Source organism: Ureibacillus yapensis, assembly GCF_003515775.1.
Lineage (GTDB): Bacteria > Bacillota > Bacilli > Bacillales_A > Planococcaceae > Ureibacillus > Ureibacillus yapensis.
Map to the genome: position 1 here is coordinate 1 of NZ_QWEI01000012.1, position 57,671 is coordinate 57,671.

Consider the following 57,671-nt stretch of genomic DNA (forward strand, 5'->3'; position numbering starts at 1 on the left):
AAATAATACCGATGTTTAATTTTGTCATTGTTTTTTCCTCCTCTTGTGGTTGTTTACCGAATAATCTATCTAAAAATCCCATAGAATGAGTTCACCTCCTTATTCGTATTCTTTTTCGAAGTGTTTCGTACTGCGAACTGTATCAATTGGCCGTACGAGTTTTTCAATTTGATCGCGCTTGTCCTCAAAGAATGGAGGCAAGGATAATTTCTCGCCAAGCGTTTCATACGGCTCATCCCCCATAAACCCTGGACCGTCCGTTGCTAATTCAAACAAAATGGATGGGGCAACATTTGAGTACAGCGAACCGAAAAAGTATCGCTCTACGAAACCGGAGTTTGGCAGTTTAAATCCTTGCAACCGTTGTTGCCATGCCTCTAAATCTGCACGTTCATCTACCCGGAATGCCGTATGGTGGACTGTCCCGAAACCTTGGCGAGCTTGTGGAAGCACCGTATTATACTCAACAACAACTTGAGCACCGTTTCCGCCTTCCCCCATTTCGAATAAATGGAATGAATCTTCTTGAGCCAGCTCTCTCATAAAGAATACTTTTTCCAAAACTTCTTTGAAATAATCGAAGTATGCAGTACGAACAAATACCGGCCCTAAACCTGTAATCGCAAATTCATTTGGAATCGGTCCTTTTTCCCAAGGTTGGCCAGAAGCAATTCCTTCGTTAAATTCATCTGAAATTAATTGATATTGCTGGTCATCAAAGTCGGCGAAAGATAATACCTTTTTGCCAAACTGCTCTTTAATGCCTGTATGTTTTACTTCCAGTCGATCAAAGCGTTTTACCCAATAATCCAATGCCGCATCACTTGGTACACGGAATGAGGTTTTTGAAATCTCGTTTGTTCCATGAATCCCTTTTGGAATGCCAGGGAAATCAAAGAAAGTCATATCTGTACCGGGGCTGCCTACATCATCCGCGAAAAATAGATGGTATGTTTTAATATCATCTTGGTTGACTGTTTTCTTTACTAAACGAAGGCCCAAGGTATAAGTAAAGAACTCGTAAATCTTCTCGGCACTGCTGGTAATTGCCGTTACGTGGTGAACTCCTTTTAATTCATTCATTGTGATTTCCTCCATATATCAATATCTCGAATTCGAGTTAACAGTTGAAAGTTTTTTTACAAGATTTATTCTGTAGTATTTTCAAAAACATTATACTTACCTTAAAAATTACTTTGAATCGAATTATCTTCAATTCAAGATAACCGTAACATGCAGAAATATTATCGTCAATATATTCTTCCTAAATTAGCATCTCTTTCATATAAGATAAATAATCTTAACATTAGGCAACTTCAGTCTTTTCTCTTTTATTATCCTTACCCTATTCCCATTAAACATGATCGCAAAAACTCGCCTTATCTACTTAAGAATCTGCCCTTCTATTCAATCGGCTCCAGGTTCGCTTCAATTTCCACCCGTCTGTCTTCCAGGAATGGCGGCAAATCAAGCTTTTTCCCTAATTCTTCAATGGTTGCGTCAACCGTAAAGCCAGGTCCATCTGTCGCGAGTTCAAAAAGTATGCCATTTTCCTCCCTGAAATAGAGGCTTTCAAAATAATAGCGGTCGGTTATTTTCATCACCTTAAAGCCGAAATCTTGGATTCGCTGCTCCCACTCTCTTAATTCTTTTCCATCTTTCACACGAATCGCTAAATGATGAATACTGCCTTTACCCGGTTTTTCTTTCGGACCATCCTGTTCTACAATGACAATTTCACCAAATGCTTGTCCTTTTACAGATTGGTAAACAGCCAGGTTTTCTTTTCGGGAAACAAGCTCATACCCAAAAATGTTTTCCAATGTTTTTGATAAGCTATCCAAAGATTTTACGGTCATTTCAACCGGTCCCATCCCAAGAATGCTGTGCTCTTCCAATACATTCGACCCTTCCCATTTATACCAATGTTCCGGGACAGGTTCCCCGTTATTATTGATCAGCACCAAGCGCAGTCCTTCACTATCTTCAAAATGAAGTGCATCTCTTCCGGCATACGTTGTAATTTCGCCATGTTGTACTTCAAGTAAGGAAAAACGTTCTTGCCAATAAAGCAAACTTTCATAAGAAGGCACCAATAAACCAATTCTGGTTATTGCGTTCGTTCCCCTATGCGTTCTTCCGACAACCGGTATTTCAAAAAAAGACAACTCTGTTCCCGGGCTACCCGTCAAGTCGCCATAAAAAAGATGGTACATGCTTGGATCATCCTGGTTAACGGTTTTCTTTACTCTTCTTAAACCAAGAATCTTATTATAGAAACCATTATTTACTTTCGCATTTTTGGTCACCATTGAAATATGATGATGCCCTTTGATTTTATCCATCCCGTTCCCCCCTAAATTGGGATATAACGTTTGAGCGCATTTTTCAAACCATTGACAACAATCCGCCCAAATTTCATATCCGTTTTAAATTTACCTCGAATTCGAGATATATGTTCATTGAAAGTTGAACTTATGCCAATTAATCAAGGCATAAGTTCAACACTAAAAATTAAGCAGCCGGGTTTACCTCAATCTCAACTTTGATTTTAATATCTTTGCCAACAAGTACGCCGCCCGTTTCAAGCGCTGCGTTCCAAGTTAAACCGAATTCTTCACGGTTGATTTTTGATTCTGCTTCAAAACCGTAAACTTCAACACCCCAAGGATTAGTCCCTTTACCACCGAATTCTACATCAAAAGTTACCGGTTTTGTTACATCTTTAATTGTTAAATCACCAGTGACTTTGTAGTCGTCTCCTAATTTTGTAATGTTTGTAGACTTGAATTCAATTGCAGGGAATTTTTCTGCATCGAAGAAGTCAGCTGATTTCAAGTGATTGTCGCGGTCTTCAGCACGTGTGTTGATGCTTGCTACGTCAAATTTGAATGCGATTGTTGCAGTTGTAAGATCTGTTAAATCCGCAGCTTCTACTTCTGCAGTATAAGAAGTAAACTCCCCTTTCACTTTTGATACCATCATGTGTTTAACTTCAAACCCTACGCTTGAATGTGATTGATCGACTGTCCATTGTGCCATTTTATATTCCTCCATTTTTATTATTTTGAATTCGAGATATTTGCAGAAAAAATTATCTCAAACTCACTTATCTTTAATTCGAGATAAATATAACATGTATAAAACTTCCTTGTCAACGGTATCGAAAAATTTTTCATAACAAAAAGTTGCTCAAAAAAAGCCTGAGCAACCTTCATCATTTCTTTTGTTGTCGTGTATATTTTTCCCAGTTCCGGAGCGATGGGTATGGATCAAATGCCCATTCTGTCCGGCCGTTAAACTTATACATTCCATAATGCAAATGCGGCGGAAATTTACCCGAAGTGCCTTCTTTTCCGTATCCCGAGCTCCCCACTCCTCCAAGAAGTGTCCCGGGTTCAACGATATCTCCAACTTTCAGGTCTTTATTAAAGTAAGCCAAATGTGCATAGTAGTGGTACGTATTATGATTGTCGCGAACGCCTACACGCCATCCTCCAAATTCATTCCACCCCATTATTTCAATTATTCCATAAGAGGTAGAGACCACAGGGGTACTATAGCCTGCAAAAATATCCGTTCCTTCGTGGATGCGTCTTCCACCCCAGCCCCGATTGGCTCCCCATGTTCCTCTGTAGCTGTAGTTATAGCCGCGTACCGGAACAGGAAAAACATGCGTATCCAGTTCAATCTTGTCGTAATGTTTATAAAGTTTTGCAATGGATACTATTTGGTTCACGGCTAGCTCATTTTGGTAATACTCATATAAAGAAAGTTTAAAGTCCTCTTCCGTTGCACCGAATTGACTCAAATAATTGGACATAGTAAGCATAACATCTTCATCATCGGCAGGATCTGCTATGCCATCACCGTTTCCATCCATTCCTATTCCACCAAAATATTTAATCGTAAAGGGAGAAGTATCGCCTTGTTGCGGATTTAACGCCCCCGCCCAGCTTTCTTTGGAAAACTGGATCGCAGCAGTGCTTTCCCGTTTCGGTATATCGGGCCGTACAGCTTGAATGTTTCGTTCGTATTGATCGATGGCAGCCAAGTAATACCAAGGCACGATATGATTTTGGAATTGCATATACAAAGACATGCGTTGTGACATCAACTCTTCTTGGGAAGAAGCTTCATTTGCAGATGACACATCCGAAAAGGTTGCACTGTAAATTACCATTCCAATCATACATAGGATTAAATGCCGAACCAAATTGAAACCTCCTTTTACATTATCAGCTAAGCGAAAACATCGTACGATACATATTTTGTTCAATTGGCGGGAAATTATTTAAAAAAGTGATGGTTCTTTCTTAGTCGTGCTATAGGAAATTGTACGGTGATTATGATAAGATAAGGAAAATTTAATTAGGGGGAATTTTTGTGGAAAATTTGCAATCCGTGGAACAATTCCAGGAGCTTAAAGCAACCGGCCAAACCATCTTTATGTTTTCGGCTGACTGGTGCGGCGACTGCCGTTTTATTGATCCGGTTATGCCTGCCATCGAAGAAAAATATGCATCACAATTTCAATTTGTAAAAGTTGACCGTGACCAGTTTATTGATTTATGTGTGGAGTTGGATATTTTCGGAATCCCTAGTTTTCTTGCCTATAAAAACGGCGAGGAAATTGGCCGTTTTGTAAGCAAAGATCGCAAAACACAAGAAGAAATCGAGTCTTTCATTGATGGATTAAAATAACATTCATGATTTTTGGATGAACGGACATTATAACTATACCGTTAAGTACTTCTTAACTGCAGAAAACAACATCCCCGACGCATTAGGCGAAGGGGGTTTTTGCTTCTTTTGGTCCAGTTCCTGTTGTAATTGGCCGTTTTCGAGCTATTGTTCTGGATTGGCTCCCTTTATACAGCCCCTTTGCTTCGAATACCATGAATGATGAAGGTTAAAATAAAAGCTGTGATTAATACGGTAATAAACACTACATTCGGAATATGGATATCTACAATAGTAAGCCCCATTTTGAAAGCGATGAAAATAATCAGCAAGTATGCAGTCGTTTCCAGTTCAGGCACTTTGTTCATAAGGCTGATAAAGAAAGTTGCAATGCCGCGCATTAATAAAATACCAATCATCCCGCCAAGCAGCACCACCCACACTTCATCGGAAATGGCAAGCGCCGTTAAAATGCTATCCACCGAAAAAGCTAAGTCCATCAATTCCACACTAATGACTGTTGCCCAAAAAACACCGAATATCTTTACAAGCCAGCCTTTTGGTTTGGCATTGACCTCTTCATTCGATTTTTCCTTTCGTTTATCGCGGAAGAACTTGAATGCCAAATATAATAAATAAAGAGCACCAATCAATTTAATCGGCCAGAATTTAATCAGAACCGTCCCTAGCCCGATAAAGATAAATCGGAAAATATAAGCCCCCCACAAGCCATAAACAAGCGCCTTTTTTTGCTGTTCCTTTGGCAGCGGCTTTACAAAGGCCGATAACACCAATGCATTATCAGCGGATAAAATACATTCCATAACAGCCAATGATAAAATCAGCCCCCAACTTTCCGAGCTTGTTAATACTTGCGCCCACATGTGCCAATCAAACATGGATGCATAGGTTGAAAATATTTCTTCTGCCACTTTCCTCGTCTCCTTGAAATATAGATGAATTCTTTTGTCCCACAATAGAAAAAAGGTATATCCACATAATAGATATACCCACTATTCCAGTATGGACCCAAAAATGAGATACATGCTAAGTATATACCTATCCACGGATTTTCTCATATTGATGCCCCTTTTCCCTTCCCCCAGAAAAACTAATTTCCAGACAAATAAACGTTTCGCTTATATTTCCATCCCCTCAAGAATATGATGAAGAACACTATGTTAATGGGGGTTTTGTGGATTTGGAGAATGTGAAAGCGATTGCTACTTTTCAGCTGATCGGCGGGGAAGTCTACCGCACGAATACGTATCTTCAATTCGGCGCTTCTCGGGAGTCTCTGGGTGCCGTTGTGATGTTGAATCCCGGTTCGAGTGACCTGCAAGGAGAAGCAAGGAAAAAACTGATAATGAATGGTTCCCATACCGATGAAACCACATTGGACAATACAATGAAGCAATTAGTGCAGTTTATGAATTCTACTCATTCAAGATTAGAAGGAAGGCTTCATATCTATAATTTGTTTTATGTGCGAAACTCTGCAAATTTAGAGTCCATCGAATTATTCGAACTTCTAAAAGCAACGGGAAAGTACCCTACTATAACGCTCCCCTCTTTGCTTGAAATGTCGCAGCACCCCTGGATTCTCATTGGATGGGGCATTGAAAAAAGGAGAAGGTGGAAGTTTTATGAAGAGGAAAAAAGGGAGTGGCTTCAGCTGATCGAGGATAGCGGCATCCCCCACTTTGGCATACAAGCGGAGAACAATGAATTCTACCATCCTTGCCCGAATGGCCCTGCCAAAACCGAGCGGCTTTATCAACTCATCGAAACATTCAACCTCAAAATTAAACCGCTTACAATCGAAAGTTGAACAAATCTTAATATCCATTAAAAAAAGAGCAGGGAAAGTTCCCCAGCTCTTTATTTTTCTTGTCTAATTTTAAATTTGCGCATTCGATCTACCAAGAAGCCGCCTTTAAATGACTTTGGTTCATAGGAAATGATAAATGCTTTCGGCTCGATCGATTCAACGAGATTAAATAATTCTCTTTCACGATTTCGTCTAGCCAAAATCTCGTATTTATATCGGTCGCTGTCACGCCCTTCGCCGATATAAGTCGTGATGGCAAAGCCGTTATTTCTTAACATATCAATCAGTTGCTGATTTTTTTGCTGCGTATTGATTGTCACATAGACATAACCAACGGCCAGCTTATTTTCAATCATTGTTCCTAATGGAATTCCAAGACCAAATCCGAGTGCATATACCAGCATCGCTATGAAGTTTTGCTCACCACTAAAGATGATAGAAAGAGCAAATACATTAATAAGGACTTCTAAAAATCCAAAAATCGAAGCAAGAAGCCTCATGTTTTTGACTAAGAAAATCGTTCGCAACGTCATTAATGGCACATAAACGAGCTGTATGGCCAGAATCAGGAGTATATCTTGCATTTTAACGCCTCTTTCATTAGTATGTTTTCTTGTTTTCTTCTACCCCAAAATTCATTTTCTATTCTTATCAATATTCTGGAGCAAATAGATGGCTTACTATAGATTAACATCTAATATGGAAAATTTCCGTTCCCGCAATCATTAATTCTACAATTTGCTCCGCCATGATTGCTGGGGATTCAGGAAATTCCTCTTCAATCGCTACCGCCATTTACTATCGAAAATCGACACGAATATGGTTACTTAACAGTAGTTTAAATAGTGTAGCATTTTCTTTAAAGCAATGAAACAAGGTAATATCTTCGGCGTTCAATTCCTTTAAGTTTACTGTAGTAGAAGCGGCATACGGTTTTCTTATTTCATGGATCATGTCCATTCAAATATCCTGGATGAATTCTTCCAACAACGCTGCCTTTGAATCAAAATTTGCATAAAATGTACCTTGATTATAATTCGCAACTTTTACAATTTCCGAATCGTGATGTGTTCAATGGTGTTTCGTATAACAGCTGCAAACAAGCTTTTTTTGACGCTGCTTTCGAACGTACAATTCGTTTGTCTATGTATTCCATTCATCTCATCCCCGCCTCAGCTTTCTTACTTGCAGTATGGATGAAGAAATTTTTTCGAACAATTTTTAATGAGCAAACTGTCCCCTTTTGCTGAGTAACGAACATTTTTTGTAGAAGCTTGTCGATTGAGTTCTTTAGCAAAATTTCTTTAAAATGAATTTATAAACGATTACATTACGAAGTTGGGGAGGAAATTATCATGACATTTCCAGTACTAGAAGGTAAAGTAGCGATTATCACAGGAGCAGCGATGGGGATGGGCGAAGCAACAGCAAAACTGTTTGCGGAAGCAAAAGCAAAAGTCGTCGTTGCAGATTTCAATGAGGAAAAAGGACGTCAGGTAGTTGAAGAGATAAAGACCAGCGGCGGTGAAGCTGCTTTTGTCAAAGTTGACATTTCAAACTCCGAGCAAGTAAAGGCAATGGTACAATTTGCGGTTGATACGTATGGCAAATTAGACGTGGCAGTGAATAATGCCGCTCTCACTCCAGATGACAAACCAGCAGATGAATTTGATGAAAATTACTGGGATCGTTTAATGTCTGTTGACTTAAAAGGGACTGCAATATGTCAAAAATATGAATTGCAGCAATTGAAAAAACAAGGAAACGGCGGTTCAATCATTAACATTTCTTCCGTAAGCGGGTTCCGTCCGCAACCAGATAACATTGCTTATGTTGCAGCAAAACATGGTGTTGTCGGTATTACGAAAGTGGCAGCCCTGGAAAATGGCCAATACAACATTCGCGTAAACTCTGTAGCACCTGGTGCAATTGACACACCAATGCTGCGCGGGGCATTGGAACAGTTCGGTTTAAATGCAGAGGAATATGCACCTCAATTAAGTCTATTAAACCGGTTCGGACAAGCAACGGAAATCGCCCAAGCAAGCTTATGGCTGGCTTCCGACCTATCTTCTTATGTTACAGGGACAACTATCCACGTTGATGCTGGTTATACATCACGATAAATTTCCATTTCTGAAACAACACTTTCAAAAAGATGAAGGTGTTGTTTTTTCATATTATAAATCCTCTTAAATATTAATTTTCAAAGCTTCTTTCACTTCCCGAATTTGTCCTAGATGGCGTTCTTCATGATAGCCCACCAAGTTAATCCACTGTTTCAGCGTTAAAATTCCAAAGCGCGGATGGATAAGTGTTTTTTCGTTCAACTCTTCTTCACTGCTAAATTGAGCTAGTTTCTCCAATGCAGCTCGTGATGCATCCAGTTTTTCTTTCAGCTTAGCCAAAGTTTGATATTCGTTTGTAGGAATTAAATCTTTGGGAGCATTAACTTTCTTTTTGCGATCCGCTATTAAATGGAGCGGAAATGATGAGGGCTTTCCAAATTGGGTGCCGCTGTTAAGTGCAGCGCTTATTTGATGGATGGCGTTTTCCTCCATCAGAAATAAGTGTTCCAGAATCTGTGCTATGCTCCATGATTCTTCAAAGAGTTTATCATTCAATTGGATATCTGATAAACGGCCAACACTTTCCCAAATTTCTTCGCGAATTTTTCGATTGTTCTCCATACCGTTCCTCCTAAAGAGACCATTATTACTTTATATTCTTTCAATCAGAGGTTTAGACCTTTTGGAAAAAGCAAAAAGCGAGAATAAATCTCGCTTTGAAAGGATTATAGACGAATGATGCATATGAGCAAATCGATTTTATTTAGTAGCATTGGAAGAATAAAATATTATTTCGATTAATGGAATCATACACCCAGCCTCTTGTACCTCTCCAACGGAACCCGATAATTTGATTTCTGAAGGCAACCATAGGGAAGAACCAGAACGCATTGCCATTTTTCAGCCAAATAAATGTATTTCGGAAAAAGCAACGTCTAATTCCGCCTACTCCTCCTCTGCGGGAAAATTGTTGTTGCTCGAATGTCGACATTTGTGGTGTAAAGTTTGGCGGTGGTGCAGTAGGTGCTTGAAGCTGGCCTGGACCACCTCCAGGAAACCCGCCTGGTCTTCCTGGTCCGCCTCCTGGAAATCCAGGTGCGGTACTCGGGAACCCGCCTGGCCTTCCTCCAGAAAAGCCTCCTGGTCCGCCTGGTTCTCCTCCCGGAAACCCAGGTACAGTACTCGGGAACCCGCCCGGCATTCCACCTGGCATTCCTCCCGGAAATCCGCCTGGCATTACTGGCTGACGATCTCTACCTCCTCCTCTGTTGGGGGATTCATTATCAAATTGCACTAAATAGTCATCATCTTCAAAAGGATACATTGCCCACCCCACCTTTCTTTAAACTACAGCTAATGTATGTAAAAGCGGAGGCGCCCGTACAGGACGACTGCCCTATCAATGCTCTTAAAATCGTTTCTCGAGTTATATAAGCAGTCGTATCAAAGGGTTAGCAAGAAATCATTCCAGCAATGAATAATATGGGATTTTGAGAATATGTTTTAACGAACGCTTTTTCTTATGCCCCTCCCTGAGGAATAACAACCTAGAAGGAGCTGAATGCTATTCTTCAATTTGTGATACCAAAGGAAAATTACAGTCTATGTCTTGTAAACCCAGGCAAGGAGGACGTTCAAGACGTCTACTTGAGATACTTGGGATATGCTGTGGAAGAATCGACATATTATGAATTTGAACCCATCCACATGCAAACGGACATCCTTTATGGCGAAAGTTACGCAATTTTGGACGAATGCACTTCATGGGATTTTGATACAACCTTTCACTATGAAGTGTTGTATGTTGCAGCTGAAGGAATCATTTTGAAGAAATTTTATCGAAAAAAACTGGATAATGTTGAAATCTTGGAATCTCATCCTTTGTTTCAATCCTCCATTTGGATTATTGAAGAAACCACAAGTGAAATTATTAATGCGGAAGATATCATAAAAGTAGTCGCACAGGATATTTATGCCTCCAAGGTACCAACAAACAATGGGACGTATCAGTATTTAGTTAAACGAAGCAAGCTATTCGAACAATTCTTCGAGGATTTGTATGAGGAAATGAACGGTTATTATAGTGAAGATCAATCCCGCGCTCAAGAAAAATGGAAGTTTGGCGAATTTCTGCAATCTGAGTATGCAGTTGAATTCGAGCACTCTGAAGGAACGGATATTATTCTATCAAGCTGTTTAGGCATGATGCGAAAATTGAACCTGACAGATCAGGAAATGGCTGAATATTTTCTCAAGTATAATATGTAATGCCAGGTACCCAAACGATTTAGCTTTGTTTGGGTACCTGGCATTTATTTTAGTTTTCTCCCTACCAAGAAATAATATAGAACCAAGGCTGCCAAAATAATGGGAACCATGAACAAGAAAAGCATCCGATAGGTCGTATAGGGTTCAATGAGCCCCAAGATAAAGGGACCTACCCCAAGGCCCAGATCCAGCAAGATAAAATAAGTGGATGTTGCCAAGCCATAACGGTGAACTTCCGTCGATTTAACTGCCAGCGCTTGGGCAATAGAGTTCATGTTGCCATACCCAATGCCAATCAGTCCGGCTGCAATCAAAAAGATCACCGAATTTGTTGCTTGGCTGAATAACACCATTCCTAAAGCAAAAAGGATTAAAGCCGGATAAACCACGATATTGGCTCCTTTGCGATCCATCAATGGACCTGTGATAGGCCGTGTACATAAAATGGCAATCGCATAAACAAGAAAGAAAAAACTCCCTGCTTCTACCAAGTTAATACTTTCAGCATAGAATGATAGAAAGGACATAACACCCGAATAGGCAAAACCAATAAATAACACAACGATGGAAATTGGGATCGCTTTCGGTTCAATATAATTGCTAATCTTAAATCCTGTTTCCCGTTCAGGAGCATCAGCTCTCAATGGTGCTTGAATCGTACTTAAATTCACCGTGAAGTACAATAAGATGCATATAATTACTAAAATGGCATTAAAAATAAAAACCGATGTAAAACTTTCTGTATTTTGAATCAAAAAGATTCCGATGAATGGCCCAATTGCTGTTGCTAAAACGGCACTCATACTAAAATAGCCGATTCCTTCCCCACGTCTTGTAGCAGGAATAATTTGAGCGATCAACGTTCCGGTTGTCGTTCCAATAATCCCTACCGCAACTCCATGCAACAAACGAATCAAAATTAAAACAGGTAGATTCACAACAACAAAGTAAGCGAATGTTGTAAGGAAGAATGCCACTAACCCGATTTGAAAGGTTTTCTTGCTGCCGATTGAGGTAATCACGCGGCCTGTCAGTAATCGACCCAATAATGACCCGACAATAAAGATACTTGATACTAACCCCGCCGTACTTGTGGAGGCATCAAATTCATCAACTGCATATCCCGCAATTACAACGATTAACAAATAAAAAATTAAGGTGACAAAAAAATTAATTAACGAAATCATGATAAAGTTTCTGGTCCATAACGGCTCTTTTTCCAACCTCATAAAATCCCTCTACCCCCTTAATACATTTTGCAAAATTTGATTTAGTACATTTCTGGCCGTCTTTAAATCTTCTTCGGAAATGCCCTCTGTAAGATCTTTTAGGAAATCTGTCAACTCTTTCTGCAATTGTTCATAGACTTCTTCGCCTAATACGGTTAGTCGTACATATTTTTCTCTTTTATCTTCGCCTTGCTTTGTTTCCACGTATCCAAGATCGATTAATTTTTGGGTAATGCGTGTCACGCTTGGCTTTTCTACACGCGTCTCTTTTGCAATTTCCGCTTGCGTGAATGGCCCCTTGACTCTGATCAGACGCAACACAACCCACTGCGATGTGTACAATTGATATTTCGCCAAACGATTGTTCACTGCATTTACATAAGGCCGGTATAATTCTCTATAACTATCAAAAAGCGTCGGTTCTTTTTGACTCATACAATCTCCTCCACAAAATATAGTTACCCTAACTAACTAATATACTGTACACCAATTTATAAGGAAGGTCTAGAGGTATGGAAAAATTGGATAAATGAAAACGTAATGAAACTTCACCAACTTTGGAACGTATAATAATTATCAATAAAATTCACCATAAACCAATTGAAAGATTCAAATTCGAAAGGATTGATTTTATGCTAGATAAAATTTTGAAAAGCTTATTGGGAGGCGGTCATAGCAAGCGCCGCCGTTATTCAAGCAGCGACCGATATTATTCCAGAAAACAAAACTATTACGGTCATAAGCATTATAAAAAAGGGTACAAACGCAGTTCCGGCTTTTTCGGTTCAAGAAGCTCCCGCAGCTTTTTCAGCAGCTAAAAGATGATTCATTATTTTTCGGAAAAGAAATATGACCAACTTGTAAAAAACTATATTCAATATGAAACAAACTATCGTTTTATCGAAGAAATCGGGGTTGGGTCTTACGGAGTTGCCTATTTAATAGAAGATTCCATTACTTCCTCGAAATACGTGTTTAAGCGGCTGAAAACAAAGCATCGCCATAAAAACTCAGTTCGTCAAAAGTTTCGGCAGGAAATCCAGATTTTAAAAGAACTGGAGCTTCCAAATGTGCCTTCTTTCATTACTTCTGGCGAACTGCATGAGATTCCCTTTTATATGATGGATTATGTGGACGGAAAAACATTTGAACAGGCGATTTTCCAAGAAGGCGCAGTGTTTACTCTCGAGCAATCGCTTCAAATAACGAAAGAACTTTTGGAGATTGTCGCGGAATTTCATAAAAAAGGCATCGTCCATCGCGATCTGAGAATTCCCAATATCCTTCTTTCAAACAACTCCTTAAAAATTATCGACTTTGGTCTCGCAGCCTATATAAAGGAAAATAATCAGCCCGAAAAATTGGTGAATCCAAAACGTGCACAAAACCATAGCAGCGACCTTTATTTTATCGGTCATTTTTTACTTTTTCTGCTATATTCCAATTATTCTCCAACGAAAAAAAAAGAACGCAGCTGGCAAGAAGAATTACGGCTGCCAATTGAAATGGTGAACTATCTTGAGCGCTTGCTCCTCATTCAACCTGGTTTTTCAAGCGCTCATGATGCTTTGCTGAATCTTCCGTTGCATGTGGAGAATCACGAATCGTTTTATTTCTAGAGGTTGAACGGAAAGTACTTTCTGTTCCGCCTCTTTTCTTATTGTTAAGTTCTAATAAATTCAGGCATGGAGAGTATTTCCACATTCATTTTTGTCTATCCTTGTAGCAAGAATAAAAACCTGGAGGAATTAAGCAACCATGCTACAATTTGAATCGGAATTAGTCGGAAAACATGCGCAGTTTGGCTATTTGCAGGATAAACTGAAAAATTACGGCTTTTGCCTAGGCGGTTACTGGGACTATGACCGCGGTTTTTTTGATACAATCCTATCCAAGCAGAATGGGGAGACCATATACTTAAGGCTGCCTTTTGTTGTCATCAGCGGCATGCTCGATTCTGATGATGCGTTTATTCAATTTAAAACGCCTTATGTCATCAAGCATATCGCCAATTATGGGTTGGATTTCGATGAAGGTTCTCTTTTAGAAGCAACAGGCTTTAGCCAATTCCAAACACCTGTCGATAAAGATGCCGAAATCCAGCAAAAACACAAATGGGTTCAAGCCGGTGAACAGGTTGTCGGGAAGGTTCTTCAGTATCTTCATTAATGCTCTTAGGGTTCCAAGGATAAAAAAAAGCGGAAAGGATTGCTCCTTCCGCTTTTTTCAGCTTTTAGTTTACCTCGGTTGCGATTGTTTCTGTCCAATCTTCACCATAGACTTCCTCATCAAATACGACATTATAGATTTTCCACTTGCCATCTTCACTTTTCTTTAAGGAAGCTGTTCCCGATAAATCGACTGTCATGTCAAGAGACATTTTTGGAGCTGTCATGGACACTTTGTATTCTAAGCCGTCAACACGCACCTCAGCAAACTGCTTGTTTACTGATACCGGATTGATTGTATATTCCCCAATTTGTTCCATAGCAACTTCCCTATCTTCTTCAATCATATCCGACAGGCCTAAACTATCAAGGGAATACGCTAAATGGTATCCGGTCGTTGTTTCACGATAAAGGGTCTTTAAAGCTTCATAATCCTCCTGTACAGAATATGCAGCTTCATCTTTAATATTGCGATCAACTGTTTGCATAGCCGCTGTTTGATCTTCTCCCGTTCCAGGCTCCAAATGCAGGGAACGGTCAATCATCACAATTGCTTCCGCGCGCGTTGCATTGTCGCGTGGCTTGAAACCATTGCTTTTTCCTTTAATAATTCCCTTAGCAGCAGTTTTGATTACTGCTTCATAAGCGAAATGTTCCTGGGGTACGTCAGCGAATGCTTTTCCTGAAGCAGAAAAATCAATCGTAGGCTGGAATGCACGATAAATCATGACTGCCATTTGCACGCGCGTAATTTTGTCATTCGGACCGAAAGTATCCGCTGTTTTTCCTTGGATAATGCCATGGCTGCCGGCAATGTTGACATATTCGGAATACCAGCTGGATGGTTTCACATCAGAGAAAGTTTTCCCCTTGCCATCCTCACGTAAATTCATCGCGTTTACCAAAATCTTGGTGAATTCGGCACGCGTAATGGAGTTATTTGGCTTAATGGAGACATAAGTATATTCATATTCTTCTCCATCTTCCTCATATTTCTCCGTTTCTGCATAACCATCTATAATATCCGCATACAAGAAGCGTTCCAATGCATTGTAAGCCCAATGCTCATAATCCACATCATCCAAAAAATACTGATCGATGGATTTTTCTGCAGCGAAAGTTGGCGAAGCAGCAAAAAATCCAAATGCAACAATCAAAGTTAAAAAACCGTATAATGCTTTCAAAAGTTTTCCTCCACTATTCTATAAAACTTATCATAATAGAAGTAGTTTACATGATTAACAATAATAATAATATAGTTAAAATTATGGAAACATATGAAATATATCCATTAAAGCATTGCGGTTTATTTAATCCGATTGCGCACGGCTATGTGATCTGCTTTTAAGCATAAAGCTCTTTACGTTCAAGTGCGAGAATCGCCAGCTCCGCAAAGTAATTTGCGGCTACATCCAATGCATCTTCATTCAATTGAAAGGCTGGGTGATGCCATGCTTTCGGGCCGTCCACACCCATCCAGACAAAGTAACCCGGAATTTTTGTTTGATAGAATGCAAAGTCTTCACCCGCCGGTATTGGCTTCGCTTCTACCGATTTATACCCTGCCATTTCGGCCGCTTTTGCTGCTATTTCCGTAAAGCGTTCATCATTATTGACAACCGGCAAACCAGAGAACCATCGAAACTCAGCACGCGCCCCATAGCTTTCCGCTATTCCCTCCGCCAGCATGCGCATTCGTTCCGCGATGACTTCTCGTGTTTCATCCTGGAATGTTCTTACCGTTCCTTCCAATTCCGCTTTTTCAGGAATCACGTTCCATGTATTCCCTGATTGCAGCTTGGTTACTGAAACCACCGCATTATGGAATGGGCTTAAATTGCGGCTGACAATGCTCTGAAACGCAGTCACGATTTGGCTTGAAATGACAATCGGGTCAATTGCATCATTCGGAATTCCTGCATGTCCGCCTACCCCGATAATATCCAGTTCGAAGCGGTCAACGCTGGCCATTAGCGCTCCCGAACGAACGCCAATTGTTCCGACCGGCAAATCCGGTTTATTATGCATGCCGAAAATTGCGGATACTCCTTCCAGCACCCCTTTTTCGGCTACATAGACCGCTCCCTGCGCAATCTCTTCTGCTGGCTGGAAGATGATACGAACCGTTCCTTTCAGCTCTGAACGACGGGCTTGCAATAAAATGGCCGCTCCGATTATGGATGAAGTGTGGAAATCATGTCCGCAAGCATGCATGACGCCCTTTATTTTTGATGAAAATTCAACACCAGACTGCTCTTCTATTGGAAGCGCATCAATATCAGCTCTTAGTGCAATCGTCGGTCCTTCTTGCTCTCCTTTTACTTCTGCCACAAGACCCGTTTCCAAAGGGAAATCTAATATAGTGATTCCGGCTTCTTCCAACCAGCGGCGAATACGGTTTGTTGTTTCATATTCCTGAAATCCCAATTCAGGATTTTCATGCAGCTCCCTGCGATAAGCAATTAGTTTTGTTTGTAAATTTTCGGCTAAGTTCAAGCTCATATGTCATCTTCCTTCTTTCATTCCTGATAAATTTCACATTCCAGTGGCAACCTTATTTAAAAATTTGTTTAACCATATTTCCATTATTATTATAAACTCTAACTTCTGCATATGCCCCATTAATGAGTGTAAGCTGCGGCGGCATATGGCCGCAGTCAAAATCATAGGCAATGGGTATAGTTAATTCCTCTGCAAGCTCCATATAAACATCCAAAATGTGATAGTCATGAACTGATTCCTTTGCGGCGCTTCTTCCAAATAGAATGCCGCTGCAATGGTCAAACCAGCCGGCCAACTTCATTTGAACGAGTGTTCTTCGCAAATCCGTTACCGTCAGTTGGCAGTTTTCAAAAAACCAGATAATCGGTTCATTATTTATGTACTGTTGCTGGAAATGCCGCACATCCCCAAAAGGCGTACCGATTAAATGGCGGATGACATCGATGCATCCTCCCAGCAAACGGCCCTTAATATAAAGAGGCGTGTTTTTAATGGTTTTCCACTTGGTTGGCTCGGATAAATGGTACACCCAATCCGTTACATCATCATGCTGCCATCTTAACTGATACTTCTCTGACGGATACTGGATGACTTCTTCCCCCTTTTTCATAAAAAGAACCTTTTCCCACTGGGCAGTGGTAGGGTCCGAAACTTGTCCGCGCAAATCCACTAAATTGGTCCCATGGGCAGTAGCTATACCGCTTTTTAATGTAATTGCCAACAACAAAGTGCTTATGTCCGAATAGCCCAGGATCCATTTGGGCGTAATTTTATCAAATTCCATGTATTCCAGGATTTCAATCAATAATTCTCCGCCCCAAGGAGGGAAAATGAACTGGATGGAAGGATCCTGCAACATCAGATTCAATTCCTCGGCCCTACTCTTTGCATGGGCGGATTTCGATTTAAACTCTGTCCAGCAGGTTTGTCCAACAACCACTCTAAAGCCTTTCTCTTCCATCCGATAAACCGCTTCTTCCAATAAATGATGGTCTTCTCGATGCAACCCTGAAGAAGGGGCAGTTACACCTATTTTAACCGGTTTATTCAGTGCTGGATAACGAATCATTCTATTCCCCATTTCATTAATTTAGTGGTATGTTCTACAACTTATTAATGTTCTCCTTTAATTAGCAGCAAAATAAAAAATAAAACCGACTTCATTAATGAAATCGGTTTTAACGTTTAATTATCGTACAATATGCTCTCTGTCCACAACACCATTGTTGTTGTCATTGTTATTGTTATCAATAATACCGTCATTATCGTTATCAACATTACCGTCTGTTGTACCGTCAATTCGATGATCCGGTCCAACCATTGTGCCATTTGTACCCGGAACTCCAGTTGCATTTCCATCTGTGCCATTTATGCCTGTTCCGTTGTTGTAATTTGTTCCCGCACCATTATTGTAATCCAAATTGTCATCGTTAACAGTATTATCGTTGTTTCGTGTACCGTTATTATTCATTCCATTGTTATCATTTACATCATTATTATCATATGCATTATCATCCGCAGCATTATTCACGCCGCACCCAACCAATGCAACCGATAATAGTAAAGCAAAAGGAATTGCCAATAATTTTTTCAAAAGTAAACCCTCCTTCAAGTTGATGAGATTAGAATGTGTCGTTTCAGGAAGGTTATACATTAAACTTTTGGATTTTATTTTAATTCTTCTCCGTAAATTGCAACCATTTGGCGCACAATAGAAAATTGAAGACCATCAAAGGCCAAAAGATTTTCAACAATACCCAGGCTATCTGCATGATATCTTCCGGCAATTTGCTGCATGGCTAGTAAATCATATTGGCCGTTTCGCGCAAAAGGAATCGGGTAAAGAGCGCTGATTGGATCCACCCATCCCTCGATTGGCTGTTTGAGTGTTCCATCCGGGTTGTAGATTTCATTTAAATAATCCTTGCCTTTATCTTGAATATCGAGTATATATTTTTTTGCGGGATTACGGCTTAAAATAGTTACTTTATATTGATTTGCATAGTGTACCTCAAAAGGATGCTGTTCATTAAACTGGATGGAGTCGAAAATTTTCATCAATCTGTTGCTGATATACGAATAAACATATGCAAATAAAATGGCTCCGCTCCCACCCGAATCAATGGTGATTAAAATATCTTTTATTCCATTTCCCGTTAAATCCCCTAACCAGATTTTCGGATCATATCCTGCGTTTTCCGAAAGCGGGAAAGGTTGAAATTGAAGTGTTCGGCCATTTTTTACAACAAGTTGAATATTGGTGATATAAGGACTGTCGGGTTGTTTTGTTCCCGTTAAGAAAATCCAATCCGGAAAGCCATCCCCGGTAACATCCCCGATTTTACTGGCAACAATAGATTGACCGGAAACATTAGGTGCGACCGATACCCTGTTCCAGTAAAAATGATTCATGATTATTCTCCTCAGCCTATTTTTTCTTATTAAATGTCAGGCTACAAGGAAAAGTACCAACTAAAAAAACCCCCGTATTGGGAGTTTAACGTTTCTTTAGCCAAGACCAAACAATAGCGATGATAATGAAAAATCCCAAATAGCCCATTAGCGCGTATACTTTCCCCACCAACGTGGTGAACCCTACAAAACTGCACATAAACGCTAATGCACCAAACATGATTACCAAGGGTCTATAAAATGGCCCTTTGGGGGATACAAAACGGGCAACAAAAGAAAAAAGCAACCCTACTGCCGTACTGTAGATCATTCCCAATAACGCTATCGCCATAACGATCCCGATAATGGGATGCATATTTTTGGCAATTTCCAGTATAGGCATGTCCATGCCCATAACAATATCCATTTTGGCGAACATGGCGACATTAATCAATAGAATTAAAATCCCCAACAATACGCCACCGATTACTCCGCCAAATCCGGCTACTTTTCGGCTTGTGGCGCTGCTTCCAATAACCGTCAACATTCCTACGCATGTAGCGATGTTATAAGAAACATAAAGTGATGCACCAAGCAGCCAATTCGGCGCCGCTACCCGCTGATGCTGCGATAAGTAATTTTGCTCTGAAATGGTGTGATCCATCGTGAATATCGAATAAAGGGCGATTGCAACCATGATGGCCAATAAAAATGGAGTAGCTACCCCAATGAGTTGAATGATGCTATTTACATTCAACATCAGTGTTAATACTGTAAGTACAGCCATTACCAAGCTGCCGACAACCGGATCAATGTTAAACAACTGATGAAATGCTGCTGCCGCCCCAGCAAACATGGCCACTGTCACTGCAAACAAGAAAAAAGTAATCAGGACATCCAGGATTGCACCAAAAGGACGTCCAGCTATATGGTAAACCACTTCTTTGTGAGAAGCGGTTTGCAGTTCATATCCCAGCTGTGCAATATTCATCCCCAAAAAGGAAAACCCGATCAGGGCAACCATTGCCCCCAACACCCCATAAATGCCGAAACCCGTGAAAAACTGCATAATTTCCTGGCCGGATGCAAAGCCTCCCCCCACAACCAATCCAACAAACGCGCCACCAATTTGAAAACTTTTTTTCACCCATTCCCTCATTTCCAACTGGCAATTATCATTTCTATCTATTTGGACATACCTTTTATATACATACGCGTGTTGGTGGGGGAAAATGTTAGTTAATTTGGGGATGGAGGTTGTTGTAATTGAGTGGTTTTCTTCGACGAGCTGCAAACACTTCTTTACACTATCTCTAATTGAGCGTTTTCCCTTGATTCAGCTTCTAACACTTCTTTACACCATCTTTAATCGGACGTTTTCCCTCAAATTAGCTTTAAACACTTCTTTAGACGAATCTCTAATCGAGTACTTTCCCTTAAGCTAGCTGTAATCTTAGCTTTAGAATCCATCTTCCCCGCGCTGCCTTTAAACTTAGCATCAACCCTCTATTGGTTGTCTTAAAAAAGCAAGTTTTTTATAAGAGTAACCGAAAATTAATTTTTAAGAGAATGAGTTAATTTTTCCCACTAATTTTATTACAATGAATTTACCGATACATGAAAGGATGAAGCGAATGATATATAAGAAGAGAGTTGAGCCCTATCAATTGGTTCTCTTAAAGACTCTCCATCGACGGATGATTTTGTCCAAAACTGACCAAAAGTTGTATGATAATTTAAAAAAGGGGTATGAAGGAGAGCTTCGTTTTGATGAGTTTACCGAAAATCTCAAGCTAGATTGCCTCATACTAAATGATTTACTACTTAAAGTGAATAACCAAACATTCCAGATTGATTCTTTGATTATCATGAATCATGTCATTCATATATATGAAATCAAAAATTACGCCGGCAACTATTACTATGAAAACAATCGTTTGTTTCAAAAAGATGGGACGGAAATTTCGAATCCATTTATTCAATTGGAGCGGACACAATCCCTGCTTCGGCAATTTTTGCTGCATCTTAAAGTTTCTATACCTGTACATGCTTCAATAGTTTTTATTAATCCTGACTTTATTTTGTATCAAGCTCCTTTAGATAAACCTTTTATCTTTCAACCTCAACTCAATCAATTACGAATTCAACTTAATTCGACCCACCAGAATCTTACACAACAGTATAAAAGCTTAGCTGAAAAATTAATAAATTTCCACATAAAGGAAAACCCTTATCAACAAATCCCTCAGTATGACTACATACAATTGCGCAAGGGAATTCCTTGTGCTGCCTGTTATTCGTTTTCAACTATCATTAAAGGATATAAATGCATTTGCAAGGAATATAGGTACGCTGAGCAAGTCGAACTGGCAATCGAAAGAAATGCAAAAGAATTTCAATTTTTATTTCCAAAAGAGCCGCTAACAACTAAAAAAATGGTTGATTGGTGTCAGATAGGAAGTAAATTTACGGTTCGGCGTGTACTGCAAAACAGTTTTACTAAGCTTGGCAAAAAGCGATGGGTACACTATATATAAACTCCTAATAAAAATCCCGAAAGCAAACACAAAGATTCACTCCCGGGATCCCAATCAACGATAGACCTTGCTTTCGACCGTATATTTTTTAATGGCTTCCAAATTCGGTTGATAACCGATTCCAACTTCCTTCGGTACCTTAATATATCCATCTTCCACCACCACTTCAGGCTCGATGATATCTTGTTCCCAATAATGGCTGGATCCTGCCGTATCACCGGGCATGACAAAATTGGATAGCGATGTGAGTGCTATATTATGCGCTCGGCCGATGCCTGCTTCAAGCATGCCGCCGCACCAAACCGGAATGCCTTTTTCCGCGCAATAATCATGGATCTTGACTGCTTCCGAAATACCTCCCACACGTCCAATTTTGATGTTGATCACACCGCAGCTTCCCAGCTCGATGGCTTTTTTTGCATCTTCCAATGAACAAATGCTTTCATCCAAACAAATGGGTGTTTTCAGCTGTTTCTGGAGAGTGGCATGATCAATCAAATCATCATAGGCCAATGGTTGTTCAATCATCATTAAATTAAATTCATCCAGCTGTTGAAGAAGGGCCACATCTTCCAAAGTATAAGCCGAATTGGCATCGGCCATCATGGGCACTTCCGGAAAGTGCTCTCTCAAAGTACGCAATACATTAAAGTCCCAGCCTGGCTTTATTTTTAGTTTAATGCGTTTATAGCCGTCTTTAATGGCCTGATTGACTACTTCGATTTGTTTTTCCATTGTTTTTTGGATTCCGATACTGATTCCAACTTCGATTTTGTCCTTTTTGCCGCCTAGCGCCTCGGCTAATGATTGGTTTGTCTGTTGGGCGTAAATATCCCAAAGGGCCCCTTCAATTGCGGATTTCGCCATATAATTTTTTCGGATTCCTTTAAACAGTTCCCCCAGTTCGTCTGGATGCTGAAGTTCTTTGTTGATCACCAACGGAATTAAAAAGTCCTCCAGCATATGCCAGGTTGTTTTCATCGTTTCTTCCGTATACCAAGGCGCCTCAAAGGCAACCGATTCCCCCCAGCCTACTGTGCCTTGCTCATCCTTTGCTTCCAATAATAGAAACTCTTTATTGTCAATTGTTCCAAAGCTAGTAGAGAATGGATTTTTTAATCGCATTTTCAAATGATGGATGGTCACTTCCTTGATTTTCATCTGACATCCTCTTTTCTAAATAGTATATCTATTATAGTAACATTTCGATCAATAAAAATAATCCCACTCCTAAAACAGGAATGGGATTGATCAAGTTCTTTCATTAATATTTATAAGATTGCCCGCCATCAATAGGTACAACGGCTGCGTTTATGAAATCGGCTTGGTAGGAAAGCAAGAATGCCACCAAGTAGCCGACTTCTTCCGGTTTACCAAAACGTTTCATAGGGTTTGGCTCAACAAAGGCCTTTCCTACTTCTTCCCAGTTTACCGGATCCATTTGTTTTAATGAACCTTCTACCATTGGCGTCATGATCGCACCTGGTGCAATGGCTTTAATCGAAATCCCGAATTGGCCATACTCGATTGCCGAGTTGCGAGTTAAACCGACAACACCATGTTTACTCGCCGCATAGCCCGATTGATTTCCTACTCCTCGGATACCACCCACGGAAGCTGTGTTGACAATTGAACCCGAGCCTTGTTCTTTCATGACCTTCAACACATATTTCATCCCATAGAATACACCTTTTAAATTGACGCTTAGTACTTTATCGAATTCATCGCTTCCAAAGTCTTCGGTTAAATTTTGTTTGCCTTCGATACCCGCATTGTTGAAGAAACCATCGATTTTCCCAAACGTTTCCACCGTCTTGTTCACATAATTTTGAACTGCATTCTCGTCTGCCACGTTTGCTGTAATTAGAAGCGTTTCCGCATTGGGGGCTACTTCCAGGATTTTAGATTTTGTGTCTTCCAATCCTGTTTCATTTAAATCGACTAATGTTATTCGAGCCCCTTCTTTTGCGATTTGCAGAGCCGCTGCTTGTCCCAAACCTGACCCTGCTCCTGTAATAATGACAACTTTATCTTCAAAACGATTCATTTCATTATCTCTCCTTACTATTTTTTATGCTTTATGTTGAAATTTGCTGCTAATTCAACTTCCATCCTAAAATATTCCCGTTTGTATCAATAATTACACCCAGCTATATATCTATAAAAACCTTTCATCTTACGCTGCTTTCCTTCCAAAATCTAACATGATACAATTAGATTAAAATTTTTTGAATCTTGGCTCAATTGACTTTTAAGGGGATGGGATCTTGTCTAGACAGCATATAGGTGTCTTGTTTGGCGGGGTATTGATGTTGGTGGTGGCGATGGGCATCAGCCGATTTGCATTTACTCCTATTTTGCCGTTCATGCGGCTTGATGAAGGACTTTCTTTTGATGAAGGCGGCTATCTTGCTTCCAGCAACTATGTTGGGTATTTTGTTGGTGCTCTTGGGGCCGGGTTTATTTATCGCAATAAAAAGAGCTTTTTACTGATTAATGTACTATTCAATGTACTTTCTGTTTTCTTCATGGGCGTAACGCACTCATTTTGGCTCTGGATTATTCTTCGTTTTATCGCAGGTGCTACAAGCGGTTTTATTTTCGTATTAACTTCCAGTATTGTAATGGATTATTTGGCTTCTCACCTGTTGACACGTTTTTCGGGCTTTTTATTCTCCGGAATCGGTCTTGGCATTGCCATTTCCGGATTGCTCGTTCCCTTTGTTGAACCATCGTTTGCATGGGAAGGGGCTTGGATTATCCTTGGCATTATATCTGCTCTCTTTCTATCAATCACATTCTATCTTTGGCGAAAGGTTTCCATCCAAAATGGCAATAAGGTTGAAAGGTCAAAAGATACAAACATCTGGCAGGGTTTTATGCCCTGGCTAATCGTTGCTTATGGCTTGGAGGGGCTTGGCTATATTATTACGGGGACGTTTTTGGTAGATATTATTTATAATATTGAAAGTTTAAGACCGTTCGCCAGTTTCAGCTGGGTGATTGCCGGAATTGCCGCCGCTCCTGCTGCACCGATTTGGATGTTGCTTATTTCAAGATTTTCGACTGTGAAAGTTCTCTCTTTTGCATATATCTTGCAAATTATCGGCATTCTGCTTCCTGTTTTCACACAAACCGCATGGAACGTCCTGCTGTCAGCTTTTTTATTTGGCTTTACTTTTGTGGGCATCGTCGCTCTATCGACTGCCTATGCACGGGAATTATATCCGCAGCAAAGCGGCGTTGTGGTTTCCGCTTTAACCACTGTTTATGCACTTGGCCAAATTATCGGGCCTTTAATGGCTAGTTGGTTTGAGTTTTATTTTAATAGTTTCAAGGCGCCTCTCACTTTTGCCGGAGTAAGCGTTGCAGCAGCTTTGACGACATTGTTGATAGGAAAAGGATACAGCGACCGCAAGTCCCGCCTGAAAGTGAGCGAAACGTCAAATTAAAAAAGAGTCGGATTTACCGCTCTTTTCTTGCGAATTTCTAGTAAATTTCCATACAAATTTAAATTGCATGGCTAAATGTCCATTCATAACTTCTATCATCTGAATATGATGGTGCAAGAAGGAAATGGCAAATGGTTATCTATCAGGCCCCATTCCTTCTTGCAAATACGCCTCTTACTAAGTTTGAATCTCATTCAAATGAGGCATATTTTTTCTCCCCCACCCCTATTAATTACACCCATTTTGATGCCTATTAGCTCGGAACTAATAGGCATCCTTTTTCTGCCATAAATATCTACAAAAAAAGAATGGCTCCAAGAGTAACACTCGTATGGAGCCATTCTTTTTCTTATTCTGTTTTCTTCACAAATCTATTTTTCAATTTTTCCGTCAATCCCATCACTGCCGGCATGAACATTGGCAGCATCATAAAGCTTAGCAGCACCAAACCGATTATCACCAAAATGGCTACTTGCATTAATGTGACGATACCAGAAGGAATCAAGGCTGCAAATGTACCGCCAAGGATTAAAGCTGCAGATAGCACAACGCCGCCTATATGCTTCGAAGCATCAATAATGCCAACACTTCCTTGGTCTTTCACTTCATGATAACGCATCATTAAGAAAATACTATAATCCACACCCAGCGTAACAATCATAATAAAACTAAAGAACGGCACATTCCAGCTTAATATGCTTTGATCCAGCAACGACGTACTTAGCAGCTCGGCTAAACCGAGGGACGTATAGTAAGCTAAAATAAGAGACGCAATAATAACGATCGGCTGCCAGATGGAGCGCGTAATAAGCACCAGCACAATTGCAATGCCGAGCATCATAATAACGATTGTACGCGAAAAGTCATCACTTGAAATTTGCTGCAAGTCCACATTGGCTGCCGATTTGCCGCCCAGTGCAAGTTTTGCGTCTGCAAGACTCGAGCTTTTCGCTGCCGCCTGCATTCTATCATCGATCTCTTTTATAATAGACATGGCTTCTTTAGAATATGGATTCACATCCAAAATAATCGTCATGCTCGTCATTGTACGATCTTCTGACATGTACGTATTCAGACTTTCTTCAAAGTCTCCACTATCTAGTACTTGTTGTGGAATATAGAAGACGCTATTGGAATCTGAACTGCTCACATCTCCAAGATAATCTTGCGCTTCCACTAGACCATCACTGATTTCAGTCAGTCCATCCGTACTTTGCGCCAACCCATCCTGCAATGTTGTCATTTTATCTTGAAGTTCGGTCAAGCCTTCTTGCAATTGCATTTGCCCATCATTGACAGTAGCCAGCCCCGACTCAAGCTCAGACGTTTTGGAACTGATTGTGTTGACGCCTTCTTCACCCGATTGGAGGCCGGATGCCAATGTACTTGCCCCTGCTTGCAATTTGCCTGTTCCATCTTCAAGCTGCTGCAAGCCGTTTGTTATTTGAGCAAAGGCAGCATTAGCATCTTTTAATGAATTGACGGCCACCTGGTATTGCGGTGTCAGCTCTTGCAATTTCACTGCTAACTGTGAAAGTTGGCCCTTGGTCGCCTGCGCAGTACCAAGGGCGGTTTGGACATTCGCATCGGTTGCCAGCTCTGGGTTCGACTCAATTAGTGCATTCATGGATTGTTCAATTGCACTGTAGCCTTGTATGCTCCCCGCAATTGCATTTTCCACGGTAGTGAAAAATTCGCTGAACGCACCAAAGCCATTTTCCAGTTCTTTATAGCCTTGCTGCAACTGTACGGCACCATTGTTTAAAGAACTTACGCTTTGTTTTAGCGTGCTTAAGCCCGACTCTAATTCAGCTGCGCCATCCGCTCCATTTCCAAAGCCTTGCGCCACTTCATCCAAAGCATCACCCAGCTGGCCAACCCCTTGTTCCATTCTTGATGTGCCGTCGATCAGCTGCTGTACACTGTCAAAGCTGTTTTTATCTACCTTCCCTAACTGGCTTTCGGCATCGGACAGTCCTTCGTTAATCGTGCCTAAGCCCTCTTCGGCAGAGCCAAGGCCTTCATTTAAAACAGTCGTTTGCTCTCCTATATATAAATCCTGTATTTTTTCTCCGGCAGGCCGGGTAACGGAAAGCACTTTTGAAACGCCATCTACATTCGAAATCACTTCCGTCAACTGGTCAATATCCTGCAGGCTAATTTGCGTTGCAAGGGATTTATCCGCTTTGACCATAAGCGTTGTGGGTGCAGAGAAGCCTGCCGGGAAATGGTCTTCAATTACATTAATCGCTTGTTTCGATTCATAGTCATCACTGATTTCCACCAAATCGTTATAATTTAGCTCACCTGTATATTTCAACATAAATGGAATTGAAATGACGGCAATGATAGTCAATGCTGCGATTGGCCGGAAGAATGAATGCTTTGATAGGAAGAGCCATATTTTATTTTCACTATGGCCGTTTATGGTCTTTGCCGGCCAGAACATTTTAATGCCGAATACCGCCATGAAGAATGGGTTTAATGTCAGCAATACCAACAGCAGGACGGCAACACCAATCGCAACGGCCGAGGTTGCTTGATACAGCTTGAATTCTGCCAAATAGAGGGCCATAAAGCCGATAAATACGGCAATGCCGCTATAGATCACTGTTTTTCCCGCAGTTCGGTAGGTCTCGGTGATGGCTTTTAAAATATGGCCGCCCTTGCCAAGTTCCTCTTTAAATCGTGTGTATAGGAGGATATTATAGTCCGTTCCGATCCCAAACAAAATGACAATCAAGAATACTTGGGTAAAGTTCGAAAATGGAAAATCAAAACGATCCACCAGCTGTGTGACAATTCCGAGTGATACGATATAGGACACCCCCACCGTGATCAGCGAGATGAAAGGCACAACCGGTGAACGGAATACCAAAACCAATACCACCAAGATAAAAATGATGGCGATTACTTCCGTTTTCTTGATTCCTTCTTGAGAGGATTTTGCGAAATCATCCATCACGATATCTGTCCCCGTATAATAAGAATCCACTGATTCCACTGTTGTTGCAGCACGCAAAGTTTGGGCAACTTCTTCAACCGTTCCTTGGTTGGCATCCACATCGATTCTCGTTAAAATCGTGGTCCCATCTTCGGATACTAGCTGCTTTTTTGCCTCTTCACTATCTGAATAAGCCAGCATTTCCGTAATGCCGAGCTCCTTGCTCTTACTGTTTAGCGCCGAAATCGCTTGATCGATTTCTTCTAACTGCGCCTCAGTTAATGCTTCGGCATTGCCGCTTGCGAATACCGCGATAAATTGGTAGGTTTCTGCTCCCTCATCTGCCATTTCGGTCTGTATTTTTGATGCTATTTGACTTTGTGTATAAGAGGGAATTTCCACTTGTCCTTTTTCACGCACCAATGTGTCCAAATTCGGCATTGTGACAATCATGAGGACGGATATGGCAACCCAGAATACGAACGAAGCCGTGCGCACATTGAGCAAATTTTTCAAAATGAATCACCTTTCTTCTATATTTCTCTAAGCCTATAAAGTTCTTATAAGCGAAAATATTCTATTTGTACTTTATCACGGGCAAAAAGGTTAAAATATAGACAATCAGGGTTGAATTGTTTAAAAAACGGAATGAGATGGGGTTGAAAAAATGAAGCACAGTGATGAAACAAAACGGCTGCTTGCATCATCCTTAAAGGAATTAATGAAAATCAAGCCTCTCGAAAAGATTTCGATTCGTGAGTTGACTGCACATGCAAATGTCAACCGGCAAACTTTCTATTATCACTTTGAAGATATATATGACTTATTGAAGTGGACATTTCAGCAAGAGACGATCCAGCTCTTGGCCGTTCATGAAAGTACGCATGTTTGGCAGGAAGGGCTATTGCAGCTTTTCCGTTATTTGGGTGATAATCGAGAAATTTGTTTATGTGCCTTGCGTTCATTGGGCCGTGGCCATATGAAACGGTTTTTTTACGCAGATATTCACAATATTTTCGGCCGTGTTGTGTATGAATTTGGCGAAAAGTTAAAGGCACCGGAGGAATACATGGCGTTTCTGACGCACTTTTACACCATTTCACTTGGAAGCCTTGTGGAAAGCTGGCTTTTGGGAGAGATGGATCAAACACCAGAAGAAATTATCGACATGATTGATTTATTCATCCAAGACCAGCTGCTGGGAGCACAGCAGCGATTAAAAGAAGAACCTCGGTGATGATGCAATAAATTCGCTTTAAAAAGGAGTCTTCCTTATCTCAAAAAGCAGGTTCGGACTTTCCAAACCCGCTTTGAGCCACGGTCCGATACGTGCACTAAAAAGCGCGGTACTTCTTTAAACTGATAATATTCAAAGCAATAAAGATTATCGCAAAAAGGAATAGCACGAATAAATCCATTGCAATATCATTTATTTCATAACCTTTATACATGACGCCATTAAGCGCATCGGAGGCATAATAAAGCGGCATGATTCTGCCGATTTGCACCAGCCAATCCGCCATCCCGTCAAGCGGGAAAATGCCTGTGAAAAACACCTGGGGCACAATGACCAAAGGGATAAATTGCACCATTTGAAATTCTGACGAGGCAAAACTGGATAACAGCGTGCCAAGCGACAAAGCGACAAAAGCAACTAGGATGTTTGTTAAGAGCACCAACCAGATGGATCCAACCAATACGATATCGAGTACCTTTACAGCGTACAGCACAACGATGACGGTTTGAATCAAGGCAAACAATCCGTACCCAAGCAAGTAGCCCCCAACAATTTCATGGCGTTTGATCGGTGTTGCGAGCAGGCGCTCCAATGTACCGCTGGTGCGTTCTTTTAAAAGGGCAATACCTGCAATCAAAAATACGAAAAAGAAGACAAAAAATCCAACCAGCATTGGGCTAAAAACATCAAAGCTATTCGTGTCTGCATCGCCATAGACAAAGTCTGCTTTCATTGACTGCTTTACATCGTTTCCATTAAAACTTTGAGCAAGCATAATTTGCATGGCCTTTGCTCTTTGAGGCTGGGCGTTCAGCAGCGTTAAATGCATTTCCCCCTCTTGAATGTGGAGCCATCCATCAACTTCTTCTTCCATCATCTTCTCCTTCGAATATTTATCTTTCAGCGTCAAGTCAAAATCACTTTCCTCAAGCACCCCATTAACGAGAGGATTACTCCCCGTCACCACAAGCTTCAAGTCGCTTGTTTCCGAGTCGAAAATAAAATACATTAGCGTTAGAACGAGTAATGGAGCAGCAAACAGCAATGCGAGTGTTCGTTTATCTTTTCGCAATTGCTGGATGATTCGTTTTATCAATGCTAGCGTGCGCATCAATGGCCACCTCCAATTTTTACAAACACCTCATCCAATGATGCAGCATGGTATTGGGCTTTTATTTCCATTGGCGTTCCAATCGCCACAATCTCTCCTTCGCGCAGCATCCCGATTTTGTCGCAACGTTCTGCTTCATCCATTACATGTGTCGTAATTAGGATTGTTTTCCCTTCTTCCGCTTTGAGCCGTTCCAGCTCTTTCCAAATCGATTGCTTCAGCAAGGGATCGATGCCGACGGTCGGTTCATCCAATATTAAAATCTTGGGATTTTGTATCAAGGCAATCGCCAAGGATAATCTGCGCTTCATTCCACCTGAATAAGCAAAAACAGAGACATCCAGATCATTGGAAAGCTGAACGATTTCCGCAGCATAGTCAATACGGATTTTCCGCTCGCTCTTGGACATGCCATAGAGCTTTGCAAAAAACTCCAGGTTTTGCCTCCCTGTCAGTTCTGTATAAAGGGCATCGGATTGTGCCATATACCCGATTTCCGAGAGCAATGAAGCATCGGGCACACGTTTTCCCAGCACCGTGATTCCTCCTGCATCCGGCTTCATCATGCCGACGATCATTTTAATTAATGTGGTTTTCCCGCAGCCTGATGGACCAAGCAACCCATAAATTTTTTGGCTTTCTATTTGAACACTTAGCGGCTTGATCACTCTTTTTCTTTTAAAAGATTTTGATAGCTCTTCAATATGAATTGCATTTTGCAACCCACTCACCCTCTCGTTATTCAATTTCAATGAACACTCTGTTGATTTCAATTTCATTTTAGGATACGCTATTTCCAATTACAATGAACACTTTTACAAATATTGTTAAGGAGAGGTGACGAAATGGCCGAAATCCATGAAAAGATGGCGCAAAAAACAAAACAGGAAATTAAAAAAGCTTTTCTTGAACTGGTGGAAGAGATAGGATTTTCAAATGTTTCCGTGAAAAAAATTGCCGAACAGGCCGGGATTAATCGAGGGACATTTTATTTACACTTTGTCGATAAGTTTGATGTAATGGAGCAAATACAAGAGGAATTACTGAAGGATTTACACGCTCGAATTGAGCTGATCGCGCCAAAGGATGTATTTAAAGCAATCCATGAGGGACAGCACTATCCACCATTGTTGGCAATTTACCAATTCGTCCACGATTATGCCCATGAGTTGAGAGTACTTTTGGGTGACCAGGGGGACCCTTCCTTTGCGAGGAAAATCAAGCAAATCTTCGGAAATACTTTAATCGCTCAATTAACCGAAGTTTCGTATGAAGGAAACGACGAAGAATTCCGCAACTATTTGTTTGCGTTTTTAACGTCGGCGATTTTAGGGATTATTCAGGAGTGGCTTAATGATTATGAAGGAAAAACAGTAGAAGATATGGCAAAAATCCATTACAAGCTTTTAGGCTTTATTGGCAACCTTAGCCATTTGCTTAGAAATCAAAAATAGCACCCAGCCCAATTTTATGAGTGAAGTGCTATTTTTTTCTTGATCGTTTGGTGGACTGCATGATTCCCAGTTCCTCCCGATATTTTGCAACAGTCCTTCTTGCAATTTGAATCCCCTCTGCCATCAAGATATTGGCGATTTTCTGGTCTGACAGTGGTTTTCGTAAATCCTCTCCTTCAATAATCGCCTTAATTTTTTCCTTGATCAAAATGGTGGATGCTGCTTCTCCACTCTCTGTTTTGATGCCTCGTACAAAGAACGCTTTAAGCGGAAAAATGCCTTTTGGCGTTTGTATGCATTTATCATGGATGGCTCTGCTGATTGTGGATTCATGGAGTTCCACAAGTTCCGCGACGTCTTTTAAACGCAAGGGTTTCAAGGCTTTTTTTCCATCTTTCAAAAAGTCTTTTTGCCGCTGCAATACAATCGATGTTACTTTGTAAAGCGTTTCATGCCGTTGTTCAATCCCTTTCATCAATAACAAGGCATCGGAAAGTTTCGTTTTTAAATAGTTATTTACTTCTGCATCCTTGTTTATTCTCAGCAACTCTTCATAATAGGTGTTAATCGATATCTGGGGTAAAAATCCATCATTTATTCTAATAGCCATTTCTCCATTCAATATTTCGACAATTATATCCGGAATGATATATTCTGTTTGCCTATTTTCAATCTCAATTACAGGACGAGGATGAAGCTGCTGGATATATGAAAATATGGTTTGCACTTCTTCTGTTGTAATTTCATAAGTGTCTGCAAGCAATTGAAATTGCCGGTCTGCCAAATCTTCCAAATGCTTTTCGGCAAATTCGGCCGCAAGTGGCGGTGCATTTTTATGATGTTGTATCTGTATAAGCAAACACTCGCTTAAACTTCTTGCCGCAATGCCCGTCGGCTCGAAATTTTGCAGGATTTTAAGCAGCCTCTCCCCATCATCCACTTCCAACCCGTACTGTAACGCTACTTCCTCCACATCGCATATTAAATAGCCGGAATCATTTAAACTTCGTATAAAATACAGCAATACTTCCTTTTCGCTGCGTGCCAGGCCTTTTTCCATTGCAAGCTGCTCCATTAAGTATTGCTCCAAGGAGACTTCGGGACTTGCGATTTGGTTGAATACATCAAACGGTTCTTCACCTGTTGAAATGCTGCCCCGCGCAAAATCACCATCATGCAGCCGAGCCATGTCAATCGTACGCTCTGTTGTAATCTGTTCTTTTAATTCGATAAGCGGATTCGAATTGGCTTCTTCCCGGATATAGCTTTCCAGCTCTTCCACCGACAGCTTCAATACTTCCAGCGATTGCTTTAACTGAGGCGTCAACACCAATTTAGCTTCGAGCTTTTGCTGCAAATGCATAGACATATCCACTATGCACACCTCCTTCTCTATGTAAAATCAAATACGCCTTGGCGTATTTGTGACTGTCGCTTTGCTTTCGTCACAGTCAAAACATATGTGTCCAGATTTTATCGAGCAATGCTCGATAAACCTCCTTTAAAAATCTGTGACATCCGCCGGAGGCAATTAACTTCATTCAGTCTAGAAATGAATCCCACAAAATTGATTCACCTTTTGCATTCATCTCACACTTATAGAAGTGGAAGTCTTTTACTGAATGAAGTTAATTTGCATATTTAATCGTTTCATCCGATATTGCAAGCTTTGCCGGCTGATGCCCAATTCTTTGGCTGTATTCGTTATGTGGTAATTATTTTTTTGCAAAAAGTGCTGGATATATCGTTTTTCAAATAGCGCAAGCTGATCCGATAAATGCGTATTGTAATTGCTGTCCGCTTGTAGAAGCCTCGTCGCTGGATTGGATGTTTTCGTTTCCCTTTTTCGGTATTGATAGGGAAGATGATGAAATTCAATCGTTTCCTCATGGTTGATTAGGTTTAATGATGCTTCGATCACATGCTCCAGCTCTCTTACATTCCCTGGCCAATGATGGGATTCAAAAAAATGGAGCACTTCATTTGAAACTCCCTTCACTTCCAATTTAAACAATTCGTTATATTTTGTTATAAAGTTTTCTAGCAATACTGAAATATCTGAAATCCGATCGCGCAATGGCGGGATAAAGAGCGTGACAACCGCCAATCGGTAATATAAATCTTTCCGCAGGCGGTTATTTGCAATTGCATCAATCGGATCTTCATTCATCGTTGCGATGACTCGGACATCAATCGGAATTTCCTTTGTTCCCCCTACTCTGCGTACCTTTCTTTCTTGCAATACGCGCAATAATTTTGATTGGAGAGGTATATTCAAGGAATTTAATTCATCTAATAAAAGCGTGCCTCCCTGAGCTTGTTCAAATAATCCCGGCTGGTCAATTGCGCCTGTAAATGCACCTTTTGCCGTACCAAATAGTATTCCTTCTATTAAAGAATCCGGCAAGGCAGCGCAGTTCTGGGAGATAAATGGCGCATTGGCCCTGTTGCTTTCCGAATGAATGCTTTGTGCAAAAAGTTCCTTGCCCGTACCGGTTTCGCCAATAATCAAGACACTTGAATTGGTACGCGTTGCCCGTTTTGCTAAATTAATCACTTCTTGCAGCTCGCCGCTCTTTCCAATAATATGATGAAATGTAAAATGCGTATTCGTTTGCTGGTGATTCCTGCGCATTAACCGTTCCATTTTCGTGACATCGGTTGCCATCTCGACGGCTGCATGAATTTCATCATTTATTTTAAAAGGAAATGTTTGATTGATCGTCGTAATTTCAACACCACGATTATTAAAGTAAGTCTGTTTTACATTGACAACTTCTTCGCCTTGTTCTAAAGAATGCAATAACGTACTGCTTTGATTATCTTGAAATCGAAAGACATCGCGCACATTCTTATGTAGGACATCTTCTTCATTCATTGCCTCCATTTCGCGCATTTTTTTGTTATAGATAATGGTCTTTCCGACTTGGTCAACCGCGTGTATCCCAACACCAACACGCTCGATTATTTCTTCATATAACTGGAGCAGCATGGATGGTTTTATTTTCAATTTGAACACCTCTTCTTAATCATATCGCAAAATATTTTGGCAAAATAGCCCATTTCAACTTTTTTGCGCAAAATTTTTCTGCCTAATGTTTATAAGAGCCAGAGATAGATAGGATCAAAAGTTGGCATGCAATTTGCTTTTATTAATATGAGAACAAAACTAAATTTCCTATTATTCTTTTTACAATCATTTGAAGACAATTAATAAGCCAGTAATGTTTTGTGCTTATAATCTTATGTAGGCTTTTAAAGAATTTCAGATGTATCCCCTATTTTCAAATAACCTTTTAAGGAGGATTTTCAATGGCGACAAAATCAGCGAGTGTAATTGAGTTAACGGAAAAATTAGGTGCCCGCAACTACCATCCACTGCCAATCGTTATTTCCGAAGCTGAAGGAGTTTGGGTAAAAGATCCTGAAGGCCATAAATATCTGGATATGCTATCAGCCTATTCAGCGCTTAACCAAGGCCACCGCCACCCCAAAATCATTAAGGCCTTAATCGATCAGGCAAACCGCGTAACGTTAACATCGCGTGCATTCCATACTGACCAACTTGCTCCTTGGTACGAAAAGGTAGCACAGATGACCGGCAAAAATATGGTATTGCCAATGAACACAGGTGCAGAAGCAGTTGAATCTGCCATTAAAGTTGCTCGCCGCTGGGCCTACGACGTAAAAGGCGTTGAAGAGAACAAAGCTGAAATTATCGGCTGCAACGGAAACTTCCATGGCCGAACAATCGGGGCTGTTTCCCTATCTTCCGAAAAAGCATATCAGCGCGGGTTTGGACCAATGCTGGAAGGGTTCAAATTAATTCCCTACGGTGATGCCCAAGCGCTAAAAAACGCCATCACTCCAAATACCGCTGCCTTTATCGTTGAACCAATCCAAGGTGAAGCCGGTATTGTGATGCCGCCAAAAGGTTTCTTAAAAGCTGCAAAGGAAATCTGCGAAGAAAATAACGTGTTATTGGTCCTGGATGAAATTCAAACAGGTCTTGCTCGAACTGGGAAGATGTTTGCTTACCAATGGGAAGATGCAACACCAGATCTATTAATTCTTGGTAAGGCACTAGGCGGAGGCGTGTTCCCTATTTCTGCCGTGGTAGCGAACGATGATATACTTGGTGTACTAAACCCTGGTTCCCACGGTTCAACTTTCGGGGGCAATCCGCTTGCTTGTGCCGTATCGATCGCTTCTTTGGAGGTACTGGAAGAAGAACATTTAGCAGAGCGTTCTTTGGAATTGGGAAACTACTTCCAAGAGCAGTTGCGGTCCATTGACCATCCTTCTATTAAAGATGTCCGTGGCAGCGGCTTATTTATCGGTATTGAATTATCCGAACCCGCTCGCTCCTACTGCGAAAGATTAATGGGCTTAGGATTATTATGCAAGGAAACGCACGAGTACGTCATCCGGCTTGCTCCCCCATTAATCATTACCAAAGAAGAAATAGACTGGGCTTTGGAAAAAATCAAATCCGCATTTGCCTAGTGTTTAAGGAAGTATACAACTGCATTGATACCAATAGAGAAAACGCATCCGAGGTTATTCGAATTCTTTTCGAATGACCTCTTTTTAATAAAAATGTTTAGAATTTATTATAGAATGGTACTAAAAGATAGAGGAGCTTTTGAAATGCAAACAATTTATATAACAGGCTATCGTCCTCATGAACTTGGTATTTTTAATGAAAAGCACCCGGGAATTGCGGTCATTAAAAAAGCTTTGGATCAGGAACTGAGAGTTTTATTGGATGAGGGCCTTGAATGGGTTGTCATTAGTGGACAGCAAGGGGTCGAAACTTGGGCAGCTGAAGTCATACTCGAACTAAAGAATGAATATTCTAATCTCAAATACTCAGTCATCACACCTTTTTTGGAACAAGAAAAAAATTGGAATGAACACAAGCAGCAAAAATTTCATTCAATCATAGCAAGAGCGGACTTTACTACCAGTGTGACAAAACGTCCTTATGAAGCTCCTTGGCAATTTATCGAAAAAGATAAATTCATCATTCAAAATACAGATGGCATGCTCCTGATATACGATGAAGAAAATGAAGGTTCACCGAAATATGTAAAAAAACTTGCGCATAAATACGAGGAGCAGCATAACTATAAAATAATTGAAATCAATGCGTACGATTTACAATCAATTGCTGAGGAAATGCAAAGAGAAAATTGGTAAAGAAAATAAAATGTTTACAAAAAATTAATTAAATTTTCTGACATTTAATATTTTTTCTGTTATAATACAATGAAACCCGTTTAAACGGATTAAGGAGATGATGCTATGGAACAAATTAGAATTGTAAACGAAACAAACCCGATTGTTGTAGCGCATGATACGTATAAGAGGGAGTGCTGCTATACTCGTGGGGTGCATATTCCGTACAAAGACTTCCTTGAAATTTTGGACAGCATGCCGACTGATACAAAAATTTACTTCGAGTTCCACAACCCCGGGAAACAAATTGCCCCAGGAACTTATTTAAATGGCCATGCAGGGCTTGCCAGAAGCATTGTAAACTATTATCAGAACACAAGAAACATGAAGGTTGCTTACCTCCACAATGGCCAAGATTTCTATGTTAAAATCATTTAATTTTTTGAGGTGACCAAAAAGGTGAATTCCAACTAGAACACCGCTGCTAAAGCCATGAGCTTCGCGTAAAAGCGGTGTTTAATTTTTTGTCCACCCTTATCTTATTCTTCTTCCCCTTTCTTCTATCCTCAGCAATTTTACGATCATCATTCAGTTATTCCTCTTTTATAAAGGCGAAAATCCTTGTTAAAGAATGTTGTTCATTTAATGTGTTATGATAATTTTGGGAATATTATTTCTACTTTAAACGAAGGAGTGTAGATCGATGGATTATCGTATTGAAAAAGATACTTTAGGTGAAATCCGTGTACCGGCAGACAAAATTTGGGGTGCTCAAACGCAGCGCAGTAAAGAAAATTTCCAAATTGGCGAAGAAAAGATGCCAATTGAAATTATCCGTGCTTTTGCCATCTTAAAAAAGGCGGCAGCGATTGCCAATAATAAATTAGGCAAACTATCTGATGTGAAAACAAATGCGATTGTGGCAAGTGCGGACGAAATCCTTGCAGGTAAATGGAATGATCAATTTCCTCTGGTCGTTTGGCAAACCGGCAGTGGCACACAATCCAACATGAATGTGAATGAAGTCATCGCCCATCGCGCAAACCAGTTGCTTGAAGAACAAGGCAGTGCTGAACGTGTCCACCCAAACGATGACGTCAATAAATCACAAAGCTCCAATGATACATTCCCTACTGCTTTGCATATTGCAGCGGTGGAAATTGTAGAAAACTATTTAATGCCCAGACTTCAATTATTAAAAGCAACACTAAAAGAAAAATCGGAAAACTTCAATGATATTATTAAAATTGGCCGTACACATCTGCAGGACGCAACCCCTCTTACACTAGGCCAAGAGATTAGCGGCTGGCACCATATGCTGGTAAAATCCGAAAAGATGATTATGGTCAATACTCAATTCCTGAAAGACCTTGCCATTGGTGGTACCGCAGTTGGTACAGGCATCAATGCCCACCCGCAATTTGGCGATATGGTGGCGGCGGAAATTAGTGCCTTAACTGGACAGGAATTTAAATCTTCCGAAAATAAATTCCATGCTTTGACAAGCCATGATGAAATTGTTTCCGCTCACGGTGCATTAAAAGCGCTTGCGGTCGATTTAATGAAAATTGCCAATGATGTCCGCTGGCTTGCAAGTGGTCCACGAAGCGGGATTGGGGAAATTACGATTCCGGAAAATGAGCCGGGCAGCTCCATTATGCCTGGAAAAGTAAACCCAACACAAAGTGAAGCCTTGACGATGGTTGTTACACAAGTGGTTGGAAATGATGCAACCATTGCTTTTGCGGCATCTCAAGGGAATTTTGAATTAAATGTCTTTAAGCCTGTGATTATTTACAACTTCCTGCAATCTGCCCGCCTGCTTGCAGACAGCATGAAATCATTTAATGACAATTGTGCAATCGGAATCGAGCCAAACATTGAAGTTCTTGAGCGTAACCTTGAAAATTCATTGATGCTTGTGACTGCATTAAATCCTTATATCGGGTATGAAAATGCGGCAAAGATTGCAAAAAAAGCGCATAAAGAAGGAACAACTTTAAAAGAGTCCGCAATATCATTGGGACTTCTAACTGAAGAACAATTTGATGAATATATTGATCCGAAGAAAATGATTTCTCCAAACGCGGAATAATAAAGAAAGGTGCTTCCCAAATGAGGAGGCACCTTTTTTAAAGCTTATCAATTGGCTATGCAGTTTGCTTATTATTTTCATTTAAAGGCTGAGTTTGTATGGATTCTATTTTTTTCGTTCCCATCATGTTAAATAGAACATTCAATACGATAGCCGTAACAGATCCACATACAATCCCGTTTGAAGTGAATACAGCCAACCATTCCGGCAACGCGGCAAAGATATTAGGTACAAAGGCAACTCCAGCACCTAATCCTACAGCAGTGGCTGCGATCATGGCGTTTTCCGATGAACGTGCAATTTCGGGTGCAAGCATTGTAATCCCTTGCGTCACGACCATACCGAACATCGCCAGCATTGCCCCGCCAAGAACTGGTGTTGGAATAATTGTTGTCAACGCTGCTACTTTCGGAAGGAAACCAAGCAGGACTAATAATCCGCCTGTAATTGCAATTACTTTACGTTCTTTTACGCCCGTCATTTTTAATAATCCTACATTTTGCGAGAAAGTCGTATATGGGAAAGCGTTGAAAATACCACCGATGATGGAAGCCAGCCCTTCAGAACGATATCCTTTAGCTAAATCCTTTGAAGAGAGCGGCTTTTTTGTGATATCACTTAATGCAAAATACACTCCTGACGATTCTACCAAGGAAACCATACCAACCAATGTCATTGTAAGAATGGCGGCAATATCAAATGTTGGCGCTCCAAAGTAGAATGGCTGCACCATATGGAACCAGGAAGCATCTGCTACAGGAGAGAAATTCACTTTCCCTAAGAAAGCCGCAATAACCGTCCCCATAACTAACCCTAAAAGAATCGAGATAGAACGTGTAAATCCTGTTGTAAAACGGTAGATCAATAAAATAACGATTAATGTAACCATTGCCAAGCCAATATTGGATGCTGATCCAAAGTCAGGTGCCCCTTGTCCGCCACCCATGTTGTTGATGGCAACCGGGATAAGTGAAATTCCGATAATAGTAACGACAGAGCCTGTAACAATTGGCGGGAAGAATTTCACCAATTTACCGAATACTCCGGCAATTAAAATGATAATAAGTCCGGATGCAATGATTGAACCATAAACTGCTCCAAGCCCCTTATCTGATCCAATTGCAATGATTGGACTTACCGCTGTAAACGTACAGCCCAAAACGACAGGCAATCCGATTCCGAATGCTTTTCCGCGCATGACTTGCAGTAATGTCGCAACCCCGCACATCATAATGTCGATTGCAACTAAATAGGTCATTTGCGTTGCATTAAACCCTAAAGCGCCGCCGATGATCAATGGCACCAAAATCGCCCCTGCATACATCGCAAGTAAATGCTGTATACCCAGCGTTGTTGCTTTTACGTTGTTCATTTGAACATTCTCTCCTTTAACTTATATGTATAATTACTTATTCGGGAGCAAGCCGCCCTGCAAAATTTAGCAGGGCGCTTCTGCTTTTTAGTCAAAAAATTCTACTTTTCCGTTTGTTAAAGATTTGATGTTTGCCAGAGATTCGATGCGGATTCCCTGCTCGCGCAACTGTTGCCCGCCTTGCTGGAAACCTTTTTCAATGACGATTCCAACGCCAATCACATGTGCACCTGCTTGCTCTGCGATGTCCAGCAAGCCTTTTACCGCTTCACCATTTGCCAGAAAGTCATCAACGATCAATACATTATCGTCTTCGCATAAATAATCTTTCGAAACCGAAATCTCATTTGTTTCGTTTTTTGTAAATGAATGCACGCTTGCCGAATAAAGGTTATCAGCCAAAGTTAGCGATTTGCGCTTTCGTGCAAAAACAACGGGTGCTCCAATCGTCAGTCCCAACATGGTTGCTGGCGCAATTCCGGATGACTCGATTGTCAATACTTTGGTAATCACTTCATCTGAATAACGATTCGCAAATTCATCACCAATCTCTTTCATTAACAGCGGGTCAATTTGATGGTTTAAAAAAGAATCTACTTTTAAAACGCTATCCGACAATACGCGTCCTTCTTTTAGAATTTTTTCTTTTAGCAATTCCATATGATGATTTCTCTCCTTCAGTTCAGATTAGAACATCACAACCCGGTCCAAAATATGTCGAGTTGGGTTTATTCTTAATGTGGATAATCGTCAAATTTCATTTTGATCCGCAAATAAAAAGCTCGGAAAACTTGTTCCGCCATGAGGGAAACAAGTCTTCCGAGCTGGAAATTCGAAAGATACAAGATACCGAAAAAATACTCCGCAAAAAAGGAACATTCGGATCTAAACTGGTTTCTCTCATAGTCGACTTATTTACGGTAAGTCGGTAGAAACTTGCGAGCCATATTCTCGCCGTTATATGAGTGAATTAATTTGTTAAGATTCTGTAAAGAATGTCCTCATTATAAACACGGATTTTATTGATTGCAATACTTCAAAAATAATAAAACGATTCTAATTATTCGGAAATTAACCGTTTTTCCAACTTTTTTAGTAATAATGTTCGGTTTTTGCAGTTGAATTCCCTTTCAATAATTAAATTTTACTGAAAAATTCCTTCCAATATTGATTTGAATTCTCCAAATGATTTACCTGTTTTTCCGAAAGCCCCCATACTTCTGCAAACCAAAATTTGTGCTTTTTTACCGTTATTTAACTTTAATTGCCCAATGCTTCCTTTTTGTTCGAGGACCTGCACTGATTGCAGCAAATCTTCCTCTGCATAATCTGCCAAATGCTCTTTAAAGCGTTCGATAAACTGTTTAAAGGTTGGGGCACCTTGGATGATTAATAATTCCGGCTCAAGTTCATCGATTACTTCCTTGAAAATTTCAAACCCTCTCAAATAGAGCGGGTCTTTGCTTTTCTTCAGCTGTTTTAGGAGTTCGTCTTCTACATTCAGGCAGTTTAAACTTGAAAAAACAACTTGCTGCTTTAAATTCTCTTTCATCCATGATGCAAAATTCAAGGCCCCTCTATATTCACGCGACGCCTCCGAAATTTCTTCTTGAAAAACATCTTGAAATAGATGTCGATCAACCAACGCATCGGCCAGGAATTGAATATCTGCATTGCCAATCTGAATCAGGGGTTCTGGTTGTGATCCTACTAAAAGAACCTTTGATTTATAAGCATTTCCATCTGCCTGAAATGGCAAAAACAAAATTTCGCCCGATTGTTCATCAATTAACCATTGCTCTATTTTTCTGAAAAACCCCATTGATACCGTCATTTGCTACACCCTTTACCTCATGTACTAATTTCTATAGTTATTATAACAAGGAAATTTCAAACTATTGAATATCTTTTCACTTCATACACCGCCGATTATTTGTACTCTTCCCAGTAAGTGCTGGTTTAATCAAGGTATTTTATAGGCTCTATCTATGTTATACCCTTTATAGTTATAGCCTAAAAACGATAGAAACCTCACAAAGGGTTTCCCTTCCTGAGGTTTCGACTGCAAATACTCTTTTATTTAAAATCTTTATTTCTTTTATGATAGCTGAGTTGATTTCAGAAATCCTTCAGCTGCCTGGCCAATCCTGTCAAAAGAGCCTCTAAAGTCCTCAAGAGTTGCTGAGTGTTCTTCTGCCATGGCAGCGATTTCCTGGATTGATGTATTATTTTTACCCACCGCTTCATTGACTTTTTCAAGATATCGGATAATATTAACAGCCGAATCTTTGCTCTGATCGGCCATTCTTCTAATCTCATTTGCGACTACCGAAAACCCTTTCCCATATTCCCCTGCCCTTGCAGCCTCAATAGCGGCGTTTAACCCTAATATCTTGGATTGGTTCGCAACACCCTGTACAGATTTAATTACTTGATATGCGTCCTCAACCATTTTAATAATAGATTCAGAATCACTTGAAATATTTTGGATATTAACGGAAATGACATCAGAAACCTTGGCTAATTGCTCAGTCATTTCGGTCATTTCACCCATAGTCTTGAGTAAATTATTTGCTGTACTGCGCAGAAAATCTACCTTTTCAGTTGATGTAGTTGTAATGATTAACCCAACAACTTTTCGATTATCTATAATGGGATTCCAAGTCACGATAAAAGGTAAGCCAAACTCATTATCTGGACCAAATTCCAGCCGATTTACCCTTCCTGTCTTTAGTGAATCCTCTAGAAGTGGATTTGGCAATGTATTAAGCAATGTTCCAACAGGTATATTAGTCGTATCAAACTCCGCCTTCACTTGAACAAGAATCTGCTCAGTGTCAGTAATGAGAATCGATGTTGGCTCGGTGAAAGATTTTTGAATTGTTTTGACATTATTAATGATCTCTTGCAATTTTTTCGACATTCGCATTCACCCTTTCATGGCAACAAAAAGTCAATTTTGATAACAAATTAAACAGACTAACCTTTTTGGAAAATTATATCATTTCCTACATCTTTTATCTCCACAACTTCTTGTTAGAAAATCGGTTCTTTTACCCTGAAAATTAAACTATTATTATTTAAATATTTCCATTCGCTTTCTCTAAGATAGAAAAAAGCCGGCAAATTTCACTTTTCATGAAATTTGCCGACTCTAGATTTTATTTTGTTGATCTTAAATCGCATTTTTCTAAAGGTACTATTTTGGTTTTGTGTTTGATTTTATAACCAAGCCATAATGCAAGGAATAGCGGAATGCCAATATAGGAAACGGCAATTCCGTACCAGTCGATTTCACCGCCGGTAAAGGCCGTGTAATTCTGGCCTGCTATAACAATTAAACAGATTGCCAAGGCCAATAATGGGCCAAACGGGAATAATTTCGCTTTATAAGGAAGCTTGCGCATATCAAGTCCTTGCAGCTCATAAGCTTTACGGAAACGATAATGGCTGATTGCAATCCCTACCCAAGCGATAAATCCGGACAACCCTGATGCATTCAATAACCACATATAAACGACGCCATCTCCGAAGAAAGAAGAAAGGAATGCAAGGCATCCAACCGCCAATGTAGCAAGTAAAGCATAAACAGGAATGCCGCGTTTTGATAATTTTGCGAAGACTTTTGGGGCTTTCCCATCGATTGCCAGCTGCCAAAGCATACGAGATGAGGCATAAAGCCCTGAATTCCCTGCTGAAAGCATGGCCGTTAAAATGATGGCATTCATCACGGAAGCTGCAAAGGCAATCCCTAATTTATCAAATACCAACGTAAATGGAGAAACCGCAATATCCTCGGATAATAACCTTGGATCTGTGTAAGGAATCAGCAATCCAATTGCAAAAATGGATAAAATATAAAACAATAAAATTCTCCAAAAGACTGAACGCACAGCTTTGGGAATATTCTTGCCCGGATCATCCGTCTCCCCTGCCGTGATTCCCAGGAGCTCTGTTCCTTGGAATGAGAAACCAGCCGCCAGGAAAATTCCGAAGATGGCCAGGAACCCTCCGTTAAACGGTGCATCTCCCACGAAGAAGTTTTCAAATCCAACAGGATCATGTCCCTTTAAAATACCGAAAATCATCAAGAACGATACGATGATAAAGACAATTACAGTTACCACTTTAATCATTGCGAACCAATATTCACTTTCACCATATGCTCTTACAGATAACAGATTAAACGTTAATACCACTGCAATAAATAAAATTGTCCATAGCGCGGAAGAACTATCAGGGAACCAATATTTCATAATCAAGGTCACCGCGGAAATCTCGGCAGCAATGGTAATTGCCCAGTTGTACCAGTAATTCCACCCCATTGCAAATCCAAAGGCGGGATCGACAAATTTTGTGGCATATGTACTAAACGACCCTGACGTTGGCATGTAGGCTGCCATTTCCCCAAGACTTGTCATTAAGAAATATACCATGACCCCAATCACCGCATAAGCAACGAGTGCGCCGCCAGGGCCAGCTTGTGCGATGGAAGCCCCGCTTGCCAGGAATAGGCCGGTCCCAATGGTTCCTCCAAGAGAAATCATGGAAATATGGCGACTTTTCAAGGTCCTTTTTAGCTGGGGTTGACTCTCTCTATGTTTGTCACGCATATAAAAAAACTCCTTTAATTACAACTGACCGATATACAGAATCTCCATGATCCTTGCATAGCAAAACAGCATCTAAAATCGTATTTTTAACTTTAACTAAAATCCCCTAAGGGGTAAGATAGAAATGAATCGTATTTAAGTTTAACATGAAAACTTCTATTATTTAATTGGTAGAATTTTCTTAACCATTTTGGAGGAAACTGATGACTGCTAAAAAACAGAACCCTAAAAGCAAGAAGTTCAAGATAACGGCTTCAACTCTTACTTTTGTGATTGCAATTATTTTTCTTGCATCTACGTTAAGGACTCCTTTAACGGTAGTTGGACCCATTATTTCATCTATTCGTGATTCTCTCGGAATTTCGAATGTACTTGCTGGATCCCTGACAACAATTCCTTTACTTGCGTTTGCGTTAGTTTCCCCTTTCGCACCAAATATAGCACGCAGACTCGGAATGGAAAAAACATTGTTCTATTCGGTTATTTTGCTAGCGATCGGGATTATTATACGTTCCCTTGGGACAACTTCGCTTTTGCTCTTTGGAACTGTCCTGATCGGTGTGGCCATTTCATTTGGCAATGTGTTGGTTCCAAGTCTTTTTAAACTTAGATTTCCATTGCATGTTGGGTTATTAACAGGAATTTATACCGTCTCCATGAATCTTTCAGCTGGGGCGGGCCTTGGCCTCAGCAATCCCGTTGCAGAGAATACATCTTGGGGATGGCAGGGTGCATTAGCCATGTCCTTGGTTTTAGCAATCCTTACATTGATTGCATGGATTCCTCTTTTACGCGGAGAAAAAGTTGAATTGAATACTCTCTCAACTGCCGAAGCCAACACGGTTGAAATCAAAATCTGGAGAAAGCCGCTCGCTTGGGCAATTGCAGCATCGATGGGATTGCAATCACTTCTTTATTATTGTATTACTACATGGCTGCCTGAAATACTGGTTTCACAGGGTTACTCGGCGGAGGAAGCCGGCTGGCTGGTGTCCTTCATGCAGCTTGTGCAAATTCCCATGACATTTCTGATTCCTATTATTGCCGAAAAACTTAGTTCTCAAAGGTCAATCGTCTATATGTTTACGGTGCTTTATCTGATTGGATTTGGGGGAATATTCTTTGAGCTTACGGACTTCTCGATTTTGTGGATGATTTGCCTTGGTATGGCAAGTGCGGCTTCCTTCGGGATTGTCATGATGTTCTTTACTTTGCGGACTAAAACAGGCTATGAAGCTGCTCAAATCTCCGGATTCGCTCAATCGATCGGTTATTTATTAGCCGCAGGCGGGCCGGTGTTATTTGGTTATTTGCATGATTTCACAGGCAGCTGGAACATTCCGAATGCATTATTTATCGCTTCTTCATTAGCACTATTCGTTGTTGCCTTTATCAGCGCCAAAGACCGCTACTTATAGGATAAGATAGCAAAAGCAAACATACGTACCCCTTTTATGTTATACTAATGAAAATCGTTCGTTAAAGGGGTATACCTTGTTGGGAAAGCGCAAAGAAAAAAAGACATCACGCATTCGATTAATTCCAATCCTTTTTCTGTCAGCAATTGCTTATGGCGGATGGCATTATACGGGAACCACTGATGGTGCGATCGGTGCAGTGGTTATTTTCCTGATCCTATTCATTGTTTTTAAGGTTTGGCTGAGGACAAGAGGCTCGGCTCGCTTGAGAAGAGCGGGCATAAAAGAAATTGATGCTATGACAGGTGAAGAGTTTGAAGAATTCCTGGGGCATCTTTTTAAAAAACGAGGCTATAAAGTATCCTACACAAAAGCTTCCGGGGATTACGGAGCCGATTTAATACTGGAAGACCGGGAAGATGTTATTGCGGTTCAGGCAAAACGCTATTCCGGGAATGTCGGCGTCAAAGCGGTCCAGGAAATCATCGGGGCATTGAAAATGTATGAAGCAACGCAAGCCTGGGTTGTGACCAATAGTTATTTCACAAGACAAGCGGAAAAACTGGCTGAGACAAATGATGTCTACCTTATCGATCGCGATGAATTAATCGATATTATCTTAAAAAAACGTTAATAAGGAGGCTCGCCGGAATGATCGATTTCCGGCAGCCTCCTTTGTTCATTGTCGCTAATGTTTTCGTCACAAAGGAAGTTAAAAAGGGCTCTTTTGATAAAAGTAATTTGGCTTTTTTATCAAGTTTTCGATCGGTTTATGGAAAATATGCGTTGTCGCCGGGGATACCGGTGGAATGAGCCAAGTCCAGTTTCCGGTAACTTGACGCTGCGCCTCAACTTCTTGCTGCTCAAATAATTTAAACTGCTGTGCTGCAGTATGGTGATCGACAATACTTACCCCATCTTCTTTAAACGAATGAAGAACCGCCACATTTAACTCAACCAGCGCACGATCCTTCCAGAGTGAACTGTTGGACTTCGTATCAATGCCCAACAGTTCAGCGACGGCAGGCAATAAATTATAGCGGTTAACGTCCGCGAAATTCCGCGCACCGATTTCCGTCCCCATATACCAGCCGTTAAATGGCGCCGCATTAAATTCAATTCCGCCAAGGCTTAGCTTCATATTGGAGACGATCGGGACACCATACCATTTTAAATTCAAATGCGATAGCTGGTCGTATTGCGGATGGCGAATTGCCACTTCCAAGATGTATTCTTTTGGAATATCGAAAAATACAGGCTCCTCTTCCCTTAATTGAATAACAAGGGGCAGCACATCAAAGGCGGTTCCTTCCCCTTTCCAGCCCATCTTTTCACAAATTTTCGTAAATTTAATGGAATCTGGGTCCCCTATGATGCCATATTCCGTTTCATAGCCCGCATAGCGGATTAATTGGTTATTCCATATTCTCAGCATTTTTGGCTTAAAAATTGTAATCGTTGGCCGGATTTTCCCGCCATTCCCCGCATACTCAATATGACGAAGAAGTGCATGGAATATTTCTTCTTCGGTTTCCAGATGGCGCTCGTCAAATACATGCAAGGTATTCCAAACAAAGCGCCCGATACAACGGTTGCTATTTCTCCATGCAACTTTCGCTCCAAAGGTCAGCTCCTCGGTCGTTGGGATAAACTCTCCCATTTTGTCTATTTCATCTAAACGGTTGGTTACCCAGTCCTCTGTTAAACCATTTTCAGATTGATATAATGATAGAAACTCAACTAACTCTTTTTGATTGATCTCACTTTGCTCTCGACGTAATGTCATGGTTTTCTTTCCTCCATGAGTCTATATTATATGAAATAATTTCCTGCGCTCAATTGAAGATGCACTTCAAAAAGATGTATTCTTGATACATGACTAATAATTGACATAATTACAGACACCCTTTGCCCAAATAGGTAGCGAGCTCTATATTATGCAGGCAACATCGGAATGGTTAATAGTAAGGAAGGGCGCAACCTGCTCACATGTAAAAGATAAATAAAAATACAGCGGCACCAAGGACTTATCGCAGCGTCCTGTTGATGTCACTGTGTCTTTAAAAATCGTGATTTACTTTAAGTAAAATGAAGACCCATCAATTATTTCTGCATCGCTTCTTTTTTTGATTTCATCCATCAACGCAAATAAAGCTGCATCTTTCTGTTTTGCCTCAATCATGCAATGAATTTCCGGAACGGTTCCCTTAATGGCGTTTAAAAAGTCAAAAAACATCTCTGCATCCACAAAATCCGAATGATGGCGGAATTCCGTCTGGCTTTTTGGGCTCGAGATATGCATTTTAATAGGAAGCGGTGAATCTTTCCATGTTGCCGCAATGCGTTCCCACTCTTCCTCCCACTCCGCATTTCGGTGGTGAGCGAGATGATGGTGATAATCAAATACAAGAGGAATGCCCAGCTTTTCGCATAGATACAGTGTATCTTGCATTGTAAAAGAAGTATCGTCATTTTCAAGGAGAATCATCTTTTGAATGCCTCTTGGCACATCCATCCAGTTATCCACGAAACGTTCCAGCGACTTTTCTGTTTCTTTATAATTGCCTCCTACATGGAGTACACATCGATGAGCAGGATCGATTTTCATTCCTTTTAGCAAAAGATAATGCATTTTTAGGGTTTTTAGTGAATTCTTCAGTACATCTTTATCCGGGGAGTTTATCACAACAAAATGGTCTGGATGAAAATCGATTCTGATGCCATGCTTTAATGCAAAGTCCCCTATTGCCGCCAGTTTTTCTTTCAGTGGTTTTATATAATTCCAATCCGCCAGTTCTCCGTGATTGGCAAGCGGAATCAGACGTGAAGTTAAGCGATAAAAATGAATTTCATTTGCCGCATTATGTTTCAGCAGTCGATGTGTATTTTCTAAATTGGCGAGGGCAATCCGTTCCAATTTTCGGATGGCAGCTTCACGATCCTTAATTTTTTGGAACGCTGCAAACGTCATCGTTTGGGATGGCGAGGCATTTTTAAGCTTCATGCTCATGGCCACATAACCCAGTCGTACAATTGTCATTTTTTCCACCTCATGCCTAGTATGAGGCAAAATCGACAATTTCATTAAAGGGCCTTTAGATGCAGAAAGGACGTGTCTCAGCCCAAAGACACGTCCTTTAATTTATAGTTTCTTTAGTGGAGTCCAAGTTCTTTTTGCTTCTGGGTAACAGCCTTCATGAGTTCTTGATCTTCCACAACAGTCACATCCGGGTCCCAATGCTCACCTTGAAGCAATTGGAACTGGAACTTCTCGGCATATGGCGCCGGTCGGTTCATCATATATTCCACAATTTCTTTTTTGATGAATTCCCTTGCCTCTTGAGGCGTTCGTTGTCCTGTCACCACTTCATGCATCATGTTCATGGAAAGTGTGTTTGCCCCTTCATTATCGCAATGAACCGACACTTCCCCTTTTGTGCGGTCGATTACCAGGCTGCCTTCCAGCTGCGCAACGAGTCCTACTTTGTCTGCCGGAACATGGTAATCAATGAATTGTTCAAGCACATCGGTATGCGGTTCCGGGAAATCATGCGGCACGCCATCCTTGAATGCAATCGTACGTTTCCAAGGTCCATTATTATGCCAGACCAGGTAGCTTTGTGTTGCTTCGTTTGGCGGCCCGTAAAATTTCATCGTATTTTCGGCAGCCATTTTCGCTGTAGCCGGCCAATCATTGATGATTTCCTTTACCGTATCTGCATTAATAATTTTATTCGTTTCTTTTTCCGCTTGTCCGTTTTCATGCAGCTTTTTGTTTTCGGCCATTGCAACGGCCGCCAATTTCAAACGTTCTTCGCCGGGCACTTGTTCAGCAAACGTCTTATTCATTTCATTTGCCACTTTGCAGTCCTCCTTTGATTATTGAAATCTTTCTCTAATTTCTTATTCCCGCTAGTTACACCCATAAACTTTCCGAATTAGCTCTTCATTTCGCAAGGGTAAACTATCCATCTATATAATTTTCTTTCGCAACCGGGAAAATTAGACTATACTGGACACTAATTATATTACTCGATTATATTAACTAAATCGTTTTGGTAAAATGTGAAAACTCCTAAATTACTAGTATAATAGTTATTACAAATTTTACAAAATTGGGAATTTACTCATAAAGTGTATATTTTATTGGTTAATAGTGGTAAATTTATCAAAGGAATTTATAGGACAAGGGTTAAATTGTATGATGAGAAAACACAATGGGATGAAGCTCCGTTATATTATCAGCATGTTGGTACTGCTGACAATTTTGCTGACTACTTTGGTAACCGGCTATTCGATGAAAGCCGTGTTGAATGAAACATTAACGGAAAATTATTTGAATAAAAATTATGAATACGCCAAAAAAACCGCATTGGATACGAGTGTATTAATCGAAGAGATGAAAGAGAATGTTGAAAATCTTTCAAAAAGCATTGCAGACGGGAATTTTACACAAGAAAAGATGAATCAATGGTATTTGGCTAATGGCAACAGTTTCAATTCAATTTTTTCTACCGATGACCAAGGGGTTGTATTGTGGATGAGCCCTCTTAAAATAGGGAACAATAAAGTACACCCAGGCACCCAATTGAGGGATCCATTAATGAATAAGGCTTTAGAAGAAAGGCGACCATTCATTTCCAGTCCCTACTTGGTTCAATCAGGGAATTTGCTTATCTTGATTTCACATCCTGTATACGATGATCAAGGTACATATAAAGGGACTGTTGGCGGGACGGTTTATATCAATGGAGAAAACACAATGAACAGTTTACTGGGGAATCAGGTTATTTTGGATAACTCATCCAGTTTTATTGTAGATCACCAGGGGACCATTATCTTCCACACCAATAAAAAAGATATTAACGTCAATATTGCAGAATATCCGATAATGGACATTATTTCGAAAAAGGAAAGCGGTTCAGCGAAGTTCATCGGAAATGAAGATATCGAATATTTTACGGGTTATGCATACTTGGAGAACACGGACTGGGTAGTGGTTTCACAGACGCCCGTCTCCATCATGGAAAACCCGCTGGAAGAGCTCACTAAAAAAGTGATTATCAATTCACTGCCTCTGCTTATTATTATTTTAATCGCTGCACTTATTATTTCCAGCCGGATTTCGACCCCACTTACAAAATTGGCGGTGTTTTCCCGTAATGCCATCGTGAATGGAAAAGTGCACGAAACCAATAAGCAGATCCAATTAAAATCTTCCATCAGTGAAGTAAGGCAGCTTTATCATGACATACAGGAGCATATACAGCTCTTAACGGATCAAAATCAAAAGGATGGATTGACAGGTTTATCGAATAGACGAATTTTTGATTCACAGATCAAGGATTGGGTTGAAACAAAAACGCCTTTTGCCGTCATTATGTTCGATATTGACCGATTCAAATTAGTAAATGATACGTATGGCCACTTGGTTGGGGACGATGTGTTGAAGTATGTAGCCAATATTCTGCAGGACTATTGCCGGGAAGATGATGGCTGTTTCCGTTATGGCGGCGAGGAATTTATTCTCCTATTAAAAGGCATCCAAACAGAAGAAGCAGTCCAAATTGCCGAAAAACTAAGAACCGGAATTGCCAATACCATCAGTCCAACAGGAGAACCAATCACTATTTCATTAGGAATTACCGTTTTAAGAGATGAAGACCATCATCCAAAAACAATCATAGAGCGTGCAGATACAGCGCTTTATCATTCTAAACAAACGGGCCGAAACAGAACAACCATTTATGAACAGATAAATGAAAAAAGCGCAAGCTCCAAATAGCTGTGCTTCTTCGAAAATGCCACATATCAAAGCAATAAAATTCTTGTGAATAAAACTCAAACCGCGTCTTGAGAAAAGATGCGGTTTTTTTATGTTTTCCAAGGCCCTCCGGTGTTGGTTTGTTCAATAGTTGGCGTTTATCTTTAGGAAAAATGTTTTAAAGCCTCCCGCTCACTAAGCGGTTTTAATCGATGTTGCGAAACAAAGTTTTTCACATTTTCAGGGCTGGTTTTAGCATATTCGCGCAATGCCCATCCGATTGCCTTTTGGACAAAAAATTCATCACTATTTGCTCTTCTTAAAATATATCGAAATAGGCGCTCTTCATTTGTTTTTTCTTTAAACTTGAGCTGATATAAAATTGCCGCTCTTTGCAGCCAGATATTCTCATCTTCAATCCATTTCTCTGCATATAAAGGAACAAGTTCATCATTCTTTAAAAACATATATCCAAAGATATGAGGCGACAGTACATCTACCGTCTCCCACCATGACTTTTTCACAATCAACGAGGATAACCAAGGCATCTCACTGGATGTGAGGCCTTTTTTAGCTTTATCAAGAATATCCAACGCCGCTTGTTGATATTCTCTTTCCGGTAAATCCCACAGACAAAAAATGATATCTTTTAGATCACCATTAGAAGGCAATCCGTGTTCTTTTATATACTGATTTGTTAATTTTCGACGAATAGGCGCTCGAATACCTAAAAAGTCAAATTGATTTCTCAAATATTTCTTGGACCACTCAGCATATTCCGCATCGGCGTGTTTAGTATAGATATGAACAAGTTCTCGAATGTATGGATGGTTTAATTCATTCATATATGTTGTTTCCTTTCATTTTTACCCTTTACGGTTCCGGTATATCTTGCTCCAGAGTATTATTATTTTTCCTTAATCATTATCAGCGCTCTTTCCTCTCGCCTTCATCTCCTCTTTCAACTATATTCTTTCACAATAAGCGGCAATAGATTATACTAAGAAGCACTACTATGTATAATGGAGGAATTTCCCATGACCGAGAACCATCAATCCGAAGCGCCAAAAAAGAAAATCAGCCTGCAAGAAGCAGTAAAGAAGCAGCTTGAAAACAAAAAGAACAATGCCTCTGCTGGCAACGGTAAAATGAAAACAGATCTTTCAACGAAAAAAATGAAAAGCCAGCAAACAAAAAAAACAAGCAATACCCGCAGAAAGATGGGTGTCTGATGAACGGCCAAAATCGGAAAGATATATTACCGGGAATCACTGTTGATATTGTTCTAAAAAAAGACCAAAAAACAGGAAAGCTTACTAGAGGCATCGTGAAAGATATTCTCACAAAATCAGGTACGCATCCCCACGGCATTAAAGTTAGGCTTACAGATGGCCAGATTGGACGAGTACAGGAAATTCACTCTAACTAATAAAAAAATCGAATATTAAAATGAAGCGACTTCTAAATTTCCAAATAATAACCGCATCTAGCAAGGGTGCGGTTTTTTTGCATTCTCCAATAAAAATGCAATCCCACTTCCTTTTCAGCAACGCTATTATACTTCAATAATATTAAGAAATAACTTTTTCAATTAGACCCTCTCATTTTCAATAAGAGTGATTTTTCTCACACATCAACATTATTAATCTATTGCTGATTCTAGAAAAAAGCAAACTTGAATACACTATATATAATGAGCAATATCCTACATCCCACCCTTAAGAACCTTTTGCATCAGCGTTCCCTGTGCTTTCAAGATTCCTCCACTAAATATTTTCACTGTCCAAAGAGATTATAAACATTTCTTAAAAAGAATTATTATAATTTAGTAGAAATTATGATGTAGGTTTGCTATACTGTTTTTTGAAGAGGTAATAATAATCAGGAGGTTCCCTACATGACAAATAATAATCAACGTTTAACAACTATTACTGGTGCACCGGTTGTCAGTCATGATGATGCTTTAACGGCTGGTCGCCGTGGACCGATTTTGCTTCAGGATGTTTTCCTAATAGAGAAATTAGCTAATTTTAACCGTGAAGTGATTCCGGAACGCCGTATGCATGCCAAAGGTTCGGGAGCATTCGGCACTTTCACTGTCACTCATGACATAACAAAATATACAAAAGCAAAAATCTTCTCTGAAGTTGGCAAGAAAACAGAAATGTTCGCCCGTTTCTCTACAGTTGCCGGGGAACGCGGTGCTGCTGATGCAGAGCGTGATATCCGTGGTTTCTCGCTTAAATTCTACACTGAAGAAGGCAACTGGGATTTAGTCGGAAACAACACACCTGTATTCTTCTTCCGTGATCCAATGCACTTCCCGGATTTAAACCACGTCGTTAAGCGCGACCCTAAAACGAACATGCACAATGCGAACAGCAACTGGGATTTCTGGACTAGCCTGCCTGAGAGCTTACACCAAGTGACAATCGTAATGTCTGACCGCGGTATCCCCGATGGTTACCGTCACATGCACGGATTCGGTTCTCACACATACTCGATGATCAATGCAGACAACGAGCGCGTATATGTGAAATTCCACTTCCGTACAGAACAAGGCATCAAAAACTTAACTGATGAAGAAGCGGCGAAAGTAATCGGCCAAGACCGCGAATCTTCACAACGTGACTTATTCGACTCAATCGAAAAAGGCGATTTCCCAAAATGGAAAATGTACATCCAGGTAATGACGGAAGAGCAAGCTCGCAATTCAAAAGATAACCCATTTGATTTAACAAAAGTATGGTACAAATCTGAATATCCATTAATCCCGGTTGGTGAATTCGAATTAAACCGCAACCCGGAAAACTACTTCGCTGATGTTGAGCAAGCGGCATTTGCTCCATCCAACGTAGTGCCTGGTATTTCGTTCTCGCCTGACCGCATGCTGCAAGCGCGTCTATTTGCTTACCAAGATGCTGCTCGCTATCGTTTAGGTGTGAACCACCACCAAATTCCGGTCAACCAGCCACGGTGTCCATTCATGGTATACCACCGCGATGGCCAAGGCCGTGCTGATGGCAACAACGGCAGCGCTTTAACATACTATCCAAATAGCTACGGTGCATTGCAAGCTCAACCGCAATACAAAGACCCTGCTCTTGCTTTGGATGGTCCGGCTGATATCTATGATTTCCGCGAAGATGATAACAACTACTTCGAACAGCCAGGCAAATTATTCAACTTAATGACGGCTGAAGAGCAACAGCGTCTATTCGACAATACAGCTGCAAACTTGCAAGGTGTAGAAGAGTTCATCCAACGCCGCCATATCCTGCACTGCTACCTGGCAGATCCGGCTTACGGCGAAGGTGTCGCAAAAGCCCTTGGTTTAACTTTGCATGGCATGGAACTTTCAAATCCTTATTTAACTAAAGTTAGTCAATAACTCAATTCGAAAGCATTATTGATATCCAATCATATGAAGACACAATTCGACCTTTTTTAATCGAGTTGTGTCTTTTCTTATATCTATTTCAAAAAACCAGGCCGATTTTTTACCGACCTGGTTTTCTTTTCATATTATGCAAATAAAATCGTAGATAAATAGATCACCACCGTCACCGTTAGACAACTCACGATTGTGGAAAACAAAACGGTTTGCGCTGCCGTATTTGATTCTACATCATATTCAAGCGCCAAGCTGGAACTGTTCCGGGAAGTCGGAAATGAACTGGCAATCAACAACGATTGCGCCACTACCCCATCGATACGGAATAGATAAATAATACACAAGGCCACCGCAGGTCCCACTATCAATCTTGTAAAACAGCTAATCACAATCGTTTTATTGATCATTGTTTTTAAGTCGATTTGAGACAATTGTGCACCAAGTGTAATTAATGCGATTGCAATAAACCCTTCGGCAATATGTTCTAATGGAATTCGAATGGTTTGGGGAATTTCAACATTCAGTATGTTCAGGATCACACCGATGATGAGTGCATGAAGAATCGGCATTTTCAAAAAGTCCCTTATAATTTCCCGTCCGGATTTTGTTGCGGAAATTAGGTTATACAAACCATATGTATAAGTCGTCATATTCTGGAAAATAACCAGGATGACTTGAATGGCTACCCCTATTGGCTGAGTTGCAAAAATCATTTGAGCTACAGGAATTCCATAATTCCCCGAATTAATCAAAACCACACTATTTTTAAATACCGCAGATTCCTTTTTCTCAAGTTTCATCCACTTGGCGATATAGTGGCTTAATAGCATCTGGCTTCCTATGAAAAATACGATAAATAATGCGACCTGTCCTAGAACCGACATATCAACCGATGTTTCATATATATTCAGAAAAACTGCTCCCGGCATAAAGCAATAGGTGATCAACTGGGACAATGCCTTTAAATTAAACTGAAACTTTTTCTGCAACAATGCCCCAATGATTAACAATATTAAGATAGGAGCGACAATCTGGAAGAAAATCATGGATAGATAAATCATGAACTGCGAATCCTTTCTTCTTACACTAATTACTATTATTGTACTCTTTTCTTAAAATAGTTGAAATATCGGAAAATGAAATAATTGCCTCCTCTCTTTGCGCTTTGGTAACATGAGAGGAGAAAATAACAAATAAATGAGGTAATCATGAATACAACCAATCGTAAAGCTAAAAGGCATTTCTATATTTGCCTTTTCATCTCTGTCCTATTTACCATTAACCTGATTCGAACGTATTCCAATACAGGAGAATTGCCAATCGGAAGCGTCATATTTACGGCAGTCGTTTATATCGCCACCCTCCTCGCTGCTTGGTCTTTAAAAGAAAAGCGTAAGCGCCCGTTCTAGCCCCGACAAGCGCTGGAAGGCCCGAATCGAAAGCATCTTTTCAGCTTTCGACCGAGGGACTGAAGCGACCTCGAGGGGCTGGGCGCTGGAGCTAGACACTATTTAAATTCCATAAAAACTTAAAAATAAACGAACGTCTGAAAGAAGGAAGCTCCTTGTTTCAGGCGTTTTTCATCCCCTAAATGTTAATTTTTAAATTTCCATACTATGCCATTAGAATATTTGGTATATTTTGAGTAGGATTTTCTTTGGAAGGAAGAGCGGCATGCTAAAAGTCGATGAGCAAGTATTGAAAGAATCAAATGGAAAGAGTGGACAACCGCTTGAAGAGGCCATTTTCAGACTTTCCAATCGCCCTGATTTTCAACAGGATATTTTTGGAGCAATGCTTCCAATAGACTCTCTGTTAGTAAACCGGACCAGAGCACAAAATCTTATATTTTCTATTGCCAAAAAGTACTGGGGAAAGGTTGATTTATTCTTGCATGCTGCATTGCATGAAATTTCAATCGACCTGGAAAATGCTAATGACCGGATTGAGGCATTCTT

The 57,671-nt window shown here is 40.4% G+C and carries 57 protein-coding genes and 1 riboswitch (1 of these 58 running past the window's edge); of the genes, 23 read left to right on the plus strand and 34 right to left on the minus strand.

The window, feature by feature from the left end:
• Positions 1 to 99: 99 nt before the first annotated feature.
• The 4 genes from D1B33_RS16220 to D1B33_RS16235 all read right to left on the minus strand — a co-directional run bounded on the left by D1B33_RS16220 (position 100) and on the right by D1B33_RS16235 (position 4,216).
• The gene (locus D1B33_RS16220; RefSeq protein ID WP_118877456.1) at positions 100 to 1,083 is read right to left on the minus strand and encodes a ring-cleaving dioxygenase; all 984 of its coding nucleotides are present in this window, start codon (positions 1,081 to 1,083) and stop codon (positions 100 to 102) included.
• 320 nt (positions 1,084 to 1,403) lie between these two features.
• Positions 1,404 to 2,345, minus strand: a complete 942-nt coding sequence (locus D1B33_RS16225) for a ring-cleaving dioxygenase (protein ID WP_118877457.1) — start codon at positions 2,343 to 2,345, stop codon at positions 1,404 to 1,406.
• 169 nt (positions 2,346 to 2,514) lie between these two features.
• Positions 2,515 to 3,042, minus strand: a complete 528-nt coding sequence (locus tag D1B33_RS16230) for a YceI family protein (protein ID WP_118877458.1) — start codon at positions 3,040 to 3,042, stop codon at positions 2,515 to 2,517.
• 175 nt (positions 3,043 to 3,217) lie between these two features.
• Complete coding sequence (locus D1B33_RS16235) at positions 3,218 to 4,216, minus strand: M23 family metallopeptidase (protein ID WP_407656752.1); 999 nt, start codon at positions 4,214 to 4,216, stop codon at positions 3,218 to 3,220.
• Between the two features lie 170 nt (positions 4,217 to 4,386).
• On the opposite strand from D1B33_RS16235, the gene D1B33_RS16240 reads away from it, so the two are divergent.
• Complete coding sequence (locus D1B33_RS16240) at positions 4,387 to 4,704, plus strand: thioredoxin family protein (RefSeq protein WP_118877460.1); 318 nt, start codon at positions 4,387 to 4,389, stop codon at positions 4,702 to 4,704.
• Between the two features lie 167 nt (positions 4,705 to 4,871).
• On the opposite strand, the gene D1B33_RS16245 is transcribed toward D1B33_RS16240, so the two are convergent.
• Positions 4,872 to 5,582 (minus strand): TerC family protein, encoded by a 711-nt coding sequence (locus tag D1B33_RS16245; protein WP_118877534.1) that lies wholly within the window; start codon positions 5,580 to 5,582, stop codon positions 4,872 to 4,874.
• 311 nt (positions 5,583 to 5,893) lie between these two features.
• Here D1B33_RS16245 and D1B33_RS16250 point away from each other — a divergent pair, with 311 nt between their 5' ends.
• Positions 5,894 to 6,514: a DUF1643 domain-containing protein gene (locus D1B33_RS16250; RefSeq protein WP_233549514.1), complete on the plus strand. Its 621-nt coding sequence runs from the start codon at positions 5,894 to 5,896 to the stop codon at positions 6,512 to 6,514.
• Positions 6,515 to 6,564: 50 nt separating this feature from the next.
• Here D1B33_RS16250 and D1B33_RS16255 read toward each other — a convergent pair whose 3' ends face one another.
• Entirely contained in the window at positions 6,565 to 7,098 is a 534-nt protein-coding gene (locus tag D1B33_RS16255) for a DUF2179 domain-containing protein (protein WP_118877462.1), read from the minus strand.
• A 376-nt stretch (positions 7,099 to 7,474) separates the two neighbouring features.
• The gene (locus D1B33_RS18910) at positions 7,475 to 7,567 is read right to left on the minus strand and encodes a TetR family transcriptional regulator (protein WP_118877535.1); all 93 of its coding nucleotides are present in this window, start codon (positions 7,565 to 7,567) and stop codon (positions 7,475 to 7,477) included.
• 302 nt (positions 7,568 to 7,869) lie between these two features.
• Here D1B33_RS18910 and D1B33_RS16265 point away from each other — a divergent pair, with 302 nt between their 5' ends.
• Positions 7,870 to 8,640 (plus strand): SDR family NAD(P)-dependent oxidoreductase, encoded by a 771-nt coding sequence (locus D1B33_RS16265; RefSeq protein ID WP_118877463.1) that lies wholly within the window; start codon positions 7,870 to 7,872, stop codon positions 8,638 to 8,640.
• A 66-nt stretch (positions 8,641 to 8,706) separates the two neighbouring features.
• Here D1B33_RS16265 and D1B33_RS16270 read toward each other — a convergent pair whose 3' ends face one another.
• Together D1B33_RS16270 and D1B33_RS16275 are read right to left on the minus strand one after the other, a co-directional pair.
• Complete coding sequence (locus tag D1B33_RS16270; protein ID WP_118877464.1) at positions 8,707 to 9,204, minus strand: DinB family protein; 498 nt, start codon at positions 9,202 to 9,204, stop codon at positions 8,707 to 8,709.
• Positions 9,205 to 9,346: 142 nt separating this feature from the next.
• Positions 9,347 to 9,907, minus strand: a complete 561-nt coding sequence (locus D1B33_RS16275; RefSeq protein WP_199677437.1) for a hypothetical protein — start codon at positions 9,905 to 9,907, stop codon at positions 9,347 to 9,349.
• 344 nt (positions 9,908 to 10,251) lie between these two features.
• Between D1B33_RS16275 and D1B33_RS16280 the strand changes: the two genes are divergently transcribed.
• Positions 10,252 to 10,851, plus strand: coding sequence for a hypothetical protein (locus tag D1B33_RS16280; protein WP_158583009.1), 600 nt, complete (start codon positions 10,252 to 10,254; stop codon positions 10,849 to 10,851).
• A 44-nt stretch (positions 10,852 to 10,895) separates the two neighbouring features.
• Here the strand turns inward: D1B33_RS16280 and D1B33_RS16285 are convergent, their stop codons facing one another.
• Together D1B33_RS16285 and D1B33_RS16290 are read right to left on the minus strand one after the other, a co-directional pair.
• Complete coding sequence (locus D1B33_RS16285; protein ID WP_118877466.1) at positions 10,896 to 12,080, minus strand: MFS transporter; 1,185 nt, start codon at positions 12,078 to 12,080, stop codon at positions 10,896 to 10,898.
• Between the two features lie 9 nt (positions 12,081 to 12,089).
• On the minus strand, positions 12,090 to 12,515 hold the full coding sequence (locus D1B33_RS16290; RefSeq protein WP_118877467.1) for a MarR family winged helix-turn-helix transcriptional regulator: 426 nt from the start codon (positions 12,513 to 12,515) through the stop codon (positions 12,090 to 12,092).
• A 197-nt stretch (positions 12,516 to 12,712) separates the two neighbouring features.
• Here D1B33_RS16290 and D1B33_RS16295 point away from each other — a divergent pair, with 197 nt between their 5' ends.
• The 3 genes from D1B33_RS16295 (at position 12,713) to D1B33_RS16305 (ending at position 14,249) form a co-directional block, all read left to right on the plus strand.
• On the plus strand, positions 12,713 to 12,898 hold the full coding sequence (locus tag D1B33_RS16295) for a hypothetical protein (protein WP_118877468.1): 186 nt from the start codon (positions 12,713 to 12,715) through the stop codon (positions 12,896 to 12,898).
• A gap of 3 nt (positions 12,899 to 12,901) precedes the next feature.
• A complete protein-coding gene (locus D1B33_RS16300; protein WP_118877469.1) occupies positions 12,902 to 13,699 on the plus strand; it encodes a serine/threonine protein kinase in 798 nt (265 codons plus the stop codon).
• A gap of 139 nt (positions 13,700 to 13,838) precedes the next feature.
• Positions 13,839 to 14,249 carry a YugN family protein gene (locus tag D1B33_RS16305; RefSeq protein ID WP_118877470.1) on the plus strand — a complete coding sequence of 137 codons (411 nt, stop codon included), beginning with the start codon at positions 13,839 to 13,841 and terminating at the stop codon, positions 14,247 to 14,249.
• 64 nt (positions 14,250 to 14,313) lie between these two features.
• On the opposite strand, the gene D1B33_RS16310 is transcribed toward D1B33_RS16305, so the two are convergent.
• The 6 genes from D1B33_RS16310 to D1B33_RS16335 all read right to left on the minus strand — a co-directional run bounded on the left by D1B33_RS16310 (position 14,314) and on the right by D1B33_RS16335 (position 20,288).
• Positions 14,314 to 15,432 carry an S-layer homology domain-containing protein gene (locus tag D1B33_RS16310; protein ID WP_118877471.1) on the minus strand — a complete coding sequence of 373 codons (1,119 nt, stop codon included), beginning with the start codon at positions 15,430 to 15,432 and terminating at the stop codon, positions 14,314 to 14,316.
• 160 nt (positions 15,433 to 15,592) lie between these two features.
• Complete coding sequence (locus tag D1B33_RS16315) at positions 15,593 to 16,750, minus strand: M20 peptidase aminoacylase family protein (protein ID WP_118877472.1); 1,158 nt, start codon at positions 16,748 to 16,750, stop codon at positions 15,593 to 15,595.
• A gap of 52 nt (positions 16,751 to 16,802) precedes the next feature.
• Positions 16,803 to 17,819, minus strand: coding sequence for a S66 family peptidase (locus D1B33_RS16320; RefSeq protein WP_118877473.1), 1,017 nt, complete (start codon positions 17,817 to 17,819; stop codon positions 16,803 to 16,805).
• A 120-nt stretch (positions 17,820 to 17,939) separates the two neighbouring features.
• A complete protein-coding gene (locus tag D1B33_RS16325; protein ID WP_118877474.1) occupies positions 17,940 to 18,344 on the minus strand; it encodes a hypothetical protein in 405 nt (134 codons plus the stop codon).
• 74 nt (positions 18,345 to 18,418) lie between these two features.
• Positions 18,419 to 19,162, minus strand: coding sequence for a hypothetical protein (locus D1B33_RS16330; protein WP_118877475.1), 744 nt, complete (start codon positions 19,160 to 19,162; stop codon positions 18,419 to 18,421).
• Positions 19,163 to 19,247: 85 nt separating this feature from the next.
• A complete protein-coding gene (locus D1B33_RS16335) occupies positions 19,248 to 20,288 on the minus strand; it encodes a YkvI family membrane protein (RefSeq protein ID WP_118877476.1) in 1,041 nt (346 codons plus the stop codon).
• 487 nt (positions 20,289 to 20,775) lie between these two features.
• Between D1B33_RS16335 and D1B33_RS16340 the strand changes: the two genes are divergently transcribed.
• Entirely contained in the window at positions 20,776 to 21,678 is a 903-nt protein-coding gene (locus D1B33_RS16340; RefSeq protein ID WP_118877477.1) for a nuclease-related domain-containing protein, read from the plus strand.
• Between the two features lie 54 nt (positions 21,679 to 21,732).
• Here the strand turns inward: D1B33_RS16340 and menC are convergent, their stop codons facing one another.
• The gene (gene menC / locus D1B33_RS16345; RefSeq protein WP_118877478.1) at positions 21,733 to 22,839 is read right to left on the minus strand and encodes an o-succinylbenzoate synthase; all 1,107 of its coding nucleotides are present in this window, start codon (positions 22,837 to 22,839) and stop codon (positions 21,733 to 21,735) included.
• Between the two features lie 103 nt (positions 22,840 to 22,942).
• A complete protein-coding gene (locus tag D1B33_RS16350) occupies positions 22,943 to 23,725 on the minus strand; it encodes an SDR family oxidoreductase (RefSeq protein ID WP_118877479.1) in 783 nt (260 codons plus the stop codon).
• 220 nt (positions 23,726 to 23,945) lie between these two features.
• Between D1B33_RS16350 and D1B33_RS16355 the strand changes: the two genes are divergently transcribed.
• Entirely contained in the window at positions 23,946 to 25,130 is a 1,185-nt protein-coding gene (locus D1B33_RS16355) for a YbfB/YjiJ family MFS transporter (protein ID WP_118877480.1), read from the plus strand.
• Between the two features lie 349 nt (positions 25,131 to 25,479).
• Here D1B33_RS16355 and D1B33_RS16360 read toward each other — a convergent pair whose 3' ends face one another.
• The gene (locus D1B33_RS16360) at positions 25,480 to 28,590 is read right to left on the minus strand and encodes an MMPL family transporter (protein WP_118877481.1); all 3,111 of its coding nucleotides are present in this window, start codon (positions 28,588 to 28,590) and stop codon (positions 25,480 to 25,482) included.
• A gap of 151 nt (positions 28,591 to 28,741) precedes the next feature.
• Between D1B33_RS16360 and D1B33_RS16365 the strand changes: the two genes are divergently transcribed.
• Positions 28,742 to 29,311, plus strand: coding sequence for a TetR/AcrR family transcriptional regulator (locus tag D1B33_RS16365; protein ID WP_118877482.1), 570 nt, complete (start codon positions 28,742 to 28,744; stop codon positions 29,309 to 29,311).
• A gap of 97 nt (positions 29,312 to 29,408) precedes the next feature.
• On the opposite strand, the gene D1B33_RS16370 is transcribed toward D1B33_RS16365, so the two are convergent.
• Positions 29,409 to 30,422, minus strand: coding sequence for an ABC transporter permease (locus D1B33_RS16370; protein WP_118877483.1), 1,014 nt, complete (start codon positions 30,420 to 30,422; stop codon positions 29,409 to 29,411).
• A complete protein-coding gene (locus D1B33_RS16375; RefSeq protein WP_199677438.1) occupies positions 30,422 to 31,144 on the minus strand; it encodes an ABC transporter ATP-binding protein in 723 nt (240 codons plus the stop codon). The genes D1B33_RS16370 and D1B33_RS16375 overlap by 1 nt, the downstream gene beginning before the upstream one ends.
• A 123-nt stretch (positions 31,145 to 31,267) precedes the next feature.
• Here D1B33_RS16375 and D1B33_RS16380 point away from each other — a divergent pair, with 123 nt between their 5' ends.
• Positions 31,268 to 31,876 carry a TetR/AcrR family transcriptional regulator gene (locus D1B33_RS16380; RefSeq protein WP_118877484.1) on the plus strand — a complete coding sequence of 203 codons (609 nt, stop codon included), beginning with the start codon at positions 31,268 to 31,270 and terminating at the stop codon, positions 31,874 to 31,876.
• Positions 31,877 to 31,904: 28 nt separating this feature from the next.
• Here the strand turns inward: D1B33_RS16380 and rpoN are convergent, their stop codons facing one another.
• Entirely contained in the window at positions 31,905 to 33,245 is a 1,341-nt protein-coding gene (gene rpoN, locus D1B33_RS16385; RefSeq protein ID WP_233549516.1) for an RNA polymerase factor sigma-54, read from the minus strand.
• 246 nt (positions 33,246 to 33,491) lie between these two features.
• The gene (locus D1B33_RS16390) at positions 33,492 to 34,868 is read right to left on the minus strand and encodes a sigma-54 interaction domain-containing protein (RefSeq protein ID WP_118877537.1); all 1,377 of its coding nucleotides are present in this window, start codon (positions 34,866 to 34,868) and stop codon (positions 33,492 to 33,494) included.
• A 320-nt stretch (positions 34,869 to 35,188) separates the two neighbouring features.
• Here D1B33_RS16390 and D1B33_RS16395 point away from each other — a divergent pair, with 320 nt between their 5' ends.
• The 4 genes from D1B33_RS16395 (at position 35,189) to fumC (ending at position 39,152) form a co-directional block, all read left to right on the plus strand.
• The gene (locus D1B33_RS16395) at positions 35,189 to 36,382 is read left to right on the plus strand and encodes an ornithine--oxo-acid transaminase (RefSeq protein WP_118877486.1); all 1,194 of its coding nucleotides are present in this window, start codon (positions 35,189 to 35,191) and stop codon (positions 36,380 to 36,382) included.
• Between the two features lie 144 nt (positions 36,383 to 36,526).
• The gene (locus D1B33_RS16400; RefSeq protein WP_118877487.1) at positions 36,527 to 37,078 is read left to right on the plus strand and encodes an SLOG family protein; all 552 of its coding nucleotides are present in this window, start codon (positions 36,527 to 36,529) and stop codon (positions 37,076 to 37,078) included.
• A gap of 105 nt (positions 37,079 to 37,183) precedes the next feature.
• Positions 37,184 to 37,495 carry a hypothetical protein gene (locus tag D1B33_RS16405; protein ID WP_118877488.1) on the plus strand — a complete coding sequence of 104 codons (312 nt, stop codon included), beginning with the start codon at positions 37,184 to 37,186 and terminating at the stop codon, positions 37,493 to 37,495.
• Between the two features lie 265 nt (positions 37,496 to 37,760).
• On the plus strand, positions 37,761 to 39,152 hold the full coding sequence (gene fumC, locus D1B33_RS16410; protein WP_118877489.1) for a class II fumarate hydratase: 1,392 nt from the start codon (positions 37,761 to 37,763) through the stop codon (positions 39,150 to 39,152).
• A 55-nt stretch (positions 39,153 to 39,207) separates the two neighbouring features.
• On the opposite strand, the gene D1B33_RS16415 is transcribed toward fumC, so the two are convergent.
• The 5 genes from D1B33_RS16415 to D1B33_RS16435 form a co-directional block, all read right to left on the minus strand.
• Entirely contained in the window at positions 39,208 to 40,524 is a 1,317-nt protein-coding gene (locus D1B33_RS16415; RefSeq protein ID WP_118877490.1) for a nucleobase:cation symporter-2 family protein, read from the minus strand.
• An 87-nt stretch (positions 40,525 to 40,611) separates the two neighbouring features.
• On the minus strand, positions 40,612 to 41,184 hold the full coding sequence (locus D1B33_RS16420; protein ID WP_118877491.1) for a xanthine phosphoribosyltransferase: 573 nt from the start codon (positions 41,182 to 41,184) through the stop codon (positions 40,612 to 40,614).
• A gap of 223 nt (positions 41,185 to 41,407) precedes the next feature.
• Positions 41,408 to 41,509: riboswitch (purine riboswitch) on the minus strand.
• Positions 41,510 to 41,668: 159 nt separating this feature from the next.
• Positions 41,669 to 42,358 (minus strand): hypothetical protein, encoded by a 690-nt coding sequence (locus tag D1B33_RS16425; RefSeq protein ID WP_118877492.1) that lies wholly within the window; start codon positions 42,356 to 42,358, stop codon positions 41,669 to 41,671.
• A 264-nt stretch (positions 42,359 to 42,622) separates the two neighbouring features.
• Positions 42,623 to 43,447 (minus strand): methyl-accepting chemotaxis protein, encoded by an 825-nt coding sequence (locus tag D1B33_RS16430; protein ID WP_158583010.1) that lies wholly within the window; start codon positions 43,445 to 43,447, stop codon positions 42,623 to 42,625.
• Positions 43,448 to 43,685: 238 nt separating this feature from the next.
• Positions 43,686 to 45,137 carry an amino acid permease gene (locus D1B33_RS16435; RefSeq protein ID WP_118877494.1) on the minus strand — a complete coding sequence of 484 codons (1,452 nt, stop codon included), beginning with the start codon at positions 45,135 to 45,137 and terminating at the stop codon, positions 43,686 to 43,688.
• Positions 45,138 to 45,340: 203 nt separating this feature from the next.
• Here D1B33_RS16435 and D1B33_RS16440 point away from each other — a divergent pair, with 203 nt between their 5' ends.
• Positions 45,341 to 46,555, plus strand: a complete 1,215-nt coding sequence (locus tag D1B33_RS16440; RefSeq protein ID WP_118877495.1) for a CynX/NimT family MFS transporter — start codon at positions 45,341 to 45,343, stop codon at positions 46,553 to 46,555.
• 79 nt (positions 46,556 to 46,634) lie between these two features.
• Positions 46,635 to 47,189, plus strand: a complete 555-nt coding sequence (locus D1B33_RS16445; protein ID WP_118877496.1) for a restriction endonuclease — start codon at positions 46,635 to 46,637, stop codon at positions 47,187 to 47,189.
• A gap of 78 nt (positions 47,190 to 47,267) precedes the next feature.
• On the opposite strand, the gene D1B33_RS16450 is transcribed toward D1B33_RS16445, so the two are convergent.
• From D1B33_RS16450 to D1B33_RS16460, 3 genes are all read right to left on the minus strand, one after another.
• Entirely contained in the window at positions 47,268 to 48,341 is a 1,074-nt protein-coding gene (locus D1B33_RS16450) for a nitric oxide synthase oxygenase (protein WP_118877497.1), read from the minus strand.
• Positions 48,342 to 48,629: 288 nt separating this feature from the next.
• Positions 48,630 to 49,595 (minus strand): UV DNA damage repair endonuclease UvsE, encoded by a 966-nt coding sequence (gene uvsE, locus D1B33_RS16455; protein WP_118877498.1) that lies wholly within the window; start codon positions 49,593 to 49,595, stop codon positions 48,630 to 48,632.
• Positions 49,596 to 49,708: 113 nt separating this feature from the next.
• Complete coding sequence (locus tag D1B33_RS16460) at positions 49,709 to 50,416, minus strand: hypothetical protein (protein ID WP_118877499.1); 708 nt, start codon at positions 50,414 to 50,416, stop codon at positions 49,709 to 49,711.
• A 340-nt stretch (positions 50,417 to 50,756) separates the two neighbouring features.
• On the opposite strand from D1B33_RS16460, the gene D1B33_RS16465 reads away from it, so the two are divergent.
• Positions 50,757 to 52,340, plus strand: a complete 1,584-nt coding sequence (locus D1B33_RS16465; protein ID WP_118877500.1) for a sensor domain-containing diguanylate cyclase — start codon at positions 50,757 to 50,759, stop codon at positions 52,338 to 52,340.
• 143 nt (positions 52,341 to 52,483) lie between these two features.
• On the opposite strand, the gene D1B33_RS16470 is transcribed toward D1B33_RS16465, so the two are convergent.
• Positions 52,484 to 53,164, minus strand: coding sequence for a DNA alkylation repair protein (locus D1B33_RS16470; protein ID WP_118877501.1), 681 nt, complete (start codon positions 53,162 to 53,164; stop codon positions 52,484 to 52,486).
• Positions 53,165 to 53,356: 192 nt separating this feature from the next.
• On the opposite strand from D1B33_RS16470, the gene D1B33_RS16475 reads away from it, so the two are divergent.
• The 3 genes from D1B33_RS16475 to D1B33_RS16485 all read left to right on the plus strand — a co-directional run bounded on the left by D1B33_RS16475 (position 53,357) and on the right by D1B33_RS16485 (position 55,710).
• Positions 53,357 to 53,551: a hypothetical protein gene (locus D1B33_RS16475; protein WP_118877502.1), complete on the plus strand. Its 195-nt coding sequence runs from the start codon at positions 53,357 to 53,359 to the stop codon at positions 53,549 to 53,551.
• On the plus strand, positions 53,551 to 53,748 hold the full coding sequence (locus D1B33_RS16480) for a YwbE family protein (protein ID WP_118877503.1): 198 nt from the start codon (positions 53,551 to 53,553) through the stop codon (positions 53,746 to 53,748). The genes D1B33_RS16475 and D1B33_RS16480 overlap by 1 nt, the downstream gene beginning before the upstream one ends.
• 468 nt (positions 53,749 to 54,216) lie before the next feature.
• Positions 54,217 to 55,710, plus strand: a complete 1,494-nt coding sequence (locus D1B33_RS16485; RefSeq protein WP_118877504.1) for a catalase — start codon at positions 54,217 to 54,219, stop codon at positions 55,708 to 55,710.
• A 134-nt stretch (positions 55,711 to 55,844) separates the two neighbouring features.
• On the opposite strand, the gene D1B33_RS16490 is transcribed toward D1B33_RS16485, so the two are convergent.
• A complete protein-coding gene (locus tag D1B33_RS16490; protein WP_118877505.1) occupies positions 55,845 to 56,774 on the minus strand; it encodes an AEC family transporter in 930 nt (309 codons plus the stop codon).
• Positions 56,775 to 56,921: 147 nt separating this feature from the next.
• Here D1B33_RS16490 and D1B33_RS18370 point away from each other — a divergent pair, with 147 nt between their 5' ends.
• Positions 56,922 to 57,122, plus strand: coding sequence for a hypothetical protein (locus tag D1B33_RS18370; protein ID WP_147370427.1), 201 nt, complete (start codon positions 56,922 to 56,924; stop codon positions 57,120 to 57,122).
• A gap of 265 nt (positions 57,123 to 57,387) precedes the next feature.
• Positions 57,388 to 57,671: the 5' end (the start) of a hypothetical protein gene (locus D1B33_RS16495; protein WP_118877506.1), read on the plus strand. 1,177 nt of this gene lie beyond the right edge of the window; only the first 284 of its 1,461 coding nucleotides appear in the window; its start codon is at positions 57,388 to 57,390; the stop codon falls past the right edge of the window.

Excerpts from the sequence above, each read along its gene's own strand:
- D1B33_RS16305 (WP_118877470.1), top strand. The coding sequence starts at position 13,839 with ATGCTACAATTTGAATCGGAATTAGTCGGAAAACATGCGCAGTTTGGC.
- D1B33_RS16490 (WP_118877505.1), bottom strand. The coding sequence starts at position 56,774 with ATGATTTATCTATCCATGATTTTCTTCCAGATTGTCGCTCCTATCTTA.
- D1B33_RS16440 (WP_118877495.1), top strand. The coding sequence starts at position 45,341 with ATGACTGCTAAAAAACAGAACCCTAAAAGCAAGAAGTTCAAGATAACG.
- D1B33_RS16315 (WP_118877472.1), bottom strand. The coding sequence starts at position 16,750 with ATGAGCTTGAACTTAGCCGAAAATTTACAAACAAAACTAATTGCTTAT.
- uvsE (WP_118877498.1), bottom strand. The coding sequence starts at position 49,595 with ATGACAATTGTACGACTGGGTTATGTGGCCATGAGCATGAAGCTTAAA.
- D1B33_RS16350 (WP_118877479.1), bottom strand. The coding sequence starts at position 23,725 with ATGAATCGTTTTGAAGATAAAGTTGTCATTATTACAGGAGCAGGGTCA.
- rpoN (WP_233549516.1), bottom strand. The coding sequence starts at position 33,245 with ATGTCTATGCATTTGCAGCAAAAGCTCGAAGCTAAATTGGTGTTGACG.
- D1B33_RS16420 (WP_118877491.1), bottom strand. The coding sequence starts at position 41,184 with ATGGAATTGCTAAAAGAAAAAATTCTAAAAGAAGGACGCGTATTGTCG.
- D1B33_RS16265 (WP_118877463.1), top strand. The coding sequence starts at position 7,870 with ATGACATTTCCAGTACTAGAAGGTAAAGTAGCGATTATCACAGGAGCA.
- D1B33_RS16365 (WP_118877482.1), top strand. The coding sequence starts at position 28,742 with ATGAAGCACAGTGATGAAACAAAACGGCTGCTTGCATCATCCTTAAAG.
- D1B33_RS16285 (WP_118877466.1), bottom strand. The coding sequence starts at position 12,080 with ATGAGGTTGGAAAAAGAGCCGTTATGGACCAGAAACTTTATCATGATT.
- D1B33_RS16380 (WP_118877484.1), top strand. The coding sequence starts at position 31,268 with ATGGCCGAAATCCATGAAAAGATGGCGCAAAAAACAAAACAGGAAATT.
- D1B33_RS16245 (WP_118877534.1), bottom strand. The coding sequence starts at position 5,582 with ATGTTTGATTGGCACATGTGGGCGCAAGTATTAACAAGCTCGGAAAGT.
- D1B33_RS16415 (WP_118877490.1), bottom strand. The coding sequence starts at position 40,524 with ATGAACAACGTAAAAGCAACAACGCTGGGTATACAGCATTTACTTGCG.
- D1B33_RS16425 (WP_118877492.1), bottom strand. The coding sequence starts at position 42,358 with ATGACGGTATCAATGGGGTTTTTCAGAAAAATAGAGCAATGGTTAATT.
- D1B33_RS16340 (WP_118877477.1), top strand. The coding sequence starts at position 20,776 with ATGATATATAAGAAGAGAGTTGAGCCCTATCAATTGGTTCTCTTAAAG.
- D1B33_RS16230 (WP_118877458.1), bottom strand. The coding sequence starts at position 3,042 with ATGGCACAATGGACAGTCGATCAATCACATTCAAGCGTAGGGTTTGAA.
- D1B33_RS16225 (WP_118877457.1), bottom strand. The coding sequence starts at position 2,345 with ATGGATAAAATCAAAGGGCATCATCATATTTCAATGGTGACCAAAAAT.
- D1B33_RS16390 (WP_118877537.1), bottom strand. The coding sequence starts at position 34,868 with ATGCTGCTCCAGTTATATGAAGAAATAATCGAGCGTGTTGGTGTTGGG.
- D1B33_RS16400 (WP_118877487.1), top strand. The coding sequence starts at position 36,527 with ATGCAAACAATTTATATAACAGGCTATCGTCCTCATGAACTTGGTATT.
- D1B33_RS16290 (WP_118877467.1), bottom strand. The coding sequence starts at position 12,515 with ATGAGTCAAAAAGAACCGACGCTTTTTGATAGTTATAGAGAATTATAC.
- D1B33_RS16220 (WP_118877456.1), bottom strand. The coding sequence starts at position 1,083 with ATGAATGAATTAAAAGGAGTTCACCACGTAACGGCAATTACCAGCAGT.
- D1B33_RS18370 (WP_147370427.1), top strand. The coding sequence starts at position 56,922 with ATGAATACAACCAATCGTAAAGCTAAAAGGCATTTCTATATTTGCCTT.
- menC (WP_118877478.1), bottom strand. The coding sequence starts at position 22,839 with ATGAAAATCAAGGAAGTGACCATCCATCATTTGAAAATGCGATTAAAA.
- D1B33_RS16450 (WP_118877497.1), bottom strand. The coding sequence starts at position 48,341 with ATGACATTACGTCGAGAGCAAAGTGAGATCAATCAAAAAGAGTTAGTT.
- D1B33_RS16330 (WP_118877475.1), bottom strand. The coding sequence starts at position 19,162 with ATGAATCATTTTTACTGGAACAGGGTATCGGTCGCACCTAATGTTTCC.
- D1B33_RS16300 (WP_118877469.1), top strand. The coding sequence starts at position 12,902 with ATGATTCATTATTTTTCGGAAAAGAAATATGACCAACTTGTAAAAAAC.
- D1B33_RS16255 (WP_118877462.1), bottom strand. The coding sequence starts at position 7,098 with ATGCAAGATATACTCCTGATTCTGGCCATACAGCTCGTTTATGTGCCA.
- D1B33_RS16275 (WP_199677437.1), bottom strand. The coding sequence starts at position 9,907 with ATGTATCCTTTTGAAGATGATGACTATTTAGTGCAATTTGATAATGAA.
- D1B33_RS16395 (WP_118877486.1), top strand. The coding sequence starts at position 35,189 with ATGGCGACAAAATCAGCGAGTGTAATTGAGTTAACGGAAAAATTAGGT.
- D1B33_RS16320 (WP_118877473.1), bottom strand. The coding sequence starts at position 17,819 with ATGATTCGTTATCCAGCACTGAATAAACCGGTTAAAATAGGTGTAACT.
- D1B33_RS16470 (WP_118877501.1), bottom strand. The coding sequence starts at position 53,164 with ATGAATGAATTAAACCATCCATACATTCGAGAACTTGTTCATATCTAT.
- D1B33_RS16295 (WP_118877468.1), top strand. The coding sequence starts at position 12,713 with ATGCTAGATAAAATTTTGAAAAGCTTATTGGGAGGCGGTCATAGCAAG.
- D1B33_RS16370 (WP_118877483.1), bottom strand. The coding sequence starts at position 30,422 with ATGCGCACGCTAGCATTGATAAAACGAATCATCCAGCAATTGCGAAAA.
- D1B33_RS16485 (WP_118877504.1), top strand. The coding sequence starts at position 54,217 with ATGACAAATAATAATCAACGTTTAACAACTATTACTGGTGCACCGGTT.
- D1B33_RS16405 (WP_118877488.1), top strand. The coding sequence starts at position 37,184 with ATGGAACAAATTAGAATTGTAAACGAAACAAACCCGATTGTTGTAGCG.
- fumC (WP_118877489.1), top strand. The coding sequence starts at position 37,761 with ATGGATTATCGTATTGAAAAAGATACTTTAGGTGAAATCCGTGTACCG.
- D1B33_RS16430 (WP_158583010.1), bottom strand. The coding sequence starts at position 43,447 with ATGTCGAAAAAATTGCAAGAGATCATTAATAATGTCAAAACAATTCAA.
- D1B33_RS16465 (WP_118877500.1), top strand. The coding sequence starts at position 50,757 with ATGATGAGAAAACACAATGGGATGAAGCTCCGTTATATTATCAGCATG.
- D1B33_RS16270 (WP_118877464.1), bottom strand. The coding sequence starts at position 9,204 with ATGGAGAACAATCGAAAAATTCGCGAAGAAATTTGGGAAAGTGTTGGC.
- D1B33_RS16475 (WP_118877502.1), top strand. The coding sequence starts at position 53,357 with ATGACCGAGAACCATCAATCCGAAGCGCCAAAAAAGAAAATCAGCCTG.
- D1B33_RS16480 (WP_118877503.1), top strand. The coding sequence starts at position 53,551 with ATGAACGGCCAAAATCGGAAAGATATATTACCGGGAATCACTGTTGAT.
- D1B33_RS16435 (WP_118877494.1), bottom strand. The coding sequence starts at position 45,137 with ATGCGTGACAAACATAGAGAGAGTCAACCCCAGCTAAAAAGGACCTTG.